Source organism: Ralstonia sp. 25mfcol4.1 (genome assembly GCF_900104095.1).
GTDB lineage: Bacteria > Pseudomonadota > Gammaproteobacteria > Burkholderiales > Burkholderiaceae > Cupriavidus.
Map to the genome: position 1 here is coordinate 1 of NZ_FNJO01000023.1, position 56,804 is coordinate 56,804.

Genomic DNA, 56,804 nt, shown 5'->3' on the forward strand with positions numbered 1-56,804 from the left:
CCGGGAAGACGTCGAGCAGTTCGGGGTAGGTGTAGCCGGAGAACGATTCGCTCTCGACGGTCGTGATGGTGGTCGGCACGTCGAAGATCCTGGCCGCCTTGGCCAGGCCCACGACGTTGTTCTTCATGGTCTGGCGGTCCATCGACTGCACGCCGAAGGCCATCTGGGGCTGGTGATCGATGATGATCAGCTGGCTGTTGCGCGGGGTCAGGACTTGCAGTTTGGCGTTCGACATGATGCTCTCCGGTATAAGGAATGATTCAATAAGTTTGAGGTTTTATCGGGCGGCGCTGGCTTCGCTTCGTTCGTTTCGCTGCGTTGCTGCGCTGTCCATGTGCAGAACTATAGCGACCGCCGCCCCGGCGAAAGTGGGCTATCGTCGTCATAGTTATTCAAAATAATTGAATCGAAGAGCTGGGCCCGATCCCGCTTCCACGCCGGGCAGGCCGCAAGTGGGAGCGTTCAGTGCGAAGGGGGGATAACTCCGATACGCGACGTACCAGAGAGTCGCGCGAAGGGACCCTGCGGCGCGCCCTGGCGGGGCGCGCCCGGCCGCGCGAGGATGGGGCCCGGCCGAGAGCCGGGCTGCGTTGGGTGCCGTCAGTCCAGGCGGAAGGTCCGCACGACGTCCGCCAGTGTGGCCGCCTGGCCCTGGAGCGCCGCAGCGGCAGCGGTGGACTGTTCCACCAGGGCGGCGTTCTGCTGCACCATCTGGTCGAGCTGGCTGACCGCCACGTTCACCTCCTGAATGCCGCGCGTCTGTTCGCGCGCGGCGCTGGTGATCTCGGAAATGATCTGCGTGACGCGGCCCACGTTGCCGACGATCTCGTGCATCGTTTCGCCGCTCAGGCGCACCTGCCCGGAACCGGCATTGACGCTGCCCACCGTCGATTCGATCAGCGTCTTGATCTCCTTGGCCGCCTGCGAACTGCGCTGGGCCAGCGCGCGCACCTCTCCCGCCACCACGGCAAAGCCGCGGCCCTGCTCGCCGGCGCGGGCCGCTTCCACGGCGGCGTTCAGCGCCAGGATATTGGTCTGGAACGCGATGCCCTCGATCACGCCGATGATGTCCGAAACCTTCACGGCCGCGCGCTCGATGTCGCCCATCGTGTCGATGGCCCCGGCGATGGCGCTGCCGCCCTGCGTGGCCACCTGCTGCGCCTGCGTCGCCGTATCGTCGGCCTGGCGCGCAGCGCTCTCCGACTGGCCCACGGTGGCAGTGATTTGTTCCATCGATGCCGCGGTCTGCTCCAGGCTCGCGGCGGCCGATTCGGTACGGCGCGACAGATCGGCATTGCCTTCCGCAATCTCGTTGGCGGCGACGTGTACCGATTCGCTTGCGTCCCGGATCTGGCGCATCACGTGCACGAGCTTGTCGGCAAAGGCATTGAAGGCCCGCGCGATGTGCGCCACCTCGTCGGTGCCCTCGGCGGGCAACCGGCGCGTGAGATCGCCATCGCCGGACCCGATCGCCACCATGGCATCGCGAATACCCGACAGCCGCCGGAACGAGACCGCTGTCACGCCTGCCACGATCAGCGCCGCCGCGCAGGCCACGATGACCAGCGAGATCATCGATGCGATCAGCACCGACCGCATGCCGGCCGTGGCCTCGGCCTTGTCCAACGCGATCACCGCAACCCAGTCGGTGCCGGCGATCTCGCGCCCGCGCAGCAGCTTCCTGGCGCCGCTCACGCTGACGTCCAGCGGCACGGTCGCGGATACCAGCGCGCCGAGCTTGTCACCGTCCAGCGCCGGTATCAGATCGGCAATCGGCTTCAGCGTCAGCTTGTCGTCCTGATGGGCGACGATCCTGCCGTCGCGCGCCACCAGGATGCCAAAGCTTGCGGGTGTGGGATGGATCGACCGGACGTTGGCCACCACGGCATCCATGGCCACGTCGCCGCCGATCACGGCCTTGACGGCGCCGTCGCGGATCACCGGCACGGCAAACGTCACCACCAGCTTGCCGCTGCTGGCCGCGATGTAGGGCGGCGTGACGATGGGCTTGCCCGCCGCCACGGCCTGCTTGTACCAGGGCCGCGCAGTGGGATCGTAGTCGGGCTTCAGGCCGGCCGCGTCAGAAAAGCGGTGGCTCTTGTCCGGATAACCGACGTACGTCTTGATAAAGCCGCCTGCGCCGGAAACCAGCCGCAGCGCGGGAATGGGATCGTCCTGCAGCGCAGCGTCCTGCAGCGACGCAATCATCTGCGTGTGACTGGACACCCATTCCGCAATGGCGTCCACGTGGCCGGTTTGCACGGCGGCCAGGTTGTTGTCGATGGCCTCGTTGTTATAGGCACGGGCGACAAACTGGTTGACGATGGCATTGGCTGCCAGCGCCACGATGACGATGGCCACCGATAGGGCCACGATTCGCGCGCGAAGCGAGGAAAGCATGTGATGAACTCTTCTCTCAGGTTGGCCCGGGTTTGGGCGATTGAATTGCCATCGCATTGACGGCGCGCACGGGGCCGACTTTAGTGCGCCGCAGCATAGAGATTTTGGAGTCACTTTCCACCCGCTCGAACGACCGTTCGAGGTCTGTCGGCCGCTTGCCATATCGATACAAGGCACTTGCCATACAACCGAGGGAAAACCCGCTGCACCGCAACATCGACTTGCAATCGAAAGGCGTGCTGCCTATGCTGAACACCAGAATTAGATTTAATTTGAATCTGAGTTCAGAAGGATCTAACGCGTTACATACGCACACGGGGCGGTCTGACATCCTCCGAGGGAGGGCCGGTAGCAGTCGGCAGCAAGCCAGGACGGGAAACGCTGCGAAGGCTCGGGAGGTGATGCAGACCGTATGGAAGTGCAACCGCACCAATAAGCGGAGCGCTTCCAACAGCGCGCCATGCGGACAGCCAGACATCGCACCGACGCGCCAGGAAGAAGTGAGCGGCCATGGCCACCATTCTGTTGCTCGAGCCACATCCATTGTTGCGTCTCGGTTTGCGCCACCTTTTGGCTCAGGCGCATGTTCCAGGCGATCTCGTCGATCTCGATCCCGCCGCCCTGCACGACCCCGACCCGTGGACTCACCACGCGGATCTGCTCGTGTTCGGCCTGCCGGCCGATGCGGAGCAGGGCTGGCACACGCTGGCCGAACTGTGCCGACGCCTGACGCCGCTGCGCGTGCTGGTGCTGGCCGACCAGCTGCCGGTGCCACTGCCCGAGGCCGGCATGCCCGAGGCCGGCATGCCCGAGGCCGTGCGCGGCCTGCTGGCCAAGACCTGTTCGGCCGATGCGCTGGAAGCCGCTATCCGGCTGGTGCTGGCCGGCGGCGAATGCTTTCCGTCCCAGCTGCCCACGACGCGCCACGCCGAACCCGGCGCTGCCGAAGCGCGCCATGATGCCGCGCCGATCGTGGTGCCGTTGCACGGCGTGCCGGCCCACCTGACCGATGCCGCCGCGCATGGACAGGCGGCCCCGCTGGAAACGCCGGCCGCAGGCGCGCATCTGCTCAATATCACCGAACGCCAGTACGAAGTGCTGGCCCTGCTGGCGCGCGGCTACCCGGTCAAGACCGTCAGCCGGCTGCTGAACATTTCGGTGGCCACCGCCAAGACCCACGCCTGCACGCTCTATCAGCGTCTGCATGTGCGCAACAAGGGCGAGGCGGTGTACGTGGCACTGCAACGCGGGGCCACCCTGAACTGGCCCGGCCCCACGCCGGCCAGGCCCACGCATATCCCGATGTCGTCGCTGAGCGCACGGGAGGCTTGTGAGGCTGCATAAGGGAAATCACTGCGCGTTGCCGGACAACGGCACGCTTCCACCATTCGCCCGCCCGCCCCTCATCCAAAAGCATGAGGCGGCGGCCGGCCGCGATTGCTAGGTTGTAAGTTCAGGCGCGGTGCCGGGGGCTGCCGCGGAGATCACCAGAATCTTCGGCAAGAACTCCTCATCGCCATCATTTCCACAAGAATACGATGCGCCCCACCAGGGCGTCCCGTTGGGGCACCACACCCTGCGGACACACGCGCGCAACAATGCGCGGATGGCAAATAGATGACGACCTATCTCATCGCCAGCAACGAAATGATGTGCCGTATCCTGGCGCGCCGGATGGAGGGCCAGGACATTCCGACACCGGTGCGCTGGCACGGCCCCGAATGGCTGCTCGACGGCGATCCCGTCCCGGCGCGCATGCCGTCGATCGACAATCCCGATGCATCAGAACCGCTGCCGGAACAGCCGGTGGAAATGGCGCTTGTAGACTGCAGCGGGGTGCCGGGCGACCCGCGCAAGCTGCTGGACCGTGTGCGCGAGCGGCTCGCACCCCGGCGCTGGCTGGTCCTGTCCGATGCGCTGGATGCCACGCTGATGGCTCACGCCGCGCTGCTTGGGGCCAACGGATGCCTGGCGGTGCCCGCGCCGGTGGAACTGGTGTGCGCTGCCGCCACGCTGGTGTGGGCGGGCGGGCAGTGTTTTCCGCGCAGCGCGCTGACGCTGCTGAGATCGCTGCATCCGCACGGCGCGCCCGCGCCAGCCCCCCGCTTCATCCCTGCGGCGCGGGTAAGTCCGGATGGGTCTACTGCCATCGGATGAAGGCGTCCGCGCGTTGATACGACTATGCTGGATTTGCCCACGGTCAGAAGCCGGCGCCTTGGAGAGGCCGGCCGCCGCGGAGAGCAGGGGGTCGTATGGAACACAGTCTGGATATCCTGATTGTCCACGGGTTCGCCGTGCGCGAAGGCCGCGGCAAGTGGGCATGCTGCTATGAGATACGGCTCGCCATCATCGGCGGGCCGTTGTTGTATCGGGGCGAACTGCATGGCCGATGCTTTGCCACCGAGGATGCCGCCATCGTCGCCGCGCGCGAAATCGGCGAGCGCGAAGCAAGCCGCCACCTTGACACCGCACGCGCGCTGTTCGTCGCGCTGACGCGCACGCCGCCGCCCACCTGACACCGTGCCGCCCAGCGACAGCGATGCTGCCCGATGCGCGTGCGGTCGAACCGCCGGCTCCAAAAAAGAAGCCCGCCGACCGGGGGACCATGCGGGCTTTGAAATGGCCGCACACGTGGTGCGCGACCATTGCATCGACCATATCGAATCGTCGTGCGGGACAGTATCAACCAGAAGACGCATGCCAACCCGGCATCTCATCCCTGGGTTTGCAGGCGGCGCGCGAGGGCGGTTCCAGTGCTGGCGCGCCAGTGCGGACCGCGGCACCCGGCGCCAGGCATCCGGGAGCCGCATGCGGCCCTCATGCTTCGGGATGGACACCGGGGATGATCCATCGAATGATTTGGCGTACGCAGCGGCCGCAGGGGTGCTACGCTGCCGCCACGCACCTTGCCACCGCAATTTCGCGGCACTGCCGCAGACACCGATGAACCGCTGGGAACTGATCACCCACTTTGGCGAATCCGCCTTCCTGCTGCCATGCGCGTGCTTTCTCTACGCGTGGATGCGCTGGCACGGCGCCACCGGCGTGGCGCGGCACTGGATGCTCGCGTTCACCGCCACGGCGCTCGTGGTGCTGGCTTCCAAGCTCGCGTTCATGGGCTGGGGCATCGGCAGCGCATCGCTCAACTTCACGGGGTTCTCCGGCCACGCGATGATGGCCGCGTCGATCCTGCCGGTGGCCTGCTACATCGCCATGCCCGACAGGCGGCCCGGCCTGGGCCTGCTGGCCGCGCTGGGCGGCGTGCTACTGGCGCTGGCGGTGGGCGTGTCGCGGCTGGCGCTGCATGCGCATTCGCTTTCCGAGGTGGCCAGCGGGCTGGCACTCGGTTTCCTGGTCAGCCTGCCGATCGTGGTACGGCACGGCTTGCCCCGGAGCCCCCGCACGATGCTCGCGATGTGCGTCATGCTGGCCGCGCTGATGGTGTTGCCCACCGGCGGCCTGGCCGGCGCCACCCACGTGATGGTGCAGGAGCTTGCCATGTTTCTTTCGGGCCGCGATCGCCCGTACCACCGTGGCGAGTGGGCGGCATTGTCCGGCCCCCGCATGCGTGCCGCCGGCGTGTTCCAGCACGCGCCCCGGTAGGCCGCCGGCGGCGCGCCGGACCTGTGTGCGCCGCCCAACAGACGTTGTCAACCTGCTGCGCAACCATGACCCGAAACAGCTTCCCGCAAGGGGCATGGGGTGGTCATGGCGTCGAACTGGAATGTCGCTGCCGAGCGTAATTCGGCGCTTCACTATCTCTACAGACTCTGCGATGCGCTGCTGATTGCCGCAGCCGGCATCGGCATGGGCGCGATCTACTTTCCCGGCGGCATCCGGGAGGCAGCGCCCGTCAACGGCTTTCTGACGATGCTGTGCGCGCTGGGCGCGCTGGTCGTGTTTCCGGCGTTCGGCCTCTACGAATCCTGGCGCGGCCGCAGCCAGGCCGTGCTGGCGTTGCGCGCCTGCGCCGCGTGGGCGACGGTGTTCCTGACCGGCCTGATGGGCGCCTTCCTGATCCACCAGATTGCTGCTGTCTCGCGGGTGTGGTCGATGGGCTGGTTCATCAGCTCCATGGTGCTGCTGCTGGTGTCGCGCGCGATCATGTTCCGCATGCTTGCCAATGTGCGCGAGCAGGGCATCAACGCCAAGCGTGTGGTGATCTGCGGCTATGGACCGCTGGGCCGCGAGATGTACCTGCGCGTGCAGCAGATTCGCGCCGCCGGCTATCGCGTGGTGGGCATCTACGACGAAGACGGCCAGAACATCCCGCCCGGCGTCGAGCCGCTGCACACCATGGAGGAAGTCAGCGCCATGGTGCGCAGCCAGGGCGTGCGCGAGATCTGGCTCACGCTGCCCATGGCTGCCTGCCGTGACCTGTCCGACGTGGTGCGCCAGTTCCGCAACGAACTGATCGACATCCGCTGGGTGCCCGATGTGGCGGCGGTCGAACTGCTGGGGCACAGGTTCACCGACTTCATGGGCCTGCCCGTGATCGACCTGAACAGCCCGCCGGTGTCGGGCGTGACCGGCATCGTCAAGGCCAGCTTCGACCGCGTGTTCGCGCTGGCGGTGATCGCCGGCCTGAGCCCGGTGCTGCTGCTGATCGCGCTGCTGGTCAAGCTGTCGTCGTCGGGGCCGGTGCTGTTCCGCCAGCAGCGGCTCGGCATCGACGGGCACCCGTTCAACGTCTACAAGTTCCGCACCATGCGCATGCACCAGGACCATGGCGTGACGCAGGCCACCCGCGACGACCCGCGCGTGACCCGCATCGGCGCCTTCCTGCGCCGTACCAGCCTGGACGAGCTGCCGCAGTTCTTCAACGTGCTGCGCGGCGAGATGTCGGTGGTGGGCCCGCGCCCGCATGCGATGGAGCACAACGAGATCTACAAGGAACTGATCGATCGCTACATGCTGCGCCATCGGGTGAAGCCTGGCATCACGGGCTGGGCCCAGATCAATGGCCTGCGCGGACAGACCGACACGATCGACAAGATGCGCAAGCGCATCGAGTTCGATATCTATTACATCCAGCACTGGTCGTTCCAGCTCGACCTTCGAATCATCCTGCGTACGGCCCTGCACGGCTGGACAGGCACGGCCGCCTACTGAGGGTCGGGGGCCGCGCAACGGTGTCCGCTTGGTGCGACATCGCACCGAGCCCGACGTCCAAAACAACTGGAATGGAGCCCGTATCAAGGCTTCCGAATCGGAGACATCGAATGAAAACAACCATCCGCAACATCCTGGGAGAAGTGGCCCGCCTCGACGTGCCGCTGGCCACGCTCGCCGATAACGACGACCTGTACGCGGCAGGCCTGTCGTCGCTGGCCACCGTGCATGTGATGCTGGCGCTGGAGAATGCGTTCGATATCGAGATTCCGGATCAGATGCTGACGCGTCAACTCTTCCGCAGCGTGGACTCGCTTGCGGCGGCGGTCGAAACCATTCGCCGGCAGCAGGAGGCAGCATGAGTACCGCCAAGGTTGCGCTGGCGCATGCCAACCCGGCCGGGGGCAGCGCCATGGCCGGCGACGAACTGATCGCGGCCGCCCGCGAGGCCGGCGGGGTGGCGCAGCGGTTTGCCGATGCCGTGGACCACGAGGCGCGCTTTCCGCACGAGGCCTTCGAAGTGCTGCGCCAGAAGGGACTGCTCGGTGCGATGGTGCCGGCGGTGCTGGGCGGCAGTGGGGCGCCGCTGGCCACCATTGCGGCCATCTGCCGGGTGCTGGGCGAGACGTGCGCGTCCACCGGCATGATCTACGCGATGCACCAGATCCAGGTGGCCTGCCTGCTCGAACATGGCATGGGCAGCCCGTGGCATCAGCAGATGATGGCGCGCGTGGCGGGCGAACAGCTGCTGCTGGCCTCTGCCACGTCAGAGGAAGCCATTGGCGGCGCGCTGCGCAGCAGCGGCTGCGCGGTCAACGTGGAAGGCGACCGCTTTCACCTGTTGAAGATGGCACCGACGATCTCCTACGGGGCGCACGCCGACGGCATCCTGATCACCGCCCGGCGCCACGCCGATGCATCGCCGTCGGACCAGGTGCTGGTCTGCGCGCTGAAGGACGACTACACGCTGCAGAGCCTGAACGCGTGGGACACGCTGGGCATGCGTGGCACGTGCAGCAACGGATTCCGGCTGGAGGCCGCCGGCCAGGTGGACCAGGTGCTGCCGGTGCCGTTCGGCGAGATCGCGGACGCCACCATGACGCCCGTGTCGCACATCCTGTGGAGCGCGCTGTGGCTGGGCATCGCCAGCGACGCCGTGTCGCGCGCCAAGACCTTCTTCCAGGGCCAGGCGCGGGCACGGCCCGGGCAGTTGCCGCCGTCGGCGCCGCGCGTGGCCGAGGCCGTGAGCATGCTGCAGATGATGGAAGCCCGTGTCGACATGGCGCTGGAGCGCCAGCGGGCGCGCCATGCCGGTGCTTCGGTATCGGCCGCCTTCGCGCTGGCCGCCGAGATGAACGGGCTGAAGACTGCCATGTCGACGATGGCGCTCGACGTCGTGCAGCAGGCGCTGCTGGTGTGCGGCATGGCCGGCTACAAGCAAGGCACGCCGTTCAGCCTGGGCCGCCACCTGCGGGACCTGTGGTCGGCGCCGCTGATGATCAACAACGATCGCATCCAGACCAATACGGCCAACCTGTTGCTGGCCGACCGTTCGTAAGGAGCCATCGATGGATGCTCACGCATTGACCGACGCCGTCGCGGGAGGCGGCGCCGGCGAACTGACCTCCGCGCCCACCTATCTCCAGCAACTGCTGGGTGCCGGCCTGCTGATCGAAACCGGCGTCAAGGGCCTGTACGGCCGCAGTGCGCAGTTCGAGGCGATTGCCGACGGCCTGAACCGGGCCATCACGCGGATCGGCGCCGACCAGCGCGCCGAAGTGCTGCGCTTTCCGCCGGCGCTGGGGCAGCAGGATTTCGAAGCCAGCGAGTACCTGAAAAGCTTTCCGCAACTGGCCGGCACGATCCACAGCTTCTGCGGCGACGACCGCGCGCACCGCCGGCTGCTGGCGCGCGTGGAAGACAGGGAGGACTGGACCGACCAGCAGGAATTCACGGGCGTGGTGCTGACCCCGGCCGCCTGCTATCCGATCTACCCCGTCGTGGCCAAACGCGGCCCGCTGCCGCCGGACGGCAAGGTGGTGGACGTGCTGTCGTACTGCTACCGGCACGAGCCGTCGCTGGAGCCCACGCGCATGCAGTTGTTCCGGCAACGCGAGTACGTGTGCCTGGGATCGCCCGAGCGCATCGTCGCGTTTCGACAGCTGTGGATGGAGCGCGGCCAGGCACTGGCCGAGGCGCTGCAGTTGCCCGTGGAAGTGGACGTGGCCAACGACCCGTTCTTCGGGCGTGGCGGCAAGATCGTGGCCGACAGCCAGCGCGAACTGAAGCTCAAGTTCGAACTGCTGATTCCGGTCAACGACGGCGCGCCACCCACCGCATGCATGAGTTTCAACTACCACATGGACCATTTCGGGGCGCTGTGGCACATCGGCCTGGCCGATGGCGGCGTGGCCCATACGGGCTGCGTGGGCTTTGGCATCGAGCGGCTGACGCTGGCGCTGCTCAAGCACCACGGGCTGGACCCGGCACAGTGGCCGCAAGCGGTGCGCGAGACGCTGGGAGGCGTGTAAATGTACGGAGACGGCAAGGCTGTACGCGCGCGCGGCGGCGCGCATGCGCTGCACGGTGGCAATCCGGTGTGGTCGCATGCCAACCGCCATATCGACCTGTGGGTCGAACTGTTGCATGGATGGGACTTCGAGCCCATTGCCGCCTTGCCGTTCACTACCACGCTTGACTTCGAGGGCGACCAGTTCACGTCCTCGAACATCCCGTCGATAGACCTGGAGCGTCTTTACGGCATCGTCAAGGACGAACTGTCGACCTACGGCCGGCTGGAATCGCATGTTGCCGCGCAGACCAATCGCGGCAACGCCGTGCTGCTCGAGGTGGACAGCTTCCAGCTGCCGCAGCCGGCGGGCGCCTACCGCCGGCAGCACGCGCGCGCGTGCATCGCGATCGACGTACTGGTGCCGGAGGCCACTGCGGTGGGCTACTACCACCATGACGGCTATCACACCGCGAGTGGCGACGATTACCTCGCCATCTTCCGCATGCCGGCGCATGAAACGATGTGGGGGGTGGCCACGTTTCCCCAAGCCGAGGTCGTGCGCCGGCGCTTTCCGGGGCTGACCGACGATGCGCTGCTGCGCGCGTCGCTGGATCTGCTGCGCGGCCATCTGGCGCGGCGCCCGCGAGAGAACCCGATCCAGGCGTTCCGGGCCGCGTTTCCGGCCCATCTGGAACAACTGATGGCGCGCGGCGAGCCCAACTTCCAGATCTACGCGGCCAGCGTGCTGCGCCAGCTTGGCGCGAACTTCGAACTGCTCGGTCGCTATGTGCGCTGGCTGGTCATGCAGGGACAGAACCTGCCCGACTCGGTGGCCGAGGCGTGCTACACGATGGCGTCCGAGGCCATGGTGATGCAGTTCCGGCTGATGCGCGCCGTGATCAGCCACAAGGCCGACAGCTGCGAGGACTGCCTGGAGCAGCTAGAACTCGCCTACCAGGGCACGGTTCCGGCGCTGGCCGCCCATTTCGGAGAAACCGTCACATGACCGCACGCGATCCGGAACCGGCACTCCTGCCCGTCTTGCGGCCCGGTGTGGCCGTGGGCCGGGCGCGACTGGAAGGCGACTGGACCTTCCTCGAAACCTTCGCCAACGCGGCCGCCCATCCGGGCGAACTGTCGGAGACGGGGCACTGGCTGCCCGCAACGGTTCCCGGTACGGTGGCCAGCGCGCTGGGCGCGGCGGGGCGCTGGGACGATTCATCGCCGCCGCCGCTGCACCAGCACGACTACTGGTATCGGCTGCATTTCTCGGGCAGCGGCCGCCGCCTGCTGCGCTTCAACGGCCTGGCGACGATTGCCGAGGTCTGGCTCAACGGCCAGCACGTACTGACCACGCACCACATGTTCGCGGCCCACCAGGTGGAGGTGGAACTGGCCGGCGACGACAACGCGCTCCATATCTGTTTTCGCGCGCTGTATCCGTGGCTGCGCACGCAGCGCGGGCCCGTACGCTGGAAGCCGCGCATGATCCAGCCGCCATCGCTGCGCACCGTGCGTACCACGCTGCTCGGGCACATGCCCGGCTGGTGCCCGCCGGTGCACGCGGTGGGGCCGTGGCGGGACATCGAATTGCTGGACCCGGTCGGTTCCGATCCCACGCATGGCGTCCGCGCCGAGATGTCGGGCCGGATCGACGGCACCGATGGCGTGGTGCACCTGCAGCTTCACTTTCCGGGCGCCGCGCCCGCGCAAGGCACGTTCTCGGCCGTCGGTCCCGACCATGCCATCTGGCATGGCGATCTGCATCGCACCGGCCCGCACACGCTGGCGGGCACGCTGCGCATTCCCGACGCACGGCGCTGGTGGCCGCATACCCACGGCGATCCGGCACTGTATCGCGTGGACGCGAGCATGGCCGGCCACGTCCTGGCCTGTGGCAATGTGGGCTTCCGCACGATCACCGAGGACCGCGATGGCGACCCCGGCGCGTTCGGGCTGCGCGTCAACGGCGAGCGCGTGTTCTGCCGGGGCGCGTGTGTATCCAGCCACGACCTGCCCGGACTGGCCGACACCGACGAGGCCGTGGCCCGCTGGCTGCGGCTGGCGCGCGACGCCGGGGCCAACATGGTGCGCGTGAGCGGCGTGACCTGTTACCCGGGCGAATCGTTCTATCGGCAGTGCGACGCACTGGGCCTGCTGGTGTGGCAGGACTTCATGTTCGCGAACTTCGACTATGGCGGCGACACCGGCACGGCGTGGATGGACGAGGCGCGGTGCGAAGTCTCGCAATGGCTCGCGTCGTCTGGCGCCCACCCCAGCCTGGCCGTGCTGTGCGGCGGCAGCGAGGCCGAACAGCAGGCCGCGATGATGGGCGTGCTGCGCGGCGCGTGGCGCCAGCCGCTGTTCGACACACTGATCCCGGCGCTGGTGGCCGAGCATCGGCCCGATGTGATCTACGTGCGCAATTCGCCCAGCGAAGGCGCCTGGCCGTTCCAGGCCGATACCGGCGTGTCGCACTACTACGGCGTGGGCGCGTACCAGCGTCCGCTGAGCGATGCGCGCCTGGCCAATGTCCGGTTCACCTCGGAATGCCTGGCCTTTGCCAACGTGCCGTGCACGCGCACGCTGGCCGACGCGGCCATGTCGCAGCCGTACCATGATCCGCGCTGGAAGGCGCGCGTGCCGCGCGATGCAGGCGCCGGCTGGGATTTCGAGGACATTCGCGACTTCTACCTGCGCGCGCTGTTCGACGTCGATCCGCCGCGCCTGCGGTACGAACGGCCGGCGCGCTACCTGCAGCTGTCGCGCGCCGTGGTGGCGGAGATCGTGACCGAGGTGTTTGGCGAATGGCGCCGCGCCGGGTCCACGTGTCGGGGCGGGCTGGTCTGGCAATTGCAGGATCTCCTGCCCGGCGCGGGATGGGGCATCGTCGATGCCTATGCGCGGCCCAAATCGGCGTGGCATGCCCTGCGCCAGGTCTGGCAGCCGCTGCAGGTCATCCTGACGGATGAGGGGCTCAACGGGCTCCACATCCATCTGGTCAACGAGACCGCCGTGCCGCGCACAGTTCGGCTGGTACTGCGTTGCCTGCGCGACGGCGAGGCCGTGGCCGCGCAGGCGGATCAGACACTGACGCTGGCGCCGCGCGAGACACGGCGTCTGGTGGCGGCGGAACTGCTCGATCACTTCTTCGACTTTACCTACGCCTACCGCTTCGGGCCGCCCGGGCACGACGTGGTGCTGGCCACGCTGCACGACGCGTCTCCGGCGGGAAGCGCCGACGAAACAGGCAACGCGTTGCTCAGCCAGGCCGTGTACCTGCCCGACCGGCGCGCCGACGCATTGCAGGATCCGGGCCTGCGCGCCAGCGCGGCGTGCGAGGACGGCGTCTGGTGGCTCACCGTGAGCACCCGGCGCTTTGCGCGGTGGGTCCACGTCGAGGATCACGCCTGGCTGCCGGAGACCGACTGGTTCCACCTCGGTCCCGGCGAGTCGCGCCGCATCCGACTGATGCACGATGCGGCCGCCCTGACCCATACGGGGGCCATCCCTTCGGGTGAAGTGTGGGCGCTGAACGCGCCGCGGGCCGTCAGCTACGACGGCTGAACTCATCCTTCTCCACCTGCCCGCCAGACCACGTCTGGCGCGGCAGGACACATATCCCTCCTTCCACCGGCTGGTCCATGGGGCTACCCCGCCGCCGCCGCGACTCACCCGTTTTCCTACATCCAACCTACCAAAGCATGACGCCAGGACCTATCCGTCTGCCTACTGTCCGTTCTGTGCTGCATAGCACTTAATACAGTCAACAACGAAGAGGAAACCGGAGCACAACGGCAATTCGCTCCGGCAGGGTTCACGGGTGGCGGCCTCAGGGCCGCCGGGCATTCGCCAGCAAGCTTGCTGATAGAAGAGCGGAGCGGCGATGTCGGGTCACGCGTCTCGCAGGTACTGCGGCGTTCCGATGTCATTGCTCCTGGGTCACACGGAGGAAAAAATGATTACGCATCGGTCGGACCTGCATGTCAATCATCTGCTCAACGCATTGCCGCGTCATGAATGGGACGCGCTGTCGCGCCACTTCGAACTCGTCCGCCTGCGTGCAGGGGAGCTGCTGACCGACTCGGGCCAGCGCATCGTCCACGTGTACTTTCCGACCACCTCCGTGGTCTCGCTGCTGTCGCTGCTCGAAGACGGCGCCACGGTGGAGTTCGCAGCGGTCGGCAACGAAGGGCTGGTGGGCATCCCCGTGGTGACCGGCGGCGACACGATGCCGAGCCGCGTCGAAGTGCGCAGCCCCGGCTTCGCCTACCGCATTCCGGCGCGTGTGCTGCGTGCGGAGCTGGCCCAGCTGCCGGCGCTGCAGCGCGTGACGCTGCTCTATGTGCAGGCGGTGCTCACGCAGATCGCGCAGACCGCTGCCTGCAACCGCCATCACTCGCTGAACAAGCAGCTGTGCCGCTGGCTGCTGCTGGCCATCGACCGCATGAACACCAACGAACTGGTGATCACGCAGCAGGTCATCGCCAACATGCTCGGCGTGCGGCGCGAAGGCGTGACGGAAGCGGCCGGCAAGCTGGAGGACCTGGGCCTGATCCACCACAGCCGCGGCCATATCACCGTGCTGGACCGCTGCGGCCTGGAGCACCATTCGTGCGAGTGCTACAAGCTCGTCAAGCGCGAATACGACCGCCTGCTGCCGGCCCTCGCGCTGGCACACGCCTGAGCGCAGCCGCACCGATGCCGAACGCCCCGGACGCCACACGCCGCCAGGCGGTGGCAGCCGGGGCGTTTGTCTTCATGCACGCACAGCCATCAGCCATGTGCCGGATCGATGCTCCCGAAGGACGCCAGCAGGCCCGTGATGGTGGTGTCGTAGGCCGACTCCAGATTGTCCATGCAGTCGGCGCAGGCGTCTGGACGGTTGCGTGCCATCGCGCGGGCCAGGCGGAACTGCAGCACCTTGCATTCGGCCGCGATGGCGGCGGCCGCGTCGCGAATGTCCGGCGACACCGTGTGGCCGTGTTCGCCCAGCCAGTTCAGGCAGTGATGCAGCATCTCGAAATTCGCCCCAAGCTGACGCGGCAGGTTGAAACCGTAGTGATGGAAGTACGCGTCGCCGCGTGCCAGGATGGTCTCGACCTGCGCCGGAAAATCGGCGCGCCAGCGTGCGATGGGGCTCTGGCCCGGCCGTCGGCCCAGGTGCCGGCGCAGCAGCTGCGCCACGGCATTGGACAGCTCGCGGCCGCGCAGCGGATCGCGCACGCGCTTGGCACATTCGACGTACGGGAACAGGATATTGCCGTTGCCGCTCAGTTCGGCGGTGAGCCGCATCAGGCCACGATAGTCGTCGGCCTCGGCCGTGTAGCGGCCCAGGCTGTGATAGTAGGACAGCGTCTGCGCCGCGGGGTCGATCCCGTCGATCGCAATGGTGGTCTTCACGTGGTGCATGCGGTAGGCCGTGGCGCGCGTATCGGGCAGGTAGAAGCTGTCCATCTCCACCAGCATGGCGTGCCCGCGACGCACCTGTTCGGCGATGTGTGCCTCCAGCGTGTCGTAGATGGCGCTTTCCTGTACCACCGTTCCATACAGCAGTTCGAGGTCGGCCTGCGGATACTTGAAGAACGTGAAGTGGTCGCCCTCGTAGTCCTGCGCCACGGTGAACGGCAGTGCGGCGCGCGGATCGAGGTGCCATCCATACAGCAGTTCGATCCACAGGTCCATGTAGCAGTTGGTCTCCTGCCAGATCGACGCCTCGCCATGCAACAGGCGCGGCGGGGCCACCACGGGGCGCGCCGCCTGCTGGACGGCAGCAGCCGGCACATGGGGGTCCGTGGCCAGGGGATTCGCCGTATATGCCAGGGCGTTCGCAGTGCTTTGCTCCATCTCCCGTCCTCCGTGTTCGGATGGCAGCTGGCGTGCTGCCGGCCGGCCAGGCGCGTGCGTGGCCAATGCCATTGGAGCCGCTCCGGCGCGCCGTTTCGGTACGTTGCCCAACAAAGCCGGCAGTCAGCGCTGGCACGCCCGGTGCGGCCACCAGCGTGTGCGGAATCGAACAGAGTCCTGCCTGCGCAGATTCCTACACTGGCTCCATCCTCTCTGGCCAGGGTACGTGTACGTGCGTCTGCCGCGCCTGCCGTGCACCACCTCGGAGCCGGAGCCTCGCCGATACGCAGGAACCAGCAGGAGGCATGATGAGAATTCCGACCCGAGGGAAGAACCTTCCCTCTGCCGCCGTCCCGGACATGATCGAGCACACGGGCCATGGTGCCGCGGCCGCGCAGACGCGGCAGGCGCTGATCCAGCCCGTGATCCTGGCGGGCGGATCGGGGACGCGGCTGTGGCCGCTGTCGCGCGAACAGCATCCCAAGCAGTTGCTGAACCTGGTGGCAGACAACACGCTGCTGGAAGCCACGTCGCGCCGGCTTGAGGGCCTTGCCGCGCTGTCCGGCCGCAGCATCGGCATCGAAGCCCCGCAGATCGTGGTGTGCGGCGAGGAGCATCGCTTCATGATCGACGCGATGATGAAACGTTGCGGCAAGCCCGTGCAGATCCTGGCCGAGCCATGCGGCCGGAACACCGCCCCCGCGCTGACGATGGCCGCGTTGCACGCGATGGCCAATGCCGGCGAATCCGGCGATGCGGTGCTGGTGGCCACGCCGGCCGATCATGCCGTGATGGATCCGGAAGCATTCCGCGCGGCGCTGGCCGTTGCCGTGCGCCAGGCCGATCGCGGCGCCATTGTCACGCTGGGCGTGCGGCCCAGCGCGCCCGAGACCGGCTTTGGCTATATCCGGACCGGCAGCGTGTCGCAGGAAGGCGCGCTGCCGCTCGAACGCTTCGTGGAAAAGCCCCATCTGGAACTGGCGCAAGCCTACGTGGCATCGGGCGACTACTGGTGGAACAGCGGCGTCTACGTCGTGCGCGCATCGGTCTGGTTGCGGGCGCTGGCCCAGCTGCAGCCCGACATGGCGCGCCAGTGCCGCGCCGCCTACGAGGCCGCCGAGCGTGCCGCCAAGGGCAACGCGCTGTGCCTGTGCAAGGAAGCCTTCGAGGCCTGCCCGTCCGACTCCATCGACTACGCGGTCATGGAAAAGATCGAGATGCTGTCCGACGTGCCGGCGATGCTGGTGCCGATGGATCCCGGCTGGTCCGATGTCGGTTCCTGGGCGGCCATCTGGGACATCGCCCAAAAGGACGCCGCCGGCAACGTGGCGCGCGGCCGTGTGGTGTTCGATGGCGCGACGTCGTGCCTCGCGCATTCCGAAGGCCGGCTGATCGCCTGCGTCGGCGTGCAGGATGTGGTGGTGGTGGAAACGGCCGATGCGGTGCTGGTGGTCGACAAGGCCCATGTGCAGGACGTGAAGAACGTGGTGCAGCGCCTGCGGGCCGAGCACGGCAGCGAGGTGGTAAACCACCGCAAGGTGCAGCGGCCCTGGGGCTGCTACGACTCGATCGACCACGGCGACCGCTTCCAGGTCAAGCGCATCGTGGTCGAACCGGGCGCCAGCCTGTCGCTGCAGATGCATTACCACCGCGCGGAACACTGGGTCGTGGTGCGCGGTACCGCGCGCGTGACGTGTGGCGAGACGGTCAGCATCCTTTCTGAAAACCAGTCCACGTATATCCCCATCGGCACGCTGCACCGACTGGAAAATCCGGGCAAGACGCCGCTGGAAATCATCGAGGTGCAGTCGGGTTCGTATCTGGGCGAGGACGATATCGTCAGGTTTGATGACAACTACGGGCGCAAGTAGTCAGGCGCGTCCGCACGGGTGAAGCAGCAATCGAAGGCAAGGGGGACGTCGTGAGCAAGATGTCATTTGCGGGTGGAGTGGGAACGGCCGACCCGGCCATGCCCGCGGTGGGTAACGGCAGTGCGCGCCGGGCGATGGTCGATCACGCGGGATGGATCCTGGGCGCTGGCCTGGTGGGCGCGGTCGTGGCATGGCTTTGTGCGGTGTCGCAGCCGCCGGTGTACAGCGCCAGCGCACTCGTCCAGGTCCTGCAGCCGCGTGAGTCCACCGGCGCGACGCGCAACCCGGTGCCGGGCATGTCCGCACCGGCGGTGCCGCTCGACGCCGGCATGCTGCGCAGCCGTACCGTGGTGGCGCCCGTGGTCGAGCGCCTGCACCTGGACATCACGGCCCAGCCGCTGCGTGCACCGCTGATCGGCGGCATTGTGGCGTACTTCGCCACGCCCGGCCGGGTGGTGACGCCGTGGCCGGCAAGCCTTGGCTACGCGTGGAGCGGCGAGCAGATCACGGTCGACAAGCTCGCCGTGCCGGATCGCCTGCTCAACGTGCCGCTGACGCTCGAAGTGCTGCCCGACAACGGCTATCGCCTCTACGACCGCGACACCGAACTGCTGACCGGCACCGTGGGACAGGTGGCCGACGCCAATGGCGTGGCCGTGCGGGTTGCCCGGCTGGACGCGCGCCCCGGCACGCGTTTCGTGCTGACACGCCGCGACCTGGTGCAGACCATCGACGACGTGTCCAACGCGCTGCGCATCGACATGCAGCCCGGCGATGCCAGTACCGTCAGCATCTCGTGGCGTACCACCGATCGCACGGCTGCGGCGGCGCTGGTCAACGGCATTACCGAATCGTTCATCGGCAACCAGGCGTCGCAGCGGCGCGACGATACGGCGATGACGCTGGCCTTTCTGACCAACGAGATCCCGCGCGTCAAGGCCGAGCTGGAACGCGCCGAGGCGGCGCTGACGCGCTATCGCTCGAAGGCCGGCACCATGGCGCCGACGCAGGACGCGCAGTCGTACCTGACGGGCAGCATCGACTACCAGCGGCAGATCGCGCAACTGAAGTTGGAACGCACCAAGACGCTGCAGCGCTTTACCGAGGAAGCCAACGAGGTCAAGACGATCGACAACCAGATCCAGCAGCTGACACGCGAACGCAAGGACATGGAGTCGCGCTACCAGAACCTGTCGTCGACCGAGCGTGAGTCGGTTGGGCTGACACGCGACGTCAAGGTGGCCGAGGACATGTACATGACGCTGCGCCAGAAAGCAGAGCAGCTCTCGCTGGTGCAGCTTGACCGCAGTGGCCTGGTGCGCGTGCTCGACAGCGCCCTGGTGCCGATGCGCCCGGTGGGACTTGGTCCCTGGCCCGCCACCACGGCCGGTGCGCTGATGGGGCTGTGCCTGGCGATGGCCTGCGTGACGGTGCGTCAGCGCATCCGGCCCACGCTCGATTCCGCCAACGAAGCCGAACTGCGCCTTGGTTTGCCGATGCTCGGCGATGTGGTTTTCAGTCAGGAACAGATGGAACTGGAGCGCCTCGTCGATGCGCGCGCCCATGCCGCCTATTCGCACTCGCAGGTTGCCGGGCTGCTGGCCCAGCAGCCAGGGCAGGCCCTGGTGTCCCAGGACGAACTCGCGGAGCGCCGCGACGACGACGTGGACGGCGCCGAACGCCTGTTGCGGCTGGGGCTGCACGACCAGTTCCTGCTGGCCCGCAACGCGCCGCACTCGATGGCCGTGGAAGGTCTGCGCAGCGTGCGCGCGGCACTGCATTTCATGTTGCGCGACGCGCCGCAACGCGTGCTGGCCGTCACCAGCCCCACGGCCGGTGCGGGCAAGACGTTCGCGTCGGTCAACCTGGCCGTACTGTTTGCCGAAGCCGGCCAGCGCGTGCTGCTGATCGACGCCGACCTGCGGCGCGGCAAGGTGGCCAGCTGGTTCGACCTGCCCACCGATGTGGGTCTGGCCGACCTGCTGGCCGGCCACGTGGCGCTGCCCGAAGCGGTGCAGCGCACGGTGGTCAACGGGCTGTCGGTGCTGCCGGCCGGCATCCCGCCGGCCAATCCGTCCGAACTGCTGATGCATCCGGCCTTCGCCGAATGCGTGCGGGCCTGTGCGGAACGGTTCGACCTGGTGCTGATCGACACGCCGCCGGTGCTGGCCGTGGCCGATGCCGCCCTGGTCGCCAATATCGTGGGCACCACATTGATGGTGCTGCGCGCCGACTCGACGTTGCCTGACCAGGTGGACGAGTCGCTCAAGCGGCTGGCGCGTGCGCACGCCAACCTGTCGGGTGGCATCCTGAACGGCGTCACGCCCAAGCGCAGCAACCAGGCGGAGCTGGGTACCATGAATCCGTATCTCGGCATGCCGATCATCGCGCCGTCCGTCAAACAGATCGCGCACGTGCGCACGGTGCAGGGCAAGGCCGCATAGCGGGCCATGCCCGCATCCGTCCCCGAGGCGACGCAAGCGCGGGGACGGCCCCCTTTCCATCGCATCGGGGAGGATGCATGAAACGGGTCATGTTCGAAGGCTGCGCCGGCTGGCTGCACGAAGCCCCCGGCGATACCGGGGTGGTACTTTGCGCACCGCAAGGCCACGAAATGATGTGGTCTCACCGCGCCTGGCGTCACCTGGCCGATGACCTCGCCGCAGCCGGCATGCCTGCCCTGCGTTTCGACTATCCCTGCACCGGCGATTCATCGGGCCGCTGTCACGATCCCGACCAGATTCCCCGTGCCGTGTGCAGCATCATCGCCGCCGCCGACAAGCTGCGCGCCTGGACCGGCGTGCGCAACGTCGTGCTGTGCGGCCTGCGTCTGGGGGCCGGCCTGGCGGCGCTGGCGGCGGACGCGATGCGCTCGAATCCGAACAACGCCGTAGCCGGGCTGGTGATGCTGGCGCCTGTGGTCAATGGCCGCGCCTATCTGCGCGAACTCAGGGCGCTGCACCTGAACTGGCTCGACAGCACCGGCCCCATGGAGCGGCCGCCGGCCCCGGACGATGGCGCGCAGGATGTGCTGGCGTTCCGCATGCCGGCCGATGCCGTCAAGGAGATTGCCGCGCTGCGGCTGGACCGCATGCCGGCCAGCCCGGCCCCCAGGGTATGGATGCTCGATGCCTGGCCCGGCAGTACATCGGCCGTGGCGGCGCTGGCTCAGACCTGGCAAGGCGCCGGCGCCGAGGTGCAAATGGCGCCGTTTCCCGAATATCCGGCGTTGATGCAGTCGTCCGAATATGCCGCGGTGGCCGAGGCCGCCAACCGGCAGATCGTGGCATGGCTGGCACCATCGGTGCAGGCGCAGCAGGGCGCGCCTACGGCACTGCTGCCAGCGCATCCGCCGGCCACCGTGGTCGACGGCGTGGTGGAAGAGGCCGTATGGCTCGACGGCGGCAGGCAGTTCGGCGTGTTGAGCACGCCGACCGAGCCGACCGCACCGCGTCTGGCCGTGATCTTTCCGAATACCGGCGGCAACCATCATGTCGGCGATGGCCGCATGTTCGTGACGCTGGCGCGGCAACTGGCGGCGCAGGGTGTTGCGGCGCTGCGCCTCGATGTGGCGGCGCTGGGAGACAGCCCGGGGGCCTGCCGCACCATGAGCATTCCGGCGATCTATTCGGAAGGGCCGCGCCGTGACGTCTCCGTCGCAGTGGACTGGGTCCGCGCGCAGGGGTTCGAGCGCGTGGTGCTGGCCGGCGTCTGTTCGGGCGCGTTCCTGTCGCTGCAGGCCGCGCTGGCCAATCCCGGCGTCGACGGCCTGTTGATGGCCAACATCGTCAAGTTCCGCTGGGGCCGCGCCGACGAGGCCGAGCTCAAGAACGGGGTGCGCACCTGGCGCGGCCTGCTGGACGCCGCGTGCAGGACCAACAACTGGCGCCGGCTGCTGCATGGCGAAAGACGTGCCTGGCCGATCGTGGTGGGCATGGCGCAGCAGGTGGGGCGCCGCCTGCGCGAGCGGGCCATGATCGGCATGGCGCGACTGCGCGAACACGGCACCGCGAATGGCAGGGCCGGCCACGGCGAATCGGTCACTGCCTTCGCCAACGCCGCGATGCAGGCGCTCAACCGTCGCGGCGTGCGCACGGAATTCCTGTTCGGTGCGAGCGACGTGGGGCTGGACGAGGCGAAATTCCGCTTCGGCCGCGACCTGGAGGCGCTGGCCGGCCTGGACCAGATCACCGTGTCGCTGCGCGACGGCATCGACCACAGCCTGTTCCTGGCCTATGGCCGCGAGCAGTTCGGCGACCGGCTGACCAAGCAGTTGCAACGGCATCTGGAGTCGATGGCCGATGCGGGGGGCCAGGGCGCCCGCAACCGCCTCGGCGGCCCCGGGCAGCCCCCCGAGGCGCGGGTGGCGGTGTAGCACCCGACATCCCTGCCCGCCAGCCGTCCAGCCGTCCAGCCGTCCAGCCGTCCAGCCGAATGACGCGGCCGCAAGCCGCTATCCCACGAAGCCCCGGAAAGCCCGAAAGCCCGAAAGCCCGAAAGCCCGAAAGCCGAAACCCCGAAAGCCGAAACCCCGAAACCCCGAAAACCGAAAGCCGAAAACCGAAAGCCGAAAGCCGAAAGCCGAAAACCGGCAAACCGGGAAACCGGGAAACCGGGAAAGCCGGGAAACCGGGAAAGCCGGGAAAGTCCAGAAACCTCGCGGCCCAATGAAAAACCCGGCCAGCGGCCGGGTTTGCGAAGACGGGTGCGTGTGCTGTCAGGCGCGCCTTGCCTGGTCCGCGCTGTACTGGTTGATGTAGCGGTACTTGCCAAACCGGTAGTGCGCGCGGTACCAGCGGCCATCCACCTGCAGGCCGTTGAACAGCACGCCCTTGATCTGGTTGCCTGCCTGATGGATGATGCGCTGGGCGGCCTTGAGTTCGCCGGTCGTGCTGCGGTCTGCGCGGGCCACCATGAACACCGCCCCGGACTTGCCCGCCAGGATCGCGGCATCGGATGCGGCCAGCACCGGCGGCGTATCGAGCAGCACCATGTCGTAGCGGCGCTTGAGCAGTTCCAGCAGGCTGTCCATCGCGGGGTTCTGCAGCAGGTCCGCTGCCAGCGGCGGTTCGGAGCCGGTGGCGATGAAGTCCACGCCGGGCACCACATCGCGCTGCAGCACCTGGTCCAGCGGGGCGCCGGTCAGGTACTCGGTCAGCCCCGGCGTGCGCTTGGTGCCGAAACGGTGATTCAGGCTGCCGCGCCGCAGGTCGGCATCGATCAGCACCACCCGGCGGCCCGCACTGGCTGCCACCGCGGCAAAGTTCGCGCAGATGAAAGACTTGCCCACGTCGGGGGCCGGGCCGGTAATCATCACCACGTTGCTGTCGGTATTGGCCAGCGCGAACTGTAGCGCGGTGCGGAAGCTTCGCAGGCTCTCGATGGCCGGATCGTCGGGTATCCGCTGGGCCAGCAGGTCGCCGCCAGACTTGCCGTCACTATGCAGGCGCGCCTGGTGCGTGCTGAACGGGATGGTGGCGTACACCGTCATGCCGGTGTGCTGCTCGATCTCGTCCGCGTCCGTCACGCCGCCGTCCAGCACGCGGCGCAGGATCACCGCAGCCAGCCCGGCCACGATACCCAGCACCAGCGAGCCCACGCCGATCAGCAGGCGGTTGGGGCGTACCGGCTTGAGCGGCACGTCGGCCGCGTCCACCAGGCGGGCGGTGCCCACCTTGCTGGCGCGCACCAGCTTCAGCTGCTGCACGTCGTTGAGCAGCGACTGGTACATCTCGGTGCTGACCTTCACGTCACGCATCAGGCGCAGCACGTTCTGCTCCACGTCGGGCAGCTTCTGGATGCGGCCGGTCACGCCGTTGAGCTGGGCCTGCAGGTTGCCGATCTGGTTGTCCAGGATCTCGATGGTCGGGTGGTTGCCCGTGAAGCGCGCAATCAGCTCGGTGCGCTTCTGGCGCAGTTCCTGCAGCTTGGTCTGGATGGCCACCGACTGCGACAGGATCAGCTTCGATTCCTCGCTCAGGTCGATCGTGCCGCGCTGGTTGCGCATGGCGTTGTAGCGCGTTTCGGCCGTTTCCACCTGCTGCTTCAACTCGGGCAGCTGGGTTTCCAGGAAGGCCAGCGACTTTTCCGCCTCGGCGGCCTTGCGGCGCACGTTCTGGTCGACGTACTCGGTGCCGATCTCGTTCAGGATTGCGGCCGTCATGGCCGGCGAACCGCCTTCCAGCGCCACGCCGATCACCCCGCTCTGCTTGCCCTTCTCGGTAATCTGCAGGCGGTCCTGCAGGTCCGCGATGGCCGCCGCGCGCGGCAGGTGGATCACGTTGAACTCCGCGCCCGGCCGCCCTTCAAGCTGGTCGATCTGGATCGTCACGCTGCCGCTGGCCGTGGCCACCGTCAGCGGCGCGCCCAGCACGCCCTCGCCCTTGGCATCGTCGCTGGCGAACGACAGACGGTACTTGTGGTCGCCCAGCGCCGTGACCAGTATCTTGCGGCCGTCCATGGCCTGCGGAACTTCGAGCCGCGCCACCGTGATCGATTCGCTGCCCCATGCGAAGCCGCCCATGCCGAACAACCCCGGCTTCGACAGTTCGCGGTTGAACCCGGCCACGGCCGATCCGATTCCGGGGAAATAGCGCGGCGACGCCACCAGGTTCAGCTGCAGCGAATCCACCGCCTTGCCCACCACCATGCGTGAGCGCAGCAGTTCGATTTCGGCGGCCGCAGCGGGTTTGACGTCGAACACCGGCGATACGGACGCCGCCATCTTGGTGGCGCCGCTCGCCGGATTCGGTTCCTCCACCTGCACCAGGATGTCCGCGCGATACACGGGCTTGGCCACCATGGCGTAGATGAGTCCGATCACCACGCCGGTCAGCACGATGCTCAGGAACGTCCAGCGGTAGCGGACCAGGATGTCCAGGTAGGCGGTCAGGTCCACCGGATTGTCATGCGGATCCACCAGGTCTTGCTCGTAGTCCCGCATGTTCTTGACGTTGCTCATGATGCCTCCCCGTAACCAATAGCCAACGTACTGCGCTGAATGTCTGCCTGAATCTGCGCCGACCAGGAGTCGACGCCTTGTCTGATAAGTCCCAGCACGATCACGAACATCGTGTGCGATCCGCCGAACGGGTCGGGGATGTCGGTGTGTTCGTGCTCGCAAAGCCGGAAGATCCGGTGGCGGGCCTCCGGATATTGCTCGGCCAGTTCGTCGCCCTGTTCGTTGTCCATCACCAGTACCAGGTCTGCCTGCGTCATCAGGTCGGCATCCACGGCGCGCGCCCGGTGGCTGCCCAGGTCCATGCCTTCGGGTTTCAGCAGGCGGATCACGTGGGGATCTGCGCTGGCTCCCACCGGCGGCGCCAGCCCGGCGGAAATCACGCGGCAGTCAGGCAGCGCCCGCTGCAGCAGGACGGCAGCCATGGGACTGCGGCAGCGGTTGCCAAGACAGACGACAAGAATGGTGCGAACCATGGAAACTCGCGTGTTGGGCCTAGGGTTTCAGGCTGTTGATGCCGATGATCGGGTTGACGAGCAGGCTCATGACGCGGTTCCATCGCACCAGGTTGCGGGCATCCACATAGACCACGTCCTTCGGTTCGAGGTCGAAGCTCTCGGCCACGGCCAGCGCGGCGGGCGAGGTGCCATCGAGGTGGTAGACCTTGGGCTTGTCCTCCGACGTGCGGCGGATCACGAAGATCTGCTCGGCATTGGCCGTACCGGGATTCACGCCGCCGGCGTCACCCAGTGCTTCGTTGAGCGACATCTTGCCGTTGCGCATCAGCAGCGACGTGGGCTTGACCACTTCGCCGGTCACGAAGATCTTGCTGTCCTCGCGCTGCTCCACGCGCACGATGTCGCCGGATTTCAGCATGATGCGCGCCGGGTCCACGCCCTTCTGCAGCAGCGCGGGGATGTTGACGTACCAGCTCTGCTCGCCACGCGTCACGCGGATGCGGCTGTTGTCGCCCGTCAGGTTCAGCACGCCGCCGGCCCGGTTCAGTGCCTCGACCAGCGTCATCGGCGCATCGTCGATGGCCAGCATGCCGGGCGTCTTCACTTCGCCGTCCACGTACACGCGCTGGCTGCGGAAGCCAAGCACGCGCACGGTCATCTGCGGATCGCGGACCACGCGCGACAGGATGCGCGCCATTTCGTCACGCACCTGGTTGGCGGTCTTGCCCCCCACGTGCATCACCCCGGCGTACGGAAACTGGATATCGCCGCTGGGGCTCACCACATAGCCCGGCATGTTCGATCCGCCCGACGACGTGGGAATCTCGAACGCGGCGCCAATGCTGTAGGTCTGCGTCGGGAACACCAGTTCGGGGTGGTCCCACACCACCACGGAAATGATGTCGCCGGCACCGATCAGATAGGGCGCTGGCGTGCCGTACAGCTCCTCGACGTTCAGGTTGGCCGGCTTGGTCTTCGAGCGCATTTCCTGCACCAGTTCCATCGTGATCGGCGTGACGTCGGCCTTGGCGTCCGGTCCGACGGCGGTCACGGTGGTCTGGGGGCTGAAGTACATGCCTGGCGATGCTGCGCAGCCCGCCAGCAGCAGGGCTGCGCCCAGCGCGGCGAACAGGCCCGCACGGCGGCAACGATCGACTGCGGAACGACTGCTACGGCTGAGATGTTGATTCATGCTCACGGCATCCTCCTCCTGCAATGTGCGGGCGAACCACGAACCGGCGCGCCACGCCCCTGGATGTCAGCATCTTGAAATGTGCGGGGTACTGAATCGGTGCGTTTTCGCACACTGACCGACCCGCTGTGCACTGCCCTGGCGCGACCGATGTGCGAGCGGGCACAGGGCGCCGACTGTGGCAGACAAGGCGCTTCGCGTAGGTGGCCGAACGAACATAGCGCGGCGCGGGTTGCGCCTTATCCTGCGGCCAAGCAAGGCCCGGAGGGCGGGCCCGCATTGCAGTTTTTGCCGAAGGCCGACAATGAGGCTGCTCCACGTCATTCCATCGATGCATCCCGCGGGCGGTGGTCCGATCGAGGGCGTGCGTCAGCTTCGCAAGCCGCTGCAGGCACATGGCGTGGAGGTCCACGTCTGCTGTGGGGACGCGCCCGATGCGCCGCATATCCGCGATAACGAATATCCGCTGATCGCGCTCGGTCCCGGCAAGGGGCGCTACGGTCTGAACCTGCCCATGCTCAGGTGGCTGCGCGACCATTGCGAGGACTACGACGCGATCATCGTGGAGGGCATCTGGCAGTTCCACAGCGTGGCGCTGTGGCTGGCCACGCGCGGCAAGCGGGTTCCTTACTTCGTCTTCACGCACGGCATGCTGGACCCATGGTTCAAGCGCCGCTACCCGCTCAAGCATCTGAAGAAGTGCCTGTACTGGCCCATTGGCGACTACTGGGTGCTGCGCCACGCGCGCGCGGTGCTGTTCACCTGCGAGGAAGAGCGGCTGCGCGCCCGGGAGTCGTTCGCGCTCTACCGCTGCAAGGAGGAAATCGTGTCGTATGGCACGTCGGCGCCGCCCGACGACGCGGCACGGCAGCGCGATGCCTTCCTGGCGGCCTATCCGGCGGCCGCCGGCAAGCGCAACCTGCTGTTCCTGGGCCGCCTGCACGAAAAGAAGGGATGCGACCTGCTGCTGCGGGCGTTTGCCGAAGTGGCGCACCAGGACCCCGCGCTGCAGCTGGTGATGGCCGGTCCCTGCGATCACGCCACGCGCCGCGCGCTGGTGTCGATCGCGGAGGACGCCGGTATCCACGGCCGCGTGATCTGGACAGGGATGCTCGCCGGCGATCTGAAGTGGGGGGCGTTCCGCACGGCCGAGGCCTTCTGCCTGCCGTCCCACCAGGAGAACTTTGGCGTGGCCGTGGCCGAAGCCATGGCGTGCGGCGTGCCGGTGCTGATTTCGGACAAGGTGAATATCTGGCGCGAGATCGTGCAGGACGAGGCGGGCCTGGCCGGCGACGACAGCGTGGCCGGCACGGTGGCCGTGCTGCGCCAGTGGCTGGATGTGGCGCCCGATGCGCGGGCGCGCATGGGCGCCGCCGCGCTTGCCAGCTTCCAGAAACGCTTCCAGGTGGAGCGCGTGGCCGCGCGGCTGGTGCATCTGCTCGGCGATCGGCAGGATGCCATGCCGGCGCCCGATGCATCGCTGCATGGCGAACCCTACTAGCCAGAACCGATGGACAAGCTCTCTGTATTGATCCTCACGAAGAACGAGGCCCTCGACATTGGCGGGTGCCTGCGCGCGGTGTCTCGGCTGCAGGACGTGCATGTGCTGGATTCGGCCAGCACCGACGCCACCCGCGAGATCGCCGCCGCGCATGGCGCCACCGTGACGGTGCGCCCATTCGACAACTTCGCGGCGCAGCGCAACTTCGGCCTGCACGAGTTGCCGCTGCGCAACGACTGGGTTCTGATCCTCGATGCCGACGAACGCGCCAGCCCCGAGCTGATCGAGGAGTCGCTGGCCATGGTACGGCAGGCGCCCGACAACGTGGCCGCTGGCCGCATCCGGCGGCGTGACTACTGGATGGGCAAGCACCTGAAGCACTCGATCATCTCGCCGCTGAGCATCCGCCTGGTGCGACGGTCGCGTGTGCACTACGAACGGGATATCAACGAGGTGCTGGTCGTGGACGGCGACATTGCCGACATGCGCCATCACTTTGACCATTTTTCGTTCTCGAAGGGCATGTCCCACTGGTTCGACAAGCACAACCTGTATTCGACGATGGAGGCCGAGCTGATCGCCTCGCGGCGCGTCGGCAAGCCGTCGCTGGCCAAGGCGTTCTTCGCACGCGATCCGCATGAGCGGCGCATGCACCAGAAGCGCCTGTTCTACCGCATGCCGGGCCGGCCGCTGCTGAAGTTCCTCTATGTGCTGCTGTTCCGCGGCGGCTGCCTGGATGGCCCGATCAGCCTGCACTATGCGCTGCTGCAATCGATCTACGAGTACATGATCGTGCTGAAGACGCGCGAAATGCGCATGGCCGCCGATGCCGCCGCCGCCGAAGCGCGCGGCCCGGTCACGGATGGCGACACCCACGCCGTGAAATCGCAACCCGTCGAGACGCGCTAGCGGACGGCCTTGCCCGCGCGGCCGGATGCCTATGCCTGCGGCGTGCGCTGGGCGATAGGCTTGGCCGGCATGCCGCCGTAGACGGTCCACGGCTGGCCCAGCGAGCGCGTGACCACGGAGCGCGGCGCCACCACCGAACCTTCGGCGATCGTCACGCCGGGCGACAGGAACGCCTCGGCGCAGATCCAGACATGGCGCTCCAGCGTGATGGGCGAGGAGATCAGCTGGAAGGTCGGGTCGTTGTAGTCGTGCGAGCCCGTGCACAGGTGCGAACCCTGCGACACGATCACATGGTCGGCCAGACGGATCGGGCTGATGTTGTAGAGCGTGGATCCGTCGGCCACGGCGCAGTGATCGTCAACCGACAGGTTCCACGGGGCCCAGACCTTCACCGAGGGATAGATGTGCACGTGCTGGCCGATGTGCGCGCCGAACAGGCGCAGCAGCGCGGCGCGCCAGCGGTGGAAGGTGCGCGGGCTCGGGCGGAACAGCAGCAGCCAGAGCCAGTTCCAGATCTGCCGCCGAATGCGGTTTTCCAGTGAGAAGGACGGGCCGGAATAGCGGTCTACACGCTGAATGATCATCGGATGTCCTGCCTTGAATACATGGTCCGGGCTTGCGCAATGCACCCGGTTGCAGGGTGCTGCATGCGGCTTGCGGACTCGGTACGCCATCCCACATAGCCGAAGCACGCCGCGCGCGGTATCGTACCGTTGTACGTGTAGTGACGGCGCAATGTCCGCTCTGCGGTGGTCGCGGCGATCCGGCGGGATCGCATTGGAAGGAATGGGACGGGGTAGCCATGAATTCTCCAGTGATGCAGCAGGATGTCATCAATCGCAAGGCATGGAGGAGCTGGGGAGCCAGGCGCTGGTTCCGGATCCTCAGCGACTGGACCGATCCCGGCGAGGCCGCCGCGGTGGCATTGGTGGCCGACAGCGTGCGCGGCGCACCGATTCTCGACGTGGGCGTGGGCGGCGGACGCACCGTGCCGCTGCTGCGCAGCGTGAGCGACGATTACCTGGCCATCGACTACATGCCCGAGATGGTGGAGATCTGCAGCCGCAATCATCCGGGCGTTCGCGTACGGCAGATGGATGCGCGCGACCTGTCGGCGTTTGCGGACGACAGCTTCGGGCTGATCATGTTCAGCTTCAACGGCATCGACGCGGTGGACTACCCGGGCCGGCAGGCCATCCTGCACGAATTCGCGCGGGTGCTGCGGCCGGGCGGGTGGCTGGTCTTTTCGACGCACAACATGGCAGGGCCTTCGTATCGCGAGACGCTGACCCGCTTCCTGCAGGTGCCGCGGTGGTCGAACAACCCGTTGCGGCTGGGATTCAATGTGGCGCGTATCGTGGTGAACCTGCCGCTGGCGGCGATCAACTACCGGCGCAATTCGCGGCTGAACCGCGAGTTCGACGGCTACGCCGTGCGCGTTTGCGCCGCGCACAAGTTCGGCATCGTCATCGTCTACACGGAACTGGAACACCAGCGGCGCGAACTGGACGCGCTGGGATTCGAGACGGCCGCGGTGTACGGCAACCTAGACGATCAGCCGTTGAGGCCGGACCAGCCGCTGCAAGACATCATGTGGTTCCACTTCGTGGCGCGCAAGGCGTAGCGCCGCGGCTGGCGTTCGCCTGGCCGGCATCGGCCAACGCACGCGGTCTCAGTCGTTGCCGATGCCTACGGCGGCGGCTTCGTCGCGCGAGCGTTCCAGCACCAGTTGCAGCAGCGTGGCTTCCATGTCCTGGTACACGGCTTCGCGGTCGAGGTGCCGTTCGGCCCATGCGCGGCCTGCGGCGCCCAGCATGCCGCGCCGTACCGGTTGCTCCGCCAGTGTGGCAATCGCGTGCGCCAGCGCCGGTGCATCACCCGGTTGGACCACCACGCCGCACTGCGCCACCAGCGTGGCAAGTTCGGTGCCGGCGTGGGCCGTGGCTACCACCGGACGGCCGCTGGCCAGCATGCCAGTGAGTTTCGAGGGCAGCACGAGATCGGCGGCATCGGCGCGCTGCGGCATCAGATGGATGTCGGCGCAGCCCAGCAGGGCCGGGAAGCGGTCGGTGGACTGCAGCGGCAGGAAATGCACGCGTTCCAGGCCTTCGCAGCGGTCGGCCAGGTCGGCGCGGCCGGCGCCATCGCCGCAGAAGATGAAATGGATGTGGCGATGGCCCGCCAGCAGGCGCGCGGACTCCGCCAGCAGTTCCAGGCCCTGCTTGGCGCCCATGTTGCCCGAGTACAGGGCCACGACGGCGTCGGGCGCAATGCCAAGCATCTCGCGGTACTTGTGGTCGGCCAGCGGCCGGATGGCGCGCAGGTCGACGGCATTTGGCAGCATGACCAGCCGCGACGGCGGCACGCCCTTCTGACGTGCGCGCGCCAGCATGGCGTGCGAGATCGTGGAGATGCGGTCGAAGCGTGCCAGCGCGCCGCGCTCGAGCCGGTTGGCCAGCCATTTCAGCGCGGGGTGCTTGAGCAGCCCCAGCGCAAAGGCGGCGTCCACTTCGTAGTCCTGGATGTGCAGCCACGTGGCCGCCTGGCGCCAGCGCCCGAACAGCAGCGCAGCGGGCGCGCAGGCCAGCGGCGGCTCCACCAGCATCAGCACGTCGGGCCGCCACGTCCACTGCGCCCACAGGACCGGCAGGCTGCTGGCGGCGAAGCTGGCCAGGTGGATCAGGCGCTTCAGTCCCGAAGGCCGGTGCGGCACCCACAGCGGGGCGCGATAGATGCGCACGCCGTTGAGATCTTCGCGGCGGTACTTCCAGCCGGCGTAGCCTTCCGAGATGCGCCAGGCGGGGTAGTAGGGGGGGGCGGTGATGACGCGCACGTCGTGGCCGCGTGCGGCGAGCCATTCCGCCTGTTCCGTGGCGTACTTGCCGATGCCGGTGATCTCCGGGGCGTAGTTCAGGCAGTAGAGCAGCAGCTTCATGTCGCGATCGAGGTCGGAAAGGCGCGTACGGACGGATTCCGGCACCTGGTCGCGCCATGTCCTTGACTGGCTGGGAGCGGCAGGCTGCGGGCGGGTTGCGGACGCATTGCGGGTCCAGGCGAAAGCCGTACGGCCTGCGCACGATGCCAGTGTCCCCGGTTTGCGCCGTGACAACTGTGTGGCAACACACGCACGCCGGGCGCGTGGCCTTGCGGCGCATGGTGTGTGCCACCGAACAGAGGGCGAATGATTCACGCGCGATGCTGCTGCAGTCGGCCTGTGTCAGGAACCATCATGAACCGGATTGCTCGCGGTATTGGCGCCAATGTGTATGCCCAGGCGTCTACCGTTGCCACCCAACTGCTGAGCGTGCCCCTGCTGCTGACGGCATGGGGCCCCGAACGCTATGGCACGTGGCTGATGCTGCTGACCGTTGCCGCCTATCTGGGCCTGTTCGAATTCGGATTCACCGGCGTGGCCATGAACCGCATGATCATGGGCATTGCGGCGGGCAAGGCCGACATGGCGATGGTGAGCTACCAGTCGGCGTTCGTGCTGATCCTAGGCGTTGGCGTGGTGCTGTCGGCGGTCGCGGTGCCGGTCGGCATCGGCATTGCGGCGCCCGTGGCGGGGTGGCTCGGCATCGACGCGGCAGATGTTCTGCCCGCCGCGCTGATGATCGTGATGCAGGTAATCGCGCAGATGCTTGTGGTGCTGCTGTGCGGCGTGTACCAGGCCGAGCAGCGTTACGCCCAGTCCACGATCTGGACCAATACCGCACGGCTGATCGAGTTTGCGCTGGTGTCGGCCGGCGCGGTCTGGCTGAAGGCGGGCTTCATGGAACTGCTGGCCGTGATTGCGCTGACACGCCTGGGGCTCGTGCTGGCGATGTACACCCACGCCTGCCAGTTCGCGCCGTGGGCGCGCGTCGGTCTGAGGCATGCCTCGCTGCATGACCTGCGCGAGATGCTGCTGCCGGCCATCGCCATGCTGGCCTTTCCCTTCGGCAACGCGCTGAACCTGCAGGGCATCGTGCTGCTGGCGGGCACGCTGTTCGGACCCGTGGTGGTGGCGCATTTCTCGGCCATGCGCACGCTGGCGCGCATTCCGTACCAGCTGTCGCAGCTGGTCAATCTGGCCCTGGCGCCGGAAATCGGCCGGCTCTATGGCGAAGGCAAGACGCTGGCGCTGCGATCGCTCTACCGTCGTTCCACTGCAGGCTGCATTGCGCTGGCCGTGCTGTCCAGCGGTGCGCTGTACGTGCTGGGCGACTGGATCTGCCGCTTCTGGACACACGGCAAGCTGCTGCCCGAGCATCCGGACTACGAATGGCTGCTGCTGGCCGCCGTGGTCAATTCGCTGTGGTACACCGGCTCGCTGATGTTCACGTCGACCAATAACCACACGCGCTATTCGCTGTTGTACCTCGGCGCCAACGCGGCGGGTCTGCTGGTGGCCTGGCTGGCCGGCAAGTCGATTGGCAGTTCCGCCGTGGCCCTCGGCGTGCTGGCCACCGAAGTGGTGCTGTTCCTGGCGCTGCTGCCGCGCATCCGGGTCTTTGTGCGCAGCGGCATGGTGGTGCCGAAGCCGGCATCCAGTGTGGCCTCCACGGCGTCCTCCACTGCGGCCTCCGATGCGGCACCTCACGCGGCGCCCTGAGCGACGCGGTCTTCCGGATTCTTCCCGACGCTTTCGTCAATGCCGAAGCCGCCCGGCCGCGCAGGCGGCAGGGCGGCGATTCCCGCGCGGATTTCAGATGGTGGCCTCGCCCAGAGCGGCCGAGGAAGTGGAAACCGGCCGCGATGCCGTCTGGCGTGCGCCGGACCAGCGCAGTGCGTCGGTCAGGTTACGCAGCCAGAGCGACGGATGGTATTGCGCGCCCAGCGCACGGCTGGCGCGCGACATGGCGACGATACCGGCATCGTCGGTGTCGGTCAGCGCCTGCATGGCCGCCGCCAGCATCGCGGGGTCGTCGGCGGCGAACTTGTAGCCGTTGAAGCCGTTCTTGACCAGGTGCGGCGCGGCGCCGCACGATGTGGTGCAGAGGATCGGCAGGCCCACGGCCGCGGCTTCCTGCAGCGCCACACACCATGGCTCGCGACGGCTGGGCATGATCAGCGCGCGGTGGCGGGCCATGGTGGCCGGCAGTTCATCCGGCTCCAGGAAGCCGTGGACGTGCACACCGGGCACATTCGCGTCATCGAGCGTGCCCGCGCCATAGATATGCAGCGGCCACGCATCGGCGGCGTGCTGGCGGTACATGCGATAGGCCGCGAGGAGCGTATCGAGGCCTTTTTCCGGAGCCAGCCGGCCGACGAAGACAAAGCCGTCGCCGCGCGCGGGGTCGCGTGTCTCGCCTGCCTCGAAGAAGGCGGGATCGCAGGTGAACAGGCCATCCAGTATCTGGCTGTCGGAGAACCCCAGGCGCCGCGCGAACTGGAACTGGCGCTCGCCGGGCACGAAGGCGCGATCGAAGTATGGGGTGATCATCACGCGCGACAGCACCGAGCCGCCAATCTGCTTGAGGCGGGCTTCCCACTGGTTGTCCATGGCCAGCAGCCGCAGCGTGCGGCCCGCCATGGCGCGGCAGATGCGCATGTACTGGGGAATATGCCAGCCGGAGACGATCATGATGTCCGGCGCGAACTGCGCCACCTCCGCCTGCAGAAGCGATTCGTCGATCTGGTCGGGCTGCCACTGGATGACCCGCACGCCTTCACGGCGCCCTTCGTCGAGCCGGGTGTACGGTGACACCGGGTGCGGCACGAAGCACGAATAGAGCACCTGTGCGCCGCCGTCGACGGCGGCGTTGATGGCCGCATTCAGATAGCCCGAGCCTTGGGGCCACAGAATCGCGATTCTCGTCTGCATGATGGAAATTACCTCCAGCGCGTGGGTAGGCGGGTCGTCAGGTGTTTTTCGGCCCGAAGCAGATAGGCCGGGATGACATCGTAGGGGCGCCGCTCGCGGTTCATGACCTTGCGGAACATGCGGGCCCCGTCGCGGTAGAACTGTTCGAGCAGGCGGTTGGTGCCGGAGATCGACGTGTCGTGGATGCGGAACAGGCCGACGTGGCGTCGCGAGGCCCGAAACCGCGCGCCACGCACGGCCATGTCGAGCAGCAGCTCGCCGTCCCAGCAGGTGCTGTTCTCGATGTTGAACCCCTGCACGGCGTGATAGCAGCCGGCGCGGAAGAACACGCCCTGCTGGAACAGGTTGGCCGCGCCGTAGACCAGACGCAGGCGCGACATGGTCGAGGCGCGGATTTCGCGCAGCAGCTTGCCGTCGCCGTCGATCTTGAAGCCGCTGCCGCACAGGACGTCGATGTCGGGGTGGGCCTCGAAGACCGCCGCGGCGTAGGCCAGCGAACCCGGCAGTAGCGCATCGTCGGCATTGAGAAAGAAGAAGACGTCGCCAGTGGCCTGCCGGAAGCCGTTGTTCAGGCCGTCGGCGGGCCCGCGGTCGCGCTCGTATACGCGCTGGATCCGGTCGCCGTAGCCGTCGATGATGTCGCGGCTGCCGTCGGTGCTGCCGGGGTCCACCACGATGTATTGCAGGTTGCCGTAGTGCTGGTCGAGGACGGAATCGATACAGGCGGGCAGATACTTGGCCTGATTGAAGGAAATCGTGACGACGCTGATCTTGATCACACGGACCTCGCGAGTTTGAATCTGGACGGCCGCGTACCCGTTTCTGCGGGGGTGCGGACGCGGACACGGTGCTGCTGCATGGCGCTGAACGCGAACATGACCCCGACGAAGACGGCAGCCTGCCAGCGGTTGGCGGCACCGAAGGGCGAGAAGAACACGTCCCAGATGAACTGCGGCAGTGCCACGCAGAAGTAGACCGGCATTTGCCTGACCTGCGCCAGGAACATGCGCAGGCAGCCGCCCACCACGCTCAGCCAGAAGATGCCGCCGGCGATGCCGCACCACACCATCGCGCCCATCAGGTACGAGTGCGTGGGAATCATCGTGGTTTCGAGTTCGTCGAACTTGTCGGTCAGCGCCATGCCCATCTGGTGGGTCAGGCGGTTGTATTCATCGACGTAGCCGTGGCGGTCGACGGCCCAGGAGCCATGACCCAGCAGCGGGGCGTCCAGGAACGCCTTGACCGAGATGACGACTTCCGAACGCCCGCCGAACAGGATGCCGTACTCGCTGTTGGCCTGCACGGTGTACTTGTGGACCGCCTCCGGCGACAGGAAGCCGAAGTCGGCCGAATGCGCGAAGACCAGCGTGAACACCATGTTGAGGATGAAGATGACGAAGGCCAGCACGGCAAAGATCAGCAGCACGCCGCCGGCCTTGCGCACGAGCTTCCCGAGCTTGTGCATGAATACGGAGTTGCGGGACAGGAACACGATCGCACCCAGCACCGACATGGCAGCCAGGCTGCGGAAGTCGAACACGATCGACATTGCGGAAAACGCCAGCAGGCAGCACGCGGTGAACACCTTGCCGGCGCGCCGCGCGGACAGGTAGGCCAGCAGCAGCACCAGCAGCGGCGTGGCAAAGCCCCACTTCCAGGGATTCAGCAGCGCCGCCTCCACCGGATTTGCCAGCGTGTCGTACATCTGGAACATGGTCGTGCCCGCCAGGAAGTACCAGATGCGCCGTTCCTGCCCGTGATTGAAGTGGATGGCAATCGCATAGACGGTGCCAAAGAACACCAGCGGCGCCAGCACGCCCTTGAGCGAGGTGACGAGGTCGCTGTGGTTCTGGATGTCGGACAGGGTCTGCGCCACGCACCACATCAGCGTCAGCGCCAGCAGCGGAGCCAGCTTGCGGTCTACCTTGAACGATGCCAGGTGGTAGGCGGTCACCAACAGCGCCAGCAGTTCGCCGATGCTGATCTCGCCCAGCATCACCACGCGGATGGCCGAGATCGCGCCCAGCGCGAAGTAGAAGATCGCGTGGTCTCCTTCGGCCCAGGGCCGCCGGCTTGTCGTATAGAGCTGCCGCATCCGCAATCCTGTCTTGGTTGCAAGGTCTACAAGGTCATCCGGACGGCCACGCCGACCCAGCCGTCAGACACCGTGTCCGCAGGTTCCCATCGGACTGCTGCGGCATCTGTGCGTCGCCGCACACGAATCCGGCCCGCGCCTAGCCGACCACGCGCTTGAGCGAGCGGACGACCGATTCCAGGCCGTGCCGGCAGCGCAGCCGGTCCGCGGTGTCGCGCAGCGTCCACATCAGCCTTGCGCGCAGATGGCCCATGCGCGTCTTGTAGTAGGTGTGGTCCGTGTACTCGGCATTGATCATCGCCGGGTTGATGTAGATGCGATGGCCGGCCGCGCGCAGGTCGTCGTGGAACGAGATGTGCTCGTTGACCTCGTCGCCGTTGATGTCGACGCCGGCGTAGTGGCCTTTCACGAACGCCTCGCGCTTGTAGATGGCAAAGCCGCCGCCAGCGGAGTCCACTTCGATCAGCCCGGTGTCGGCGGGGATGTGGATCTGCTTGGAGCCCACGCACATGTCGAACGCCTGGCGCGGCCCCACCTTTTCCACCACCGCGTGGTAAGCCTTCCAGCAGTCCACCGGCGACCAGTACGGATGCCTCAGCGCCCAGATGTCGTAGTAGCACAGGCGCTGGTTGGCGGTGATGCCGCTCCAGTCGATATCGGTGTCCCAGCAGGACAGCACACCGGCGGCGTCCAGCGCGGTGTTCAGGCCATCCATGTCCGCCTCGATCACATAGTCGATATGTGCATACTCGGGCGCCGAGCGAATCAGGTCCACGTACCGGTTGCGGCAGATGGCGATGCGGTCGCACCGCACCGGATGCTGGTCGCGCAGGTGCCCCAGCGAGATGAAGGCAAAACCGGGGCGCGTCCGGGCGAGCCGCTGCAGCGTCTCGATCGAGTCGTCCGACGAATCGCTTTCGGCCAGCAGGAAGCTGACCGAAGCGAACGGCGACAAGGCGCGGGCCAGCCGTTCCGTCTCTTTCTCGATGGTGGCGCTGCAGTTCCGGACCGGCCCCGCCACCAGTACATGCGACTGCGCGGCGGGCTTCCTGAGCATGCGCGATGCGTTTGCCATGGTGCGCGTCTCCATACAGGCGGCCAACGGCCGTGGTCAGCCGACGATGCCGTCGCGCACGATGTCGCGATACGTCGATTGCAGGCCTTCCGGCAGCGCGATACGCGGCCGCCAGCCCAGACTGGTGATGGCGCTGTTGTCCAGCAGCTTGCGCAGCGTGCCGTCGGGCCTGGACGGATCGAACGTGATCTCGCCCCGATAGCCCACGGCTTCGGCAACCATGCCCGCCAGCTCGGCAATCGTGACGTCGTAGCCGCTGCCGGCGTTCAAATGCGTGCCGGAGGGGCCGGCGCAGTCGTCGTAGACCGCGCGGTCCGCATCCATTACGTGCAGGCAGGCTTGTGCCAGATCGTCCACGTGCAGGAATTCGCGCCGGGGGGTGCCGGTGCCCCAGATGGCGATCTCGCCTGTCCCGTTCTTGCGGGCCTCGTGAAAGCGGCGCAGCAGGGCCGGAATCACATGGCTGTTTTCGGGATGGTAGTTGTCGCCGGGTCCGTACAGGTTCGACGGCATCAGGCAGCGGTAATCGGTGCCGTACTGGAGGTTGTAGCTCTGGCACAGCATGATGCCGGCGATCTTGGCCAGCGCGTACGGCGCGTTGGTGGATTCCAGCTCGCCGGTCAGCAACGATGCCTCGACGATCGGCTGCGGCGCCAGCTTCGGATAGACGCAGCTCGATCCCAGGTACAGCATCTTGCGCACCCCGGCCCGGTACGACTCGTGAATCACGTTCGTCGCCATTGCCAGGTTCTGCTGGATGAACTCGGCACGGTACGTGTTGTTGGCGTGGATGCCGCCGACGCGGCCGGCGGCCATGTAGACCACGTCCACCGGCTGCGATGCAAAGAAGGCGCGCACCTGCTGCTGGTCGGTAAGGTCCAGTTCGGCATGCGTGCGGCACACCAGGTTCACGTCGCCCCGCGCCGCCAGCGCGCGCACGATGGCCGACCCCACCATGCCGCGGTGCCCGGCCACGAAGACGTTGGGTTGGGAATCACTCATGGTAGTTGTAGGTCCTGAAGCCCGCCATCTTGACCAGTGCGTCGCGGCGCGCCGAGGCGAAGTCGGCCTCGATCATCTCGTGCACCAGTTCGTCGAACGTGATGCGCGGCGACCAGCCCAGCTGTTCGCGGGCGCGGGTTGGATCGCCCAAAAGCGTTTCGACCTCGGTGGGACGGAAGTAGCGCGGGTCCACGCGCACGATCACGTCGCCCACCTTGCAGCGCGAAGACAGCTGGCGCCGTGCATCCTCGATATGGGTAATGATGCCCACCTCGTCGACGCCGGTGCCTTCGAACTTCACCGTGATGCCCAGCTTGCCCGCCGCCAGCGTGACGAAGTCGCGCACGCTGTGCTGTTCGCCGGTGGCGATGACAAAGTCCTGCGGCGCGGCCTGCTGCAGCATCAGCCACTGCATCTCGACATAGTCGCGGGCATGGCCCCAGTCGCGCAGTGCCGACAGGTTGCCCAGGTACAGCGTGTCCTGCAGCCCCAGCGCAATCCGCGCAATGGCGCGCGTGATCTTGCGCGTGACGAAGGTTTCGCCGCGCACAGGGCTCTCGTGGTTGAACAGGATGCCGTTGCACGCGTACATGCCGTACGCTTCGCGATAGTTCACGGTGATCCAGTAGGCGTAGAGCTTGGCCACCGCGTAGGGGCTGCGCGGATAGAACGGCGTGGTCTCGCGCTGGGGAATCTCCTGCACCAGGCCGTACAGCTCCGATGTGGATGCCTGGTAGAAGCGCGTGTCCTTTTCCATGCCAAGGATGCGGACGGCTTCGAGCAGGCGCAGCGAACCGATGGCATCGGTGTTGGCGGTGTATTCGGGTTCCTCGAACGACACCTGGACATGGCTCTGGGCCGCGAGGTTGTAGATCTCGTCCGGCGCCGACTGCTGCACCACGCGTACCAGGCTGGCCGTATCGGTCATGTCGCCGTGGTGCAGGATCAGGCTGCGGCGCGGCGCCTGCGGGTCTTCGTACAGATGGTCGATGCGCTCGGTATTGAACAGCGAACTGCGGCGCTTGATGCCATGGACCTCGTAGCCCTTCGCGAGCAGGAATTCACTCAGGTACGAACCGTCCTGTCCGGTGATGCCGGTGATCAGTGCCCGGCGCCTGCCGTTGCGGCCTTGCGGGACCTGCGAATCGCCGGCCTTGTCTTCCGTGTGGAGGAGGTTGTCCAGTTCGTTTGCGCCCATGACAGTCACATGTTGGTTTGCGGTAATGCGGACTGTATGGGGTGCTGCACCGTACCCACTGTCTGGTAGCCCACACAGCGGCAGGGCGGGCAGCGGCGTGCGCGAAATGAAACGGGCGCCTTCCGGTGAAGGCGCCCGTGGCAGGCAGCGGGTTGGTCCGGCGGCGCTTCAGACCGACAGGCCGTTGGTGTCGAACGGCGCGTCGCCGGTGCGTGTGAATACACGTCGCGCGTTGCCGTCGCGGGCCGCGTGCTCGTCCCCATTGACCCACTCCAGCGTGGCCCCGCGCTGCAGGGCGGCATAGACCGCCTCGCCCTTGTTGCGCACCTTGAGTCGCTGGTAGAGCGTGCAGGCGTGGCTCTTCACCGTGGCCACGGAGATATTGAGCATGCGGCTGACCGTCTTGATCGGATAGCCGCGCGCCAGCAGCACCAGCACTTCGTACTGGCGCGGCGTGATCTTGAGCATCTCCGCCTCGTCGTAGCTGGGCTCTTCCCCCGCCATCGGCAGGCCGTTGGCGGGCGCGACGGGCGCCGCGGCGATGGGCTGGCCCGGGCGCAGGCTGGTCAGGTCGCGCACTGCCACCGCGGCACGCATGGCGCTCGCGCAGGCGGATGGCGATACCGCGTCCTGCGGTGTGGCCGGCGACAGCGGCAGCGGGGCCGCAGACGCCAGCGATGTCGCGGCCGGCATGGCCGAGCGCGAGGCGACGGGTGTGGCCACGGCATCACCCGCGAACATCAGCCCCTGCACGCTGGATATGGCGAGGCGGATCGCGGCCTCGATCACGGCCAGCGATGCCGACTTGGGCAGGCAGCCGCAGATGCCGCGCGCGGCGTCGGGCGACGGCACATGCAGCGGAAGGCTATCGGCGAGTACCAGGATGCGCTGCGGCGCGAGCCGTTCGCGGGCCTGTTCCAGTTGTTCCCAGCCGGTGGCCTGGTCGGCGGGCATGCCGAATACCAGCAGGTCGGCGTTTCGGTGCGGGATCTCCAGGCGGTTGATGTCGGCCGGCGCCAGCGCCAGTACATGTCCGGATTCCTGGATGGTTTCGAGCATCTGCAGCAGCCCGAGCCGGAGCAGCGGATGCTCCTCGATCAGCAAGGCGTTCATTCTTCTTGACTCCCCGTTTGTGGGTGAGATGCGGGACGCTTTGCGTGTGGGAACTACACCGCTGGACTGTGCGGACCACCGTGGATGGCACCGCGTACTTCAGCTGTAACCCCGTGCTTCCGTGTCTGTCGATGCCCGCTTGTTAGATGGGCTTGTCCGCGCGACCAGAAGTATGACCCGTACCCTAACCCGAAAGAAAATCTCGCTCCTAAATCGAAACTTAAATTCATCTTATGGGCTGGTTGGTACGAATGCAAGCGCATGGGTTGTGGTTGATGTGGGGATGTAATCTGCTCCACCTCATAATCCATTGCCGGCATCGTGCATTTGGCTGGAGAAGTATTTGCAAAGCCATCCGGCAGGCCCCGCCATAGGGGTTTCACGATTGATACAGCGTGCCTCGCGGTTGTTTCACGCATGCAACCGATTGGAATGAAAATGGCGCGGCGAATATCAAAAACTCACCCGCTTGGGGGGTGTGGCATTAACGGAAATGGTGTTTGGTGGCGCATTGCTGAAACCCTTCGAAAATGTTCCGGATGTCAGTATTTTCGGCTGCGACTTTCGTGGGGATTCCGGCGGACTAGTGCAAAAGGATGAAGCGCGGATCGTGCCTCGGCACGAAAGAAAATCGCGTTGTACCGATGCGGTCTCCCGGCCTTCAACCGCCCGGTGGCGGATGCTTCGACACGCCCCTGAAAGCGTCGCGGGCCGGACCCCATGCCCGTGGGTCCGGCCCGCTTCGCTGTCTTGGTGCCGCACACTTGGCTGCCGGATTGCCCGTGGCATCAACGGCCGAGCACGAGCGTGCGCTGACTTACCCGGCGTTGCCGGACATCAGCGTCCCCAGTAGCCGGGACGCTTGTACCAGCCGTGCGGGCCATGCACCCAGCGGTCGGGCACATAACGCTGGCCGGGTCGCGCCGACTGCCAGTAGCCGCCACGCCACGCATACCCGTTGCTGGCCCGGTCATAGTGTCCCGGCACCCAGACCTGGCCGGGGCGCGGTGCCGGGCGCACCTCGTGGCGCGGGGCGGGGGGCGGGTTGTTGTAGTACCCGTGGGCCTGCGCGGCAGGCGACAGCAGTCCAAAGACGCCACCCGTGGCAAGGACGGTGGCAGCAAGCAGGATCTGGCGTTTCATGTGGATCTCCTTGAGGCGTGGGCGCCGGAAATTAGGGAAGCAGGCGGTCGATCGTCAGGCGCGATTCGCTCAGTAGCGACCGCCGCGGTAGTAGTCGTGGTGGTAGTGCGGGCCACGCGGCGGCACCACGATGCACGCCGACAGCAGGGCGCTGGTGGTGGTCAGCAGGATGGCCAGGGCGATTGCGCGTTTCATGAGAGGGACTCCGTATCCGGTTCGCGTTGAACACGGCTTCACTCTAGCGGCGCGCACTGCGCCAACCCGGTTGCACTTGTAAGGCTGTCTCACATGCGGCCCTGCCCGGCGAGGGCTTTCCGCGCGCTCCGACGTTACCCGCGAAGCCTTGCTGCGCAAGGGTTTGCAGGAATGTGACGTAGGCGTCGTAAAGATGTCTGACGGGTCAGCGGCAGGTAATGTGGCGTTACATCGGAAATGAGTCCTGCAAAGATTCGGCGATGTCTGGGGCGCTCGCCGGCCGATGTCGAGTCCGTTTTCGAGGCGCCTTCCCCGCCCGCGCTGCTCCTGTCATCGCAAGCGGCGTCCGCGACGTTCTTCGCAGAAACGGGTACGCTTCGGGCATGCCGGGCCACTTGCCGGTTCCCCTTGGCGGTGCGCGAACTGGCTATCGGTGTGGCGGCGCGATGTCGAACGCCCCACGATGCGTCATCGCAACCCGTCGAACATCCCAAAGTGCGTGCCGGAGCGATGGCACGAAGCTTGCGCGAGTCTGTTTGCCGTATTCCCGGAGGGAGGACGTCATGCCGGTCATGTTCATCGTGCTGGTTCTGCAGGCACTTGAAGGGCTGAGCCCGCTTACCGTGCCCCAGTTCGCACGGGCGCGGTTCGACGATGGCGCGGCCGATGCCGTAGCGGTCATCGAGCGCACGCAGTCGCCCTAGCCGCGCCGGCACGCAGGTTCTCCGGGAAACACCATCCACACCAAACCGGAGCAACCGACATGAATCGCCAGGACGTGACCGACCTCATCATCGAAGCCAAGGTAACGCGCGGCATCTCGTGGGCCCAGGTGGCCGACCGCGTGGGCAAAAGCAAGGAATGGACGACGGCCGCCTGCCTGGGGCAGATGACCTTCGACGAGGCGGGCGCCCGCGCCGTGATGGATATCTTCGACCTGCCCGCCGAGGCAGAGCCGTGGCTGCGAACCGTTCCCTACAAAGGATCTCTGCCGACGCAAGTACCCACTGACCCGCTGATCTACCGGTTCTATGAACTGATCAGCGTGTACGGCACCACGTTCAAGGCCTTGATCAACGAGGAATTCGGCGACGGCATCATGAGCGCCATCGATTTCCGGATGGACCTGCAGCGCGAGGCCGATCCCAACGGGGACCGGGTGCGCATCGAGATGTCCGGGAAGTTCCTGCCGTACAAGACCTACTGAAGCCTGGGCGGCCGCCTTGCTGCGGCCTTGCCTCATTGCCGGCGCAGGGCCGGCCCTGCCTCAGCCGAAGTATTCCTGGTAGTAGCGCGTGCACGTGCCCGTCGGGCGGAACGTGTAGGGCAGTTCGGCCATGGCGGCCGCTTCCAGCGAACCAAACGGGATGTCGAAATCGGCCTCGGGGCGATCGGTCACGTCGTCAGGGCGGGAGGTGTGTTGCGGGTTCACGATAACGCTCACTCAGTCTAGGGCGGCGGGCCGGGGGGCCGGCGCGTTGCACGGGATTGTGTCGTCGGGCGGAATTTGTCGCCACGCAGCAATCCTACGGAACGATCGTGACGAGATCATCGGGCAGCCGCTGAAAAGACTGTTTCAGTTCGAGGATCAATCGCCTGCGCCTATCGCCCTGATAGCGGCGCATGCGCAACAAACCGCGCGGCCGGCTCGCCGCAACACCGACAGAGAAAATCCCCCGCCGCCGGCGCGCCCGGGTCTATAGTGGCTGTGGAACGCGCGCCGCAAGCATTCGTAAGCGGTTATTCACTTTCACGCTACCTGATGCGGGAGCCCGCCATGAGTCTGCCGCCCTGCTTTGCCGACCGCCGTGAGGCAGGCCAGTATCTTGGCCGCCGTCTGGTCGAACTTGGCTACGCGCGTCGCGCCGACGGCGATCCGCCGCTGGTGCTGGCATTGCCGCGTGGCGGCGTGCCTGTCGCGCACGAGGTGGCGCTGGCCGTCGAGGGCAAGCTGGACATCCTGCTGGTCCGCAAGATCGGCGCACCGGGCTACCCCGAACTGGCGCTCGGAGCCGTGGTGGAGGGGGATGACAGCGGCCACGGCCCGCACACGGTCATCAACGACGACCCCTGGGTGCAGCGAGCGGTGGAATCGGGCGCTTTCGATGCCGAACGCGGCCGGCAGCTTGGCGAGATCTGCCGCCGCCAGCAGCGTTATCGCCAGGGGCGCCCTGTGGTGGCGATGGCGGGCCGATGCGTGATCGTGGTCGATGATGGCGTGGCGACGGGCGCGACGATGCGCGCCGCGCTCGATGCCGCGCGCATGGCGCGGGCGGCCCGTATCGTGGCCGCCGTGCCGGTGGGTTCCGCGCAGGGACTCGACACGCTGCGCGAAGTCGCGGACGAAGTCGTCTGCCTCAACACGCCCGTCAGCTTCGGTGCGGTCGGTGCGTTCTATCTCGACTTCACCCAGACTTCGGACGACGAGGCCATGACGCTGCTGCGCGAGGCCCGGTGCGCGTCCACGCTGCCGCACCCCGCGGCATGGCCCCGTGCCGATCTGCCGCTCAGGGACGGCCCGTTTGCCCGCTGAGGCGCGCTTTCAGGTGAGGTACCAGGCCGCCCGCATGCAGCAGGGCGCGCAGGAAGTCAGGCACTGGATCGCATGCCACGCGAGAGCCGTCCTCCAGTCGCACGTGCGCGCCGTCGAGATCGAATGTGACGCGCATGGCATCGACCAGCGTATCGGCCTGATGGCAGACCAGCACCGGCAGGCCGATGTTGATCGCATTCCGGTAGAAGAGGCCCGCAAACGACCGTGCCAGCACTGCGGCCACGCCCAGATGCCGGAGCGCCTGCGCGGCCTGCTCGCGCGACGATCCCATACCGAAATTGGTGCCCGCCACCACGATGTCGCCCGGCCGGACATGCGTGGGAAAGTCCGCACGCAGGTTTTCCAGGCAATGGCGCGCCAGTTCGTCGAGGCCGGACTTCATGTACAGACCCGGCGCCATGGCGTCGGTATCCACATCGTCGCCGAAGCGCCAGATGCGTCCTGCGGGCGGATGGGAGAAATCGGGGGCAACGGTCATGCGAGCAGCGTTCGGGGGTCGGTGACCTTGCCCGTGACGGCGGTGGCGGCGACGGTCATCGGCGATGCCAGCCAGACCGCGCTGCCGGCGTCGCCCATGCGTCCGGCGAAATTGCGTGCAGTCGAGGCTATCGCCCGGCTACCGGCCGGGAAGCGGCTGGCACCGTAACCGGCGCAGGCGTTGCACGCGTTCGGCAGCAGTTCCGCGCCAGCATCCAGCAGCACGCCGAGCGTGCCTTCGTGCTGGGCCAGTTGCTGGTCGCGCGCCGATGCCGGCGCCACGCGCAGCGACATGCCGGCGGCCACCTTGCGACCGCGCAGCACCCGTGCCGCCATGCGCAGGTCTTCGAGCTTGGCGCCGGTACACGCGCCGATATAGGCGATGTCGATCGCCTGGCCTGCAGCCTGCGTCACGGGCGCGCCATTGGCCGGGCTGTGCGGCGCGGCCACGTAAGGCGCGAGCGTCGTGGCGTCGTAACGCTGCGTCAGCAGGATCGGCGCATCGGCATCGCTGCGCCACTGGCGGGGGTCGATGCCCGCCAGCGTGGCTGCGTCGACACCGGCTCCCGCCAGCCACGCCATGGTCGTGGGATCGGGCGCGATCAATCCCGTCTGCGCACCCAGCTCGGCGCACATGTTGGTGAGCGTCATGCGCTCCTGCATCGGCAGGGCAGTAATTGCCGTGCCGGTGAATTCGATGGCCTCGTAGCGGCCGCCGGCCAGGCCCATCGTGGCGCACAGAAACAGCATGATGTCCTTGGCGCAGACGCCATCGGCCAGCTTGCCTTGCCAGTCCAGACGGATGGTCTGCGGCACGCGCAGCCAGATTTCGCCCGTGGCCAGTACGCCCGCCATTTCCGTGGCGCCCACGCCGAACATGTACGCACCAAAGGCGCCGCCGGTGGGGCTGTGGCTGTCGCCGCCGACGATAAAGCGGCCCGGCAGCACGAAGCCTCGCTCTGGCAGCACCAGATGGCAGATGCCCTGGCTGTCGATGAGATTGGGGATGCCCGCCTCGCGTACCCAGTCGCGCGTGAAACGAACGATGGCCTCGGCATCGGGGTCCGCCGCGGGTACGTAGTGGTCGGTGACCACGACATAGCGCGACGGATCCCACACCGGGGCGCCCAGTTCCCGCAACAGCGGCGCCACGCGGCGCGGCCCGCTGGAGTCGTGCGACATCGCCAGGTCGACCTTGCACATCACGATGCTGCCCGGTGTGACATGGGCCGCGCCGGCCGCGCGCGCAACGAGTTTTTGCGCGAGCGTGGCCGGCAACTGCAGGGGGTCGACGGCGTTGCCGCTGGACAGGGTCATTCCGGCTGGGCTCCGGAGTACTTCACCACCGTGGCCCAGCGTTTGACGTCCTGTTTCACGAAGTTCGCGAATTCGGCGGGCGGCATGGCGCTGGGCTGGGCACCGTCGTTTTCCAGGCGCTTTCTCACGGCCGGTTGTTCCAGGCCGTGGCGTGCCGCCTGATAGAGCGTCTGCGTGATCTCGGGCGGCAGGTTGGCCGGACCGAACAGTCCGAACCAGGCGCTTGATTCGAAACCCTTCACGGTCGCGCCGATCGGCTGCACGCCGGGAAACTGCGGTAGCGGCGCGGGGCTGGTCACGCCCAGCACCTTGAGCTTGCCGGCCTTCACATGCTGCGCCACGTTGATGGTGCTGGCGAACATCAGATCCACCTGGCCGGCAAGCAGATCGGTGATGGCGGGGGTGGTGCCCTTGTACGGAATATTGACGATGTACGTGCCCGTCATCATCTTGAACATGTCGCCGGCCAGATGCACCGACGAGCCCACCGACCCGATGCCGAAATTGAGCTTGCCGGGTTCTGCGCGTGCCAGCCTGATCAGCTCGGGAATGTTGTTGGCGGGCAGCTTCGGCGTGGCCACCAGCACGCTGGGCACATTGGCCACCAGCGTGATCGGCGTGAAATCGGCGATCGGATCGAACGGCAGCTTCTTGTACAGCGTGGCGTTGATCGTATGGCTGGTGAAACTCATGAGCAGCGTGGTGCCGTCGGCCGGGCTCTTGGCCACCAGGTCGGCCGCGATGTTGCCGCCGGCGCCGGGACGGTTCTCGACCACCACGGGCTGGTCAAGCGTCTGCGAGAGTTCCTGGGCGATGGTGCGGGCCAGCGTGTCGGTGGTGCCGCCGGCCGGCGCGCCCACCAGAATGCGGATCGGCTTGCCGCCGGCAATGGCCGCATGGGCTGCTGGCACGGCCAGCATCGATGCCAGGGCCAGCAGGGCGAGCGCGCGGCGGCGGCCTGGTCGGGTGGAGGTGCGGGCCGGATAATGCGCGCCCGGGCGAACGACTGGCATGACAAAGGCTCCTCTCAGTGTGATCTGGAGTGCGCAGTATGGCCCGAAATGCCTGGCCCGGAAAAGGCTTCGGGCGCAGGGAAATCCCTGCGCCGCGAGTCAGTCGCGCAGGCCGGTGCGGGTTTCGTTTTCCACCCACACGTTCGCGCTGTCGCCGCCACCCATGGGGGACAGTTCCATGCGGTACTCATAGCGGTCAGGACGGTACTGGCCCATCAGCAGCTGCACCGGCCGGCCAGCCTTGTCCAGCACCACGCGGCGCACCGCCAGCAGCGCGCCGCCCACGGGGACGTCGAGCAGCGGTGCCACGACCACATCGGCAAGGCGCGCGGTCAGCACCTGCGACGCGCGGCCCAGTTCGACACCGGCCGCTTCCAGCAGGCGCAGCATCGGCGTGGACTCCAGGTCCTTGCGTGCCAGCGGGCGGCCCAGGTCGGCAGGCAGGTACGTGGTGATGTGCGACAGCGGCCGGCTCTTGTAGTGGCGCACGCGCACGATCTTGATGACGGGGTCGCCCACCTGGATCTGCAGTGCCTCGGCCACTTCGGGCGTGGCATGCACTTCGTCGATCGAGATGACCTTGACCGCCGTTTTCTCGCCCATGTCGATGATGGTGCCGAGCAGGCTGGTGACACGTTCCTCGGCGGCCTGCGGCTTGACCGGGTGCGGGTTCACGAAGGTGCCCAGGCCGCGATGCCGGCGGACCAGGCCTTCCTGCACCAGGCGGTCGAACACGCGACGCATCGTCACGCGCGACGCATGGAACTGCTTGGCAAGATCGATCTCGCCAGGCAGCGGACCCTGGCCGAAACGGCCTTCCACGATCTGCTGGCGGAGCACCACGTAAATCTGGTGATACAGGGGGACGACGGCTTCACTCATGGTTTGCCCTGGCGAATGCGCTAACAAGTGTTGACGCGACTAATGTACTGTAAATCAGACATAGAGCCTAGCATGAAACACGGCTGCGGCGCCCCGGCCACTGTGTTACGACACATTTAACGGCGCCTGTCGACCGAGCATCCAGCTTCCGCAAGAAACGCTGCCTGATCCCCGCGATTCACGCCGTGTCCGGGCGGACGCGCGCCGGCATCCTCATCCATGCGCCACGCATGGACGACTTCCGGAAGACCGCAGCCCGGAAAGCGGCATACACATTCATTGCCGGGCTTCTGTTTCATGGCCGTTACGCCGCGCGGCCATGCGGGTTTGCGGGGAGGTGCGTGCTAACTCATTGAATGCAGGCGGCTTTTTGGCGAAGTGTTGGCTGTTGGCCGACAACCGGCCGGAACCTGTGTCACAGCCCTGTGACATGTCTACTGCCAAGCACAGACCCGCGCGGGCCGATGGGCGCAAATCCATCCGGAAAGTTCCCTCCCGCGAGCCCGGCAGCCATTGTATTTCAACGGAATTCCGCCGTGTGCGTGCGGGCTGGCACTGAATATGCGCAAGGGGAGGCTGGTCTGGCAACCGTGCCGGACCTGAACCTCCAGCCGATGTTCTCGAGAGCGCCGGCCGGAGGCTGAGCCGCAGTACAAACTTCCTGGGAGCTTCGTATGAAAAAGACTTTACTCGCGTCGGCGATTACCCTGGTTTTTGCAGGCACTGCATGGGCGAATCCGACGAACAACAACACCACCGGAGGCGGAAACGAACAGAACGCCACCGCAACCTCGACGCAGTCGGGGCCGGGAAATGCCGCCAACGAGAATTCCACTGCGACTCAGGACAACTCCGACCGTAGCACCAGCACCAGCACAAGGACGGCAACGCTGACGTCGAACCGGACGTCCACCAGGACGTCGACCGCCACGAACTCGCGGAATCGTACCGACCAGGACATGAGCGGCTACGGTAACGCGGCGGCTGCCAACGGCAGTACCGCTACCGCCACCTTCACCAATTCGTTCAACAGCAGCCGGGCCCTGGCCATCAGCAAGCTGAGCGGTGCAGTGTCAGGCAATGCCATCTCCAACATTGGCAACTACGCCACGAACCACGGCAACGCCAACGGTGCGACCGGCGGCGCAGGCGGCAATGGCACGGGCGGCACGGGCCAAGGCGGCTCGGGCGGCAATGGCGGCAATGGCGGTGCGAGCGGCAACGGCGGCGCTGGCGGCAGCGGCGGTGCAGCCAATAACGGCAGCGCATCCGCAGGTGCCGCAAGCAATGGCAGCTCGACGGCCGGCACTGGCGGCTACGGCGGCGCGGCTTCCGGCTATGGTGGCGACGGCAGCGGTGGCCGTGGTTATGGCGGCGATGCGCTGTCGGCCAGCCTCGGTGCTGGCGGCCGTGGCGGTTCTGCCCTGGGCGCCGGCGGCAGCGCAGGCTCCGGGTCGCGTGGTGGTTCGGGCGGCGATGGCGGCTCCGGCCGTGCCAGCGGCGGCTCCGGCCTCGGTGGTGGTCTGGGCGCAGGCCTGGGCGGCGGCCTGGGCGCTGGCGGCAGCAGCGGCTCATCGAACCAGTCGAATGACCGCGGCGCAGGCAATGCGGGCACCGGCACGGCAACGGCCGGCGCTGGTGGCGCAGGTTCCGGCACCGGTACGGGCTCCGGCTCGGGCACTGGCACTGGCACTGGCGCAACGGGCACGGCCACGGGCGGTGCAGGCGCAGCAGGTGGCGCCGCAGCGGCAACGGCCAGCGCCGGTGCAGGGACTGGCACGGGCGGCGCCGGCGGTGCGGGCACGGCCACGGCAGGTGCCTCCACGGGCGGTGCTGGCTCGGGTACCGGCGGCAACGGCGGTGCGCAAACCAGCGTAGCCGGCAATGGCGGCGCGGGCGGCAGTGCCACCAACGGTGGTGCATCGACCTCCGCGTCGAATGGCAGCGCCACGGCCGGCAACGGTGCCGTGGGCGCGACCTCGGGCGCTGGCGGCGTGGGTGGTGCCGGCGGTGTTGGCCAGGGCGGCACGGGCGGTACCGGCAACGGTGCGGTCGGTGGCGCTGGCGGCGCTGGCGGTACCAACTATGTCGACGCCGGCACGTTCAACATGTCCAACGCCATGACCAGTGTCGGTCAGTCGGCCGCGGGCATCATGATCGCCAACCAGAACAGCGGCATGGCATCGCTGGTGCAACAAAGCGTCAATGTGCAGGCCAACATGCAAGTTGGGAAGTAAGCCGTCCTGAAGCGTGGTCTGTGCCGCTCCGCACGGAGCGGCACGGCCCGCCAGGATTGAATGACAGGACAGCGCGGCGCGCCGCTTGCGTTTGCGCTGTCATGTCGAAAGCCTGCAGGTCCGAAGTCATGGCCCGGATGGAGGCCATGTCCCGGAGCACAAGGGGAGACGCACCATGCGATCGCATCGCCCAGCTGTCGTGACACTGTCGACAGCCTTACTGGCCTGGCCATTCATGCAGGCCAATGCAGGGCCGCCCAGCGCCGAGGCTTCCGCCACGGCCGTAGCGGTCGCAAGCAGTGACACGGGCGCAGCCACGGCAGTGGCCGGCGCGGTGGCCAGTGTGTCGGCGGCAGCGCCGGCCACAGGTCCGAAACTGAACATATTCGGCACGGCCGCAGCCGCCGTGGCGACCGAGAAACTCGACGATGTGCGCGGTGGCGCCGAAGTGGTGGTCAACGACATGCGCCTGCATGGCACGGTTGGCGACAACGCGGCCATCAACACATTCTCCGGCAGCAATATCGTGTCGGAAGGATCGTTCTCGAACGCTGCGGGCTTGCCAACCGTGATCCAGAACACGGGCAACAACGTACTGATCCAGAACGCGACCATTCTTAACGTCCAGTTCAAATGATCATGCGCAGCCTGCTGTGTAAGGCCGCTTGCGCGATGGCGGTGCTGGGCGGCGTTGCGGCCGCCCACGCCGACACGATCCGCGTACCGGGCGACCAGGGCAACTCGTACTACGTGCCGGTCACGAGCCTGCGCGAGGCGCGTTTCCGGACCACGATCCGCCAGCAGTACGACTTCAGCTGCGGCTCGGCCGCAGTGGCCACGCTGCTGACGTACCAGTACAACGTCCCGACGTCGGAGCAGACGGTCTTCGCCAACATGTACGTCAACGGCGACCAGGCCAAGATTCGCGCCGAGGGCTTTTCGCTGCTCGACATGAAGCGCTTCCTGGAGTCGCGCGGCTTCCAGGCCGACGGCTACGAACTGCCCTTGTCGAAACTGGAGGAGGCGCAGATTCCGGCCATCGTGCTGATCGTCGAAAACGGCTATCACCACTTCGTCGTCGTGAAGGGCGTCAAGGGCGACCGTGTGCTGATCGGCGACCCGGCGCGCGGCACGCGCGCGCTGGAGCGCGCGCACTTCGAACAGATCTGGGACAGCAGCCTGCTGTTCGTGATCCACAACCGCACCGAGCAGGCGCGATTCAACGTGGCTGCCGACTGGCGCGTCGCGCCGAGCGGCCCTTACTGGATGGGAGTACCCCGAGACAATCTGTTCTTCACCGTCATGCCCAAGCATGGCGCCTCTGATTTCTGAGTTGAGGAACATCATGGCCCAGACAAGCAATTCCAACGCGCCCAGACGCACAGCCGGTCAAGCCACCGCTGCCGTGCTGCTTGGCGCGGGCCTGGCCTGCGCTGGCAATGCGCATGCCGGCGCCGACGCACTGGCCACGGAAAACACCGAAGTCGCGGAAAGCGCCGCCGTGGCGATTCCGACCGCGATCGACATGACCGCGCTGCCGGCCGCCACCGAACTGGCGGCGCTGTCGGAGCGCGCGGCCGATCCGCCTTCCGTGGTGGCCGGATTACCCGGCGTGCCGACTGTCGCAAACGGCGTCGCCGCCAGGGCAGCATCCGTTTCCGAACCTGTTTCAGAACCTGTAGTAGCCGCAGCGGTCGCCGAAGCGCCTGCGCGAGTGGTTCCGGTAGACAAGGCCAGCGTGGCCCGGCATCACCCCCCTGAGGATCCGCTCGCGGTGGCCATGACACTGGCCGGGCGGGATCCCGGTGCGCCGGTGGCCGATGCGCGCAAGCAGATGGCCAAGTGGAAGCCGGTCGCGCAGGCGCGGCTTGAAGAATCCCGCGGCGGCTTCGATGCCGGGGGCCTGCAGGTGGGCTTTGGCATCGACCGCGCGGTGTTCGTCAACGGCGCGCTCGCGGTGTCCACCAGCATCACCATTCCCGATGTCAGCAGCATCACCGCCGCGCAGGCCGGCCAGCTGGCCCAGGCGCTGGGGCAGGTGACCGTGGCGGTGACGGCGGCCAACAGTGCCGCCAGCGCAGCCGTGGCCGCTGCGCAGGCGGCGGCTGCCGCCGCCGGACAAGCCGGTCAGCCCGCGGTGGCCGGCGCCCAGGGCGCGGCAGCCAACGCACAGGGCGCGGCAGGCGTAGCCAGCAGCACGGCCAGCGCAGCGGCTACCGGCGCCTCCGGCATGGCGTCGGGGGCGGCTGGCGTGGCGCAGCAGGCCGTGGCCAACGCAGCGGGCACGGTCGTTACCAACGGGCTGCTGACGGTGATTCAGAACGGAGCCGGCAACACGGCCAACCTCGGTGCGGTATCGAACATGCCCGGTACTGTGATTCAGAATAATCTCAACAACCAGAATATCCAGAGCCTGATGACGCTCAACGCAAGCGTGAATACCCTGGCCGCATTCCGTACACAAATGGCCAACACCGCGTTGAACAGCGTTCTTCAAAGGTCAGCCGCAATGAGGTAGTCGCGTGTAGTGATGAACGAACAGGTGCGGGCCCTGCTGTATGCCCGCCGTCCCGGGGGAGGAAGACGTCATGAAGAAGCGTTCACTGCAGGGCATCGGCTATGCCGGATGCTCGATGCTGCTGTTGGGTGGCATGGCCCAGGCCCAGACGCCGCCCGATGCGGGGCCGCCCGCCGCCGCCAGGCTCGAATCCCTGCAAAAGGAACTGGCGGACCAGGCCAGGCAGCTGGAGGAAATGAAGCGGGCGCTGGCCGAGCAGCAGGCCACGATCCGCGAACTGCGCAGCACCGTCGACAGCGAGACGCTGCAGCGCAAGCGCGGCGGGCAGGGGACCGGCGTGACGGGCGGCAACATGGCGACCAACGCCGCCGCCGCAGGCGCCGCATCCAGCGCCACGCAGATCAACAACACGGCGCAGCAGGGCATGCAGGCCCAGCAGGCCCCGGAAGCGGCGCCGCCTGACGCGCCGCCGCAGGGCCAGGCCGCGCAGCCTGGCGAATCGGCCGCGGGGGTCGAGGAGCCCGTGGGCAAGCCGCCGGAACGCGACACGCGTCCGCCGGAGATCGCGCCGATCTTCGACCAGCCTGGCGTGCTGACGCCCGCCGGCAAGATCATCGTCGAACCGAGCCTCCAGTACGGCTATTCGTCCAGCGACCGCGTGGCGCTGGTTGGCTACACGGTGATCCCCGCCATCCTGATCGGCCTGGTGGACGTGCGCCAGGTCAAGACGTCCACCTACGTCGGCGCGCTGGCCTTCCGCTACGGCATCACCAAGCGGCTTGAAATCGAAGCCAAGATTCCGTACGTGCATTCGAGCAGCGACACCGTCAGCCGCGAGGTGTTCACCGGCACCGCCGTGGACAACGTGTTCAATTCCAGCGGCAGCGGGCTGGGCGACGTGGAAGCGACGCTGCGCTACCAGCTCAACTACGGCAACGAGAAGATGCCGTTCTTCATCGGCTGGCTGCGCTACAAGTCGAACACGGGCCGCGATCCGTTCGAGGTGGTGACCGACTGCGTGACCCGCTGCGTGAGCAACACCACGGGTACCGGGCTGCCGCTGGGCATGCCGACCGGCACGGGCTTCCAGGCGATCCAGCCGGGCGTGACCTGGCTGCTGCCGACCGACCCCGCGGTGTTCTTCGGCACCTTCAGCTACCTGCACAACTTCGCGCGCGACAATGTCAGCCGCACGGTGCTCAATGGCCAGACCGAGAACCTCGGCAAGATCGCGCCGGGCGACATCTTCCAGTTCAACTTCGGCATGGGGCTGTCGCTGAACGAGCACGCTTCGTTCTCGATCGGCTACGACCAGAGCATCATCTGGCCGACCAAGCAGAACGGACAGACCGTTCCGGGTTCGGTGCGCATTACGCAGGGCACGCTGCTGGTGGGCTACTCCTATCGCTTCAACAACCGCTACACGCTGAACCTCTCGGTGGGTGCGGGCCTGACCCGCGACACCCCCGACCTCACTGTGACGGTGCGCCTGCCGATCACATTCTGACCGCATGATGCAGCGCGAGGTGACGCCCCGAATTCTTCCGGCGCACCTCGTCCGGAAGTCAGCCGTTCGGTACCTTGCGCAGTCCCTGCGGAGAGAGTAGAACGAACGAAACCGTCCCGGACGGATGACCCGAATACCGGGGCGGCCTGACAGAGGAGGCAAGTCATGCGCAAACGGATCTTCTGGTTGTTGCCGGACCTGGCAAGCGCCCGCCGTACCATGGACGACCTGCTGCTGGCCCGTATCGAGAACAGTCACATCCACTTCGTCGGCCGCGATGGCGCTGACATGACCGGCCTGCACGAAGCGAACCTGTTCCAGACCTCGGACATCGTGCACGCGGCGGAAATGGGCCTGATGGTGGGCGGCGGCGTCGGCATCGTGGCCGGGGTCGTGGTGGCCATGTTCCCGATCGTCAGCGATACGCCGCAATGGGGCCTGGTCGGTGTGCTCGCCGTGCTGGGCGCGGTGTTCGGCGCCTGGGCCGCCAGCATGATCGGCAGTTCGGCGCCCAACAGCCGCCTGCGGGGCTTCGAGAAGGACATCGAGGCCGGAAAGCTGCTGCTGATGGTGGACGTGCCGCGCGGCCGCGTGGAAGAAGTCGAGACGCTGCTGCAGCGGGCCCATCCCGAAGCCCGTTTCGCGGGGCTCGATCCCGCGGTGCCGGCCTTTCCCTGATCCGTGCGCCGGCAGTCCCGCCCACGCCGTGCCGGGCTGCCATCCCGCTTTTCTCGCGCGCCCCACGTGGCGCGCCCCGGCGCATGTTCCCCCATGCGCCACGCTGCGGCCACACCGGACCGCCACCGGACCAATCAGGCCCTGGTGTGATGCCGCAGCAACAGTTCCCCGCCCTCGATTGTCCCTGCGTTTGAACAATTACCTCTGATGAGGTACTTTGCGCCATGCCGCCATGTGGTGCATCGTGACGATGCGTCCGGCCGCGCGGCGGGCAGCGGCACACAACTATTCAAGCCAGCAGCTTCAGGAGGGGTCAACAATGAGGAACGCACGATACATCGCGTGCGGCATGCTTGCCGTCACGCTCGGGTTTGTCACGTCCATGGCGGCGCATGCGGAACCCGGCATCACCAAGTCAGCCATCCGGATCGGCCAGTCGGCCGGTGTCAGCGGACCCGTGGCCGGGTCGGTCAAGGAACAGATCGCGGGTGCCCAGGTGTACCTGAACCACGTCAACGCCAATGGCGGCGTGGCCGGCCGGCGCATCGAACTGCTGACCTACGACGATGGATTCGACGCCAAGCGCACGCCCGACAACGTGCGCAAGCTGATCGGCGAGGACAAGGTGTTCGCGCTGTTCATGGTGCGCGGCACGCCGCAGAACGAGAGCATCCTGCCGATCATCGGGGCCGAGAAGGTGCCGCTGATCGCGCCGCTGACGGGGGCCATCACGCTGCACCGGCCAGTGAACCGCTACGTGTTCAACGTCCGCGCCAAGTACCAGGACGAAGTGGCCCGCGCCATCAACCACCTGGCGACGTCCGGCATGAGCCGCATCGCCATTTTCTACGCCAACGACGGCTTCGGGCAGGACGTCTTCGAAGGCTTCAACACGGCGTTGCAGGCGCGTGGCGTGCAGCCGGCGGGCGCGGCCTCGTTCAACCGTCCCATGGGCGACATCAGCCAGGGCGTGGCCAGCGTCAACAAGGCCAACCCGCAGGCCGTGATGGTGATCGGCTCCGGCTCGGAGGCCGCGCGGATCATCCGCGAGATGAAGAAGGCCGGCAGCCAGGCGCAGTTCGTCACGCTGTCCAACAACGCGGCCGATTCGTTCATCAAGGAGCTGGGCGACGATGGCAAGGGCCTGATCATCACCCAGGTGGTGCCGGGCATGAATTCGAGCCAGATGAGCATTGCCAGCGAATATCGCGGCCTGGCCAAGGCCCAGAAGCTG

General features: G+C 67.0%; 49 protein-coding genes and 1 pseudogene (1 of these 50 running past the window's edge). 28 read left to right on the forward strand and 22 right to left on the reverse strand.

Annotated features, from left to right (window positions below; genetic code table 11):
• Together BLQ58_RS26770 and BLQ58_RS26775 are read right to left on the reverse strand one after the other, a co-directional pair.
• A pseudogene (locus BLQ58_RS26770) lies at positions 1-235 on the reverse strand (isochorismatase family protein); the annotation flags it as partial.
• 365 nt (positions 236-600) lie between these two features.
• Positions 601-2,400 (reverse strand): methyl-accepting chemotaxis protein, encoded by a 1,800-nt coding sequence (locus BLQ58_RS26775; protein WP_092603384.1) that lies wholly within the window; start codon positions 2,398-2,400, stop codon positions 601-603.
• 510 nt (positions 2,401-2,910) lie between these two features.
• Here BLQ58_RS26775 and BLQ58_RS26780 point away from each other — a divergent pair.
• From BLQ58_RS26780 to BLQ58_RS26830, 11 genes are all read left to right on the forward strand, one after another.
• Complete coding sequence (locus tag BLQ58_RS26780; RefSeq protein WP_092603386.1) at positions 2,911-3,744, forward strand: helix-turn-helix transcriptional regulator; 834 nt, start codon at positions 2,911-2,913, stop codon at positions 3,742-3,744.
• Positions 3,745-4,017: 273 nt separating this feature from the next.
• On the forward strand, positions 4,018-4,557 hold the full coding sequence (locus BLQ58_RS26785) for a DNA-binding response regulator (protein ID WP_254776194.1): 540 nt from the start codon (positions 4,018-4,020) through the stop codon (positions 4,555-4,557).
• Between the two features lie 95 nt (positions 4,558-4,652).
• Positions 4,653-4,916, forward strand: coding sequence for a hypothetical protein (locus tag BLQ58_RS26790; protein ID WP_092603388.1), 264 nt, complete (start codon positions 4,653-4,655; stop codon positions 4,914-4,916).
• Positions 4,917-5,343: 427 nt separating this feature from the next.
• On the forward strand, positions 5,344-6,003 hold the full coding sequence (locus tag BLQ58_RS26795) for a phosphatase PAP2 family protein (protein ID WP_092603390.1): 660 nt from the start codon (positions 5,344-5,346) through the stop codon (positions 6,001-6,003).
• Positions 6,004-6,108: 105 nt separating this feature from the next.
• Positions 6,109-7,512 carry an undecaprenyl-phosphate glucose phosphotransferase gene (locus BLQ58_RS26800; RefSeq protein WP_092603392.1) on the forward strand — a complete coding sequence of 468 codons (1,404 nt, stop codon included), beginning with the start codon at positions 6,109-6,111 and terminating at the stop codon, positions 7,510-7,512.
• Between the two features lie 110 nt (positions 7,513-7,622).
• A complete protein-coding gene (locus BLQ58_RS26805) occupies positions 7,623-7,874 on the forward strand; it encodes an acyl carrier protein (RefSeq protein ID WP_092603394.1) in 252 nt (83 codons plus the stop codon).
• Complete coding sequence (locus BLQ58_RS26810; RefSeq protein ID WP_092603396.1) at positions 7,871-9,070, forward strand: acyl-CoA dehydrogenase family protein; 1,200 nt, start codon at positions 7,871-7,873, stop codon at positions 9,068-9,070. The genes BLQ58_RS26805 and BLQ58_RS26810 overlap by 4 nt, the downstream gene beginning before the upstream one ends.
• Positions 9,071-9,080: 10 nt before the next feature.
• Entirely contained in the window at positions 9,081-10,043 is a 963-nt protein-coding gene (locus BLQ58_RS26815; RefSeq protein ID WP_092603398.1) for an amino acid--[acyl-carrier-protein] ligase, read from the forward strand.
• Positions 10,044-11,030, forward strand: a complete 987-nt coding sequence (locus BLQ58_RS26820; protein ID WP_092603400.1) for a DUF1839 family protein — start codon at positions 10,044-10,046, stop codon at positions 11,028-11,030.
• Positions 11,027-13,591, forward strand: a complete 2,565-nt coding sequence (locus tag BLQ58_RS26825) for a glycoside hydrolase family 2 protein (RefSeq protein ID WP_092603402.1) — start codon at positions 11,027-11,029, stop codon at positions 13,589-13,591. The genes BLQ58_RS26820 and BLQ58_RS26825 overlap by 4 nt, the downstream gene beginning before the upstream one ends.
• Before the next feature lie 391 nt (positions 13,592-13,982).
• Complete coding sequence (locus BLQ58_RS26830) at positions 13,983-14,711, forward strand: Crp/Fnr family transcriptional regulator (protein WP_066737692.1); 729 nt, start codon at positions 13,983-13,985, stop codon at positions 14,709-14,711.
• An 89-nt stretch (positions 14,712-14,800) separates the two neighbouring features.
• On the opposite strand, the gene BLQ58_RS26835 is transcribed toward BLQ58_RS26830, so the two are convergent.
• Positions 14,801-15,871 carry a DUF1839 family protein gene (locus BLQ58_RS26835; RefSeq protein ID WP_092603404.1) on the reverse strand — a complete coding sequence of 357 codons (1,071 nt, stop codon included), beginning with the start codon at positions 15,869-15,871 and terminating at the stop codon, positions 14,801-14,803.
• A 359-nt stretch (positions 15,872-16,230) separates the two neighbouring features.
• On the opposite strand from BLQ58_RS26835, the gene BLQ58_RS26840 reads away from it, so the two are divergent.
• From BLQ58_RS26840 to BLQ58_RS26850, 3 genes are all read left to right on the forward strand, one after another.
• Entirely contained in the window at positions 16,231-17,742 is a 1,512-nt protein-coding gene (locus BLQ58_RS26840; RefSeq protein ID WP_175460023.1) for a mannose-1-phosphate guanylyltransferase/mannose-6-phosphate isomerase, read from the forward strand.
• A 59-nt stretch (positions 17,743-17,801) separates the two neighbouring features.
• Positions 17,802-20,186, forward strand: a complete 2,385-nt coding sequence (locus tag BLQ58_RS26845; protein WP_092603436.1) for a polysaccharide biosynthesis tyrosine autokinase — start codon at positions 17,802-17,804, stop codon at positions 20,184-20,186.
• 77 nt (positions 20,187-20,263) lie between these two features.
• A complete protein-coding gene (locus BLQ58_RS26850) occupies positions 20,264-22,117 on the forward strand; it encodes a serine aminopeptidase domain-containing protein (RefSeq protein WP_092603406.1) in 1,854 nt (617 codons plus the stop codon).
• Between the two features lie 342 nt (positions 22,118-22,459).
• On the opposite strand, the gene BLQ58_RS26855 is transcribed toward BLQ58_RS26850, so the two are convergent.
• Genes BLQ58_RS26855 through BLQ58_RS26865 form a run of 3 tightly spaced genes read right to left on the reverse strand, consistent with a single transcriptional unit; the run spans position 22,460 to position 26,233 of the window.
• Positions 22,460-24,703 carry a polysaccharide biosynthesis tyrosine autokinase gene (locus BLQ58_RS26855; RefSeq protein WP_092603408.1) on the reverse strand — a complete coding sequence of 748 codons (2,244 nt, stop codon included), beginning with the start codon at positions 24,701-24,703 and terminating at the stop codon, positions 22,460-22,462.
• Positions 24,700-25,176: a low molecular weight protein-tyrosine-phosphatase gene (locus BLQ58_RS26860; protein WP_092603410.1), complete on the reverse strand. Its 477-nt coding sequence runs from the start codon at positions 25,174-25,176 to the stop codon at positions 24,700-24,702. The genes BLQ58_RS26855 and BLQ58_RS26860 overlap by 4 nt, the downstream gene beginning before the upstream one ends.
• A gap of 19 nt (positions 25,177-25,195) precedes the next feature.
• Positions 25,196-26,233, reverse strand: coding sequence for a polysaccharide biosynthesis/export family protein (locus BLQ58_RS26865; RefSeq protein WP_254776202.1), 1,038 nt, complete (start codon positions 26,231-26,233; stop codon positions 25,196-25,198).
• Between the two features lie 421 nt (positions 26,234-26,654).
• On the opposite strand from BLQ58_RS26865, the gene BLQ58_RS26870 reads away from it, so the two are divergent.
• The gene (locus BLQ58_RS26870) at positions 26,655-27,851 is read left to right on the forward strand and encodes a glycosyltransferase (RefSeq protein ID WP_092603414.1); all 1,197 of its coding nucleotides are present in this window, start codon (positions 26,655-26,657) and stop codon (positions 27,849-27,851) included.
• A 9-nt stretch (positions 27,852-27,860) separates the two neighbouring features.
• Complete coding sequence (locus BLQ58_RS26875; RefSeq protein WP_092603416.1) at positions 27,861-28,760, forward strand: glycosyltransferase family 2 protein; 900 nt, start codon at positions 27,861-27,863, stop codon at positions 28,758-28,760.
• 29 nt (positions 28,761-28,789) lie between these two features.
• Here the strand turns inward: BLQ58_RS26875 and BLQ58_RS26880 are convergent, their stop codons facing one another.
• On the reverse strand, positions 28,790-29,344 hold the full coding sequence (locus BLQ58_RS26880; protein WP_092603418.1) for an LbetaH domain-containing protein: 555 nt from the start codon (positions 29,342-29,344) through the stop codon (positions 28,790-28,792).
• A gap of 218 nt (positions 29,345-29,562) precedes the next feature.
• Between BLQ58_RS26880 and BLQ58_RS26885 the strand changes: the two genes are divergently transcribed.
• Positions 29,563-30,384 carry a class I SAM-dependent methyltransferase gene (locus BLQ58_RS26885; protein ID WP_092603420.1) on the forward strand — a complete coding sequence of 274 codons (822 nt, stop codon included), beginning with the start codon at positions 29,563-29,565 and terminating at the stop codon, positions 30,382-30,384.
• A gap of 48 nt (positions 30,385-30,432) precedes the next feature.
• Here the strand turns inward: BLQ58_RS26885 and BLQ58_RS26890 are convergent, their stop codons facing one another.
• Complete coding sequence (locus BLQ58_RS26890; RefSeq protein WP_092603438.1) at positions 30,433-31,695, reverse strand: glycosyltransferase WbuB; 1,263 nt, start codon at positions 31,693-31,695, stop codon at positions 30,433-30,435.
• A 294-nt stretch (positions 31,696-31,989) separates the two neighbouring features.
• Here BLQ58_RS26890 and BLQ58_RS26895 point away from each other — a divergent pair, with 294 nt between their 5' ends.
• On the forward strand, positions 31,990-33,354 hold the full coding sequence (locus BLQ58_RS26895) for a lipopolysaccharide biosynthesis protein (protein WP_092603422.1): 1,365 nt from the start codon (positions 31,990-31,992) through the stop codon (positions 33,352-33,354).
• A gap of 93 nt (positions 33,355-33,447) precedes the next feature.
• Here BLQ58_RS26895 and BLQ58_RS26900 read toward each other — a convergent pair whose 3' ends face one another.
• The 9 genes from BLQ58_RS26900 to BLQ58_RS29715 all read right to left on the reverse strand — a co-directional run bounded on the left by BLQ58_RS26900 (position 33,448) and on the right by BLQ58_RS29715 (position 42,387).
• On the reverse strand, positions 33,448-34,566 hold the full coding sequence (locus BLQ58_RS26900; protein ID WP_092603424.1) for a glycosyltransferase family 4 protein: 1,119 nt from the start codon (positions 34,564-34,566) through the stop codon (positions 33,448-33,450).
• Positions 34,567-34,574: 8 nt separating this feature from the next.
• Positions 34,575-35,345, reverse strand: a complete 771-nt coding sequence (locus tag BLQ58_RS26905) for a glycosyltransferase family 2 protein (RefSeq protein WP_049815806.1) — start codon at positions 35,343-35,345, stop codon at positions 34,575-34,577.
• A complete protein-coding gene (locus tag BLQ58_RS29265; protein WP_029050787.1) occupies positions 35,342-36,661 on the reverse strand; it encodes a hypothetical protein in 1,320 nt (439 codons plus the stop codon). Before BLQ58_RS29265 ends, BLQ58_RS26905 begins: the two co-directional genes overlap by 4 nt.
• 139 nt (positions 36,662-36,800) lie before the next feature.
• On the reverse strand, positions 36,801-37,736 hold the full coding sequence (locus BLQ58_RS26910; protein ID WP_029050786.1) for a hypothetical protein: 936 nt from the start codon (positions 37,734-37,736) through the stop codon (positions 36,801-36,803).
• 36 nt (positions 37,737-37,772) lie between these two features.
• A complete protein-coding gene (locus tag BLQ58_RS26915) occupies positions 37,773-38,738 on the reverse strand; it encodes a GDP-L-fucose synthase family protein (RefSeq protein WP_029050785.1) in 966 nt (321 codons plus the stop codon).
• Positions 38,731-39,936 (reverse strand): GDP-mannose 4,6-dehydratase, encoded by a 1,206-nt coding sequence (gmd, locus tag BLQ58_RS26920; protein ID WP_029050784.1) that lies wholly within the window; start codon positions 39,934-39,936, stop codon positions 38,731-38,733. The genes BLQ58_RS26915 and gmd overlap by 8 nt, the downstream gene beginning before the upstream one ends.
• Positions 39,937-40,104: 168 nt before the next feature.
• On the reverse strand, positions 40,105-41,049 hold the full coding sequence (locus tag BLQ58_RS26925) for a helix-turn-helix transcriptional regulator (RefSeq protein ID WP_029050783.1): 945 nt from the start codon (positions 41,047-41,049) through the stop codon (positions 40,105-40,107).
• Between the two features lie 837 nt (positions 41,050-41,886).
• Positions 41,887-42,192, reverse strand: a complete 306-nt coding sequence (locus BLQ58_RS26930) for a YXWGXW repeat-containing protein (RefSeq protein WP_029050782.1) — start codon at positions 42,190-42,192, stop codon at positions 41,887-41,889.
• A gap of 69 nt (positions 42,193-42,261) precedes the next feature.
• Positions 42,262-42,387: a hypothetical protein gene (locus BLQ58_RS29715; protein ID WP_029050781.1), complete on the reverse strand. Its 126-nt coding sequence runs from the start codon at positions 42,385-42,387 to the stop codon at positions 42,262-42,264.
• A gap of 563 nt (positions 42,388-42,950) precedes the next feature.
• Between BLQ58_RS29715 and BLQ58_RS29270 the strand changes: the two genes are divergently transcribed.
• Together BLQ58_RS29270 and cynS are read left to right on the forward strand one after the other, a co-directional pair.
• Complete coding sequence (locus tag BLQ58_RS29270; protein WP_153948684.1) at positions 42,951-43,091, forward strand: hypothetical protein; 141 nt, start codon at positions 42,951-42,953, stop codon at positions 43,089-43,091.
• 59 nt (positions 43,092-43,150) lie between these two features.
• Positions 43,151-43,594: a cyanase gene (gene cynS / locus BLQ58_RS26935; protein WP_029050780.1), complete on the forward strand. Its 444-nt coding sequence runs from the start codon at positions 43,151-43,153 to the stop codon at positions 43,592-43,594.
• Between the two features lie 60 nt (positions 43,595-43,654).
• Here the strand turns inward: cynS and BLQ58_RS29275 are convergent, their stop codons facing one another.
• Positions 43,655-43,819, reverse strand: coding sequence for a hypothetical protein (locus BLQ58_RS29275; protein ID WP_175460022.1), 165 nt, complete (start codon positions 43,817-43,819; stop codon positions 43,655-43,657).
• 345 nt (positions 43,820-44,164) lie between these two features.
• On the opposite strand from BLQ58_RS29275, the gene BLQ58_RS26940 reads away from it, so the two are divergent.
• Entirely contained in the window at positions 44,165-44,920 is a 756-nt protein-coding gene (locus BLQ58_RS26940) for a phosphoribosyltransferase (protein ID WP_029050779.1), read from the forward strand.
• Here BLQ58_RS26940 and BLQ58_RS26945 read toward each other — a convergent pair.
• The 4 genes from BLQ58_RS26945 to BLQ58_RS26960 all read right to left on the reverse strand — a co-directional run bounded on the left by BLQ58_RS26945 (position 44,895) and on the right by BLQ58_RS26960 (position 48,630).
• Positions 44,895-45,419 (reverse strand): LeuD/DmdB family oxidoreductase small subunit, encoded by a 525-nt coding sequence (locus BLQ58_RS26945; protein WP_029050778.1) that lies wholly within the window; start codon positions 45,417-45,419, stop codon positions 44,895-44,897. The two genes, BLQ58_RS26940 and BLQ58_RS26945, sit on opposite strands and share 26 nt — an antisense overlap.
• The gene (locus BLQ58_RS26950; RefSeq protein ID WP_092603428.1) at positions 45,416-46,735 is read right to left on the reverse strand and encodes a 3-isopropylmalate dehydratase large subunit; all 1,320 of its coding nucleotides are present in this window, start codon (positions 46,733-46,735) and stop codon (positions 45,416-45,418) included. The genes BLQ58_RS26945 and BLQ58_RS26950 overlap by 4 nt, the downstream gene beginning before the upstream one ends.
• Positions 46,732-47,748: a tripartite tricarboxylate transporter substrate binding protein gene (locus BLQ58_RS26955; RefSeq protein WP_029050776.1), complete on the reverse strand. Its 1,017-nt coding sequence runs from the start codon at positions 47,746-47,748 to the stop codon at positions 46,732-46,734. Before BLQ58_RS26955 ends, BLQ58_RS26950 begins: the two co-directional genes overlap by 4 nt.
• Before the next feature lie 99 nt (positions 47,749-47,847).
• Positions 47,848-48,630 (reverse strand): GntR family transcriptional regulator, encoded by a 783-nt coding sequence (locus BLQ58_RS26960; protein WP_029050775.1) that lies wholly within the window; start codon positions 48,628-48,630, stop codon positions 47,848-47,850.
• 959 nt (positions 48,631-49,589) lie between these two features.
• Between BLQ58_RS26960 and BLQ58_RS26965 the strand changes: the two genes are divergently transcribed.
• From BLQ58_RS26965 to BLQ58_RS27000, 7 genes are all read left to right on the forward strand, one after another.
• Positions 49,590-50,867 (forward strand): hypothetical protein, encoded by a 1,278-nt coding sequence (locus BLQ58_RS26965; RefSeq protein WP_254776198.1) that lies wholly within the window; start codon positions 49,590-49,592, stop codon positions 50,865-50,867.
• 175 nt (positions 50,868-51,042) lie between these two features.
• Entirely contained in the window at positions 51,043-51,504 is a 462-nt protein-coding gene (locus BLQ58_RS26970) for a hypothetical protein (RefSeq protein ID WP_029050773.1), read from the forward strand.
• On the forward strand, positions 51,501-52,199 hold the full coding sequence (locus tag BLQ58_RS26975) for a C39 family peptidase (protein WP_029050772.1): 699 nt from the start codon (positions 51,501-51,503) through the stop codon (positions 52,197-52,199). Before BLQ58_RS26970 ends, BLQ58_RS26975 begins: the two co-directional genes overlap by 4 nt.
• Positions 52,200-52,212: 13 nt before the next feature.
• Positions 52,213-53,385 carry a hypothetical protein gene (locus BLQ58_RS28975; protein WP_029050771.1) on the forward strand — a complete coding sequence of 391 codons (1,173 nt, stop codon included), beginning with the start codon at positions 52,213-52,215 and terminating at the stop codon, positions 53,383-53,385.
• A gap of 70 nt (positions 53,386-53,455) precedes the next feature.
• Positions 53,456-54,892 carry an acetate kinase gene (locus tag BLQ58_RS26990; RefSeq protein WP_029050770.1) on the forward strand — a complete coding sequence of 479 codons (1,437 nt, stop codon included), beginning with the start codon at positions 53,456-53,458 and terminating at the stop codon, positions 54,890-54,892.
• Positions 54,893-55,057: 165 nt separating this feature from the next.
• Positions 55,058-55,570, forward strand: coding sequence for a hypothetical protein (locus tag BLQ58_RS26995; protein ID WP_029050769.1), 513 nt, complete (start codon positions 55,058-55,060; stop codon positions 55,568-55,570).
• 319 nt (positions 55,571-55,889) lie between these two features.
• A protein-coding gene (locus BLQ58_RS27000; RefSeq protein ID WP_049815805.1) for an ABC transporter substrate-binding protein crosses the window boundary here: on the forward strand, positions 55,890-56,804 show its 5' portion. 228 nt of this gene lie beyond the right edge of the window; only the first 915 of its 1,143 coding nucleotides appear in the window; it begins with the start codon at positions 55,890-55,892; its stop codon lies beyond the right edge, outside the window.

Excerpts from the sequence above, each read along its gene's own strand:
- BLQ58_RS26775 (WP_092603384.1), bottom strand. The coding sequence starts at position 2,400 with ATGCTTTCCTCGCTTCGCGCGCGAATCGTGGCCCTATCGGTGGCCATC.
- BLQ58_RS26780 (WP_092603386.1), top strand. The coding sequence starts at position 2,911 with ATGGCCACCATTCTGTTGCTCGAGCCACATCCATTGTTGCGTCTCGGT.
- BLQ58_RS26785 (WP_254776194.1), top strand. The coding sequence starts at position 4,018 with ATGACGACCTATCTCATCGCCAGCAACGAAATGATGTGCCGTATCCTG.
- BLQ58_RS26790 (WP_092603388.1), top strand. The coding sequence starts at position 4,653 with ATGGAACACAGTCTGGATATCCTGATTGTCCACGGGTTCGCCGTGCGC.
- BLQ58_RS26795 (WP_092603390.1), top strand. The coding sequence starts at position 5,344 with ATGAACCGCTGGGAACTGATCACCCACTTTGGCGAATCCGCCTTCCTG.
- BLQ58_RS26800 (WP_092603392.1), top strand. The coding sequence starts at position 6,109 with ATGGCGTCGAACTGGAATGTCGCTGCCGAGCGTAATTCGGCGCTTCAC.
- BLQ58_RS26805 (WP_092603394.1), top strand. The coding sequence starts at position 7,623 with ATGAAAACAACCATCCGCAACATCCTGGGAGAAGTGGCCCGCCTCGAC.
- BLQ58_RS26810 (WP_092603396.1), top strand. The coding sequence starts at position 7,871 with ATGAGTACCGCCAAGGTTGCGCTGGCGCATGCCAACCCGGCCGGGGGC.
- BLQ58_RS26815 (WP_092603398.1), top strand. The coding sequence starts at position 9,081 with ATGGATGCTCACGCATTGACCGACGCCGTCGCGGGAGGCGGCGCCGGC.
- BLQ58_RS26820 (WP_092603400.1), top strand. The coding sequence starts at position 10,044 with ATGTACGGAGACGGCAAGGCTGTACGCGCGCGCGGCGGCGCGCATGCG.
- BLQ58_RS26825 (WP_092603402.1), top strand. The coding sequence starts at position 11,027 with ATGACCGCACGCGATCCGGAACCGGCACTCCTGCCCGTCTTGCGGCCC.
- BLQ58_RS26830 (WP_066737692.1), top strand. The coding sequence starts at position 13,983 with ATGATTACGCATCGGTCGGACCTGCATGTCAATCATCTGCTCAACGCA.
- BLQ58_RS26835 (WP_092603404.1), bottom strand. The coding sequence starts at position 15,871 with ATGGAGCAAAGCACTGCGAACGCCCTGGCATATACGGCGAATCCCCTG.
- BLQ58_RS26840 (WP_175460023.1), top strand. The coding sequence starts at position 16,231 with ATGATCGAGCACACGGGCCATGGTGCCGCGGCCGCGCAGACGCGGCAG.
- BLQ58_RS26845 (WP_092603436.1), top strand. The coding sequence starts at position 17,802 with ATGTCATTTGCGGGTGGAGTGGGAACGGCCGACCCGGCCATGCCCGCG.
- BLQ58_RS26850 (WP_092603406.1), top strand. The coding sequence starts at position 20,264 with ATGAAACGGGTCATGTTCGAAGGCTGCGCCGGCTGGCTGCACGAAGCC.
- BLQ58_RS26855 (WP_092603408.1), bottom strand. The coding sequence starts at position 24,703 with ATGAGCAACGTCAAGAACATGCGGGACTACGAGCAAGACCTGGTGGAT.
- BLQ58_RS26860 (WP_092603410.1), bottom strand. The coding sequence starts at position 25,176 with ATGGTTCGCACCATTCTTGTCGTCTGTCTTGGCAACCGCTGCCGCAGT.
- BLQ58_RS26865 (WP_254776202.1), bottom strand. The coding sequence starts at position 26,233 with ATGTACTTCAGCCCCCAGACCACCGTGACCGCCGTCGGACCGGACGCC.
- BLQ58_RS26870 (WP_092603414.1), top strand. The coding sequence starts at position 26,655 with ATGAGGCTGCTCCACGTCATTCCATCGATGCATCCCGCGGGCGGTGGT.
- BLQ58_RS26875 (WP_092603416.1), top strand. The coding sequence starts at position 27,861 with ATGGACAAGCTCTCTGTATTGATCCTCACGAAGAACGAGGCCCTCGAC.
- BLQ58_RS26880 (WP_092603418.1), bottom strand. The coding sequence starts at position 29,344 with ATGATCATTCAGCGTGTAGACCGCTATTCCGGCCCGTCCTTCTCACTG.
- BLQ58_RS26885 (WP_092603420.1), top strand. The coding sequence starts at position 29,563 with ATGAATTCTCCAGTGATGCAGCAGGATGTCATCAATCGCAAGGCATGG.
- BLQ58_RS26890 (WP_092603438.1), bottom strand. The coding sequence starts at position 31,695 with ATGAAGCTGCTGCTCTACTGCCTGAACTACGCCCCGGAGATCACCGGC.
- BLQ58_RS26895 (WP_092603422.1), top strand. The coding sequence starts at position 31,990 with ATGAACCGGATTGCTCGCGGTATTGGCGCCAATGTGTATGCCCAGGCG.
- BLQ58_RS26900 (WP_092603424.1), bottom strand. The coding sequence starts at position 34,566 with ATGCAGACGAGAATCGCGATTCTGTGGCCCCAAGGCTCGGGCTATCTG.
- BLQ58_RS29265 (WP_029050787.1), bottom strand. The coding sequence starts at position 36,661 with ATGCGGCAGCTCTATACGACAAGCCGGCGGCCCTGGGCCGAAGGAGAC.
- BLQ58_RS26910 (WP_029050786.1), bottom strand. The coding sequence starts at position 37,736 with ATGGCAAACGCATCGCGCATGCTCAGGAAGCCCGCCGCGCAGTCGCAT.
- BLQ58_RS26915 (WP_029050785.1), bottom strand. The coding sequence starts at position 38,738 with ATGAGTGATTCCCAACCCAACGTCTTCGTGGCCGGGCACCGCGGCATG.
- gmd (WP_029050784.1), bottom strand. The coding sequence starts at position 39,936 with ATGGGCGCAAACGAACTGGACAACCTCCTCCACACGGAAGACAAGGCC.
- BLQ58_RS26925 (WP_029050783.1), bottom strand. The coding sequence starts at position 41,049 with ATGAACGCCTTGCTGATCGAGGAGCATCCGCTGCTCCGGCTCGGGCTG.
- BLQ58_RS26930 (WP_029050782.1), bottom strand. The coding sequence starts at position 42,192 with ATGAAACGCCAGATCCTGCTTGCTGCCACCGTCCTTGCCACGGGTGGC.
- BLQ58_RS29715 (WP_029050781.1), bottom strand. The coding sequence starts at position 42,387 with ATGAAACGCGCAATCGCCCTGGCCATCCTGCTGACCACCACCAGCGCC.
- BLQ58_RS29270 (WP_153948684.1), top strand. The coding sequence starts at position 42,951 with ATGCCGGTCATGTTCATCGTGCTGGTTCTGCAGGCACTTGAAGGGCTG.
- cynS (WP_029050780.1), top strand. The coding sequence starts at position 43,151 with ATGAATCGCCAGGACGTGACCGACCTCATCATCGAAGCCAAGGTAACG.
- BLQ58_RS26940 (WP_029050779.1), top strand. The coding sequence starts at position 44,165 with ATGAGTCTGCCGCCCTGCTTTGCCGACCGCCGTGAGGCAGGCCAGTAT.
- BLQ58_RS26945 (WP_029050778.1), bottom strand. The coding sequence starts at position 45,419 with ATGACCGTTGCCCCCGATTTCTCCCATCCGCCCGCAGGACGCATCTGG.
- BLQ58_RS26950 (WP_092603428.1), bottom strand. The coding sequence starts at position 46,735 with ATGACCCTGTCCAGCGGCAACGCCGTCGACCCCCTGCAGTTGCCGGCC.
- BLQ58_RS26955 (WP_029050776.1), bottom strand. The coding sequence starts at position 47,748 with ATGCCAGTCGTTCGCCCGGGCGCGCATTATCCGGCCCGCACCTCCACC.
- BLQ58_RS26960 (WP_029050775.1), bottom strand. The coding sequence starts at position 48,630 with ATGAGTGAAGCCGTCGTCCCCCTGTATCACCAGATTTACGTGGTGCTC.
- BLQ58_RS26965 (WP_254776198.1), top strand. The coding sequence starts at position 49,590 with ATGAGCGGCTACGGTAACGCGGCGGCTGCCAACGGCAGTACCGCTACC.
- BLQ58_RS26970 (WP_029050773.1), top strand. The coding sequence starts at position 51,043 with ATGCGATCGCATCGCCCAGCTGTCGTGACACTGTCGACAGCCTTACTG.
- BLQ58_RS26975 (WP_029050772.1), top strand. The coding sequence starts at position 51,501 with ATGATCATGCGCAGCCTGCTGTGTAAGGCCGCTTGCGCGATGGCGGTG.
- BLQ58_RS28975 (WP_029050771.1), top strand. The coding sequence starts at position 52,213 with ATGGCCCAGACAAGCAATTCCAACGCGCCCAGACGCACAGCCGGTCAA.
- BLQ58_RS26990 (WP_029050770.1), top strand. The coding sequence starts at position 53,456 with ATGAAGAAGCGTTCACTGCAGGGCATCGGCTATGCCGGATGCTCGATG.
- BLQ58_RS26995 (WP_029050769.1), top strand. The coding sequence starts at position 55,058 with ATGCGCAAACGGATCTTCTGGTTGTTGCCGGACCTGGCAAGCGCCCGC.